The following is a 54117-nucleotide window of genomic DNA, read 5'->3' on the forward strand; positions in this document are numbered from 1 at the left end:
ACCCCTACCAGATCGCTTCCCAGATCCTGAAGACCATCTCGGAAGTCCCGACCGGCGCCAAGGCGGCGGCCTAAGCTGACTGACGATACGACCGGGCGGGGCACCTCCGGTTTGCAAAGCCGATCCGCCAGGGTTCACCCTGGCGGATCGTTGCGTTTTGATGACATCGATTCAAATCCGCCGGTTCAAGGGCGTTTCCCTGCGTTGTGAAGCGCGCTAGACAACGGCGTGGGCTTGCCGGGGACACGGCATTGTTTGAGGGATTTTACAAGGTCAGGTTTCAGCTAGGCGCCTCGGTCGGCCGCAGCGTGATGTATGCGCGCGACGGCAGGATGCTGGGCGGTAATTCGGCCTTTGCCCATATCGGCACCTACGAAAAGCGCGACGACGGCGTCGACATCGTGATCCAGACCGTCCGCCACAATCCGGACCCGAATTACCGCGCGATGGCCGGCACCGACGATGCCACATTGCTGGCGAAGGGCCGGGCAGACGGCGATCTCTACCGTTTCGAAGGGGGCTTGAAGGAATTGCCCGGCGTGCCCTTCCATTCGGTGATGACGCCGATCGAGCAGGACGTCTTGCCGATCGCCGGCGGCCTCGGCGTGGGCGGTGTCGTCAATGGCCTTTACTCCATTCACGTTCGCCTGCTCGACGGCGTCGAAGGCGGCCTGACCGGCGTGATGCTGCTCAATGACGGCCGCATCCTCGGCGGCGACGCATCGTTCTATTATCTCGGCACCTACACCTCGGAAAACGGCCGCTGGAAAGGCCAGATCCTCAATCAGGAGCACACGCCCTCCATGGGCGAGAACCCCATTTTCGGCGGCCATGAAGTCGGCATTGGCTTTTCCGGCACCTGCAATGAGGAAGGCGCACTATTGGAGGCGACTGCGCTCGCCGGCAAGCGCAGCCTGCGCATGACCGCGGTGCTGAAGCTGATGCGCCGGGTGTGACAGTCGATGGCTGAATCCATCCGCGTACTCTCGACGTTGGCGTTAAAGGGTGCCGTCCAAGCACTGACCGACCAGTATCAGGCAGCTGGAGGAGCGCGCATCGATGCGGACTTCGCGCCGACACTGGCGCTGTTGGACCGGCTGCGCGCGGGCGAAGCCGCTGATGTCGTCATCCTGACCCGCGATGGTCTGGACGAGGTCGCGCGCGAGGGGCGGGTGGTCGTCGAAAGCTGCGTGGATCTGGCGCGCTCCTTTGTCGGTGTCGCTGTAAAGGCGGGCGCCCCTCATCCGGATATTTCGACTGAGGCTGCGCTCCGCGCCGCACTGAAGGGTGCCCGCGCGGTGGCGTATTCGCAGATCGGCGCCAGCGGCATCCTGTTTGCGCAGCTGATCGAGCGACTCGGCATTGCCGCCGACGTCAACGCCCGCGCCGTCATCATCCCGCAAGGCTTCACTGCCGAGCGCCTCGCTACCGGCGAGGCCGATCTCGCCATCCAACAGATCAGCGAATTGAAGCAGGTGGGAGGCATCGAAGTCGTCGGACCCATTCCCCGCGAACTACAAACGCCTGCGGTGTTTTCCGCCGGACGAATGGCGGCGTCGCAGAAAGTCGATGAAGCGGATCGGCTGCTGCGGTTTCTCGCTTCTCCCGAGGTGGCGCCGGCTTTGCGCGCGAGTGGGCTGGAGCCCTGAGTTTCATTCCCTGATCAGGACGACGCCGGAGATCAGCAGCACCGCGCCCACGAGCCGCGCCGCACTGATGGGATGCGGCGTCAGCCCGAACGCGCCGAAATGGTCGAGCGTCACCGCGGCGAGCACCTGGCCGGCGATGACGAGCGCAAAGAGTGTCGCGGCGCCGAGCGAAGGCAGTAGCAGAATAGCCAGCAGGATGAAGGCGGCGCCGAACACGCCGCCCGACCACGCATACCACGGCACGCCGGCAACGGCTTTCCAGGAGGGAGTGCGTTCGCCGAGCGCGATCACCGCAACAATCATCGTCATGAGGCCGACGGCATAGCTGACTAGCCCGGCCCATGCCGGCGAACCAAGCGCCGTGCGCAGGTTGCCATTGAGCACTTGCTGGGTCGCGACGCTGACGCCGGCGCTGAGCGCGAGCAGATAGAGGAAGAAATTTTGCACGAGCGCCCCCATTCATTCCGAGCCGGTAGAGCGATCCGGCGATGCAAGATCAGAGACAACGCGAATAGCCGGGTCGGAACAAGAGGGCCGGCGGCGCAATTATTTCCGGGGCTTGTCAACAAGCGGTGCTAGCTATGATCCGAAAACTACGGTCTGGCGAATACCGGCTCTATTCCCGCAAAATCAACCCGAAGACGGGCAAGCGCCGGAACCTCGGAACCTTCAAATCGCGTGCGGCGGCCGAGAAGCACGAGCGCGCCGTGCAGTATTTCAAGCGGCATTGATCCTGCGCTAAAACGCGGCTGGCACCGGCCCTGCAGCGGTGCTAAGCCCCCGCCGGACCATTTATTGATAATGCAGGACATTTCGTTGCTGAACGGGCTCTACAAGGTCGAGTACGGCGTGAACGACGCGTTCGGGCGCAGCATCATGTGCATGCATGATGGCAAGCTCCTTGGCGGCAATTCCGCCTTTGCCCATCTCGGCACCTATCAGGAGCGCGGCGAGGAAATTATTGGTGAGGTCATCACCCAGCGCCACAATGACGACCCTTATTACAAGCCGCTGATGGACACCGACGTCGCCGCCATCAGCGTGCGCGGCAAGCTGCGCGGCAACAAGATCCGCTTCGAGGGCAGCGCCGCGCCGCGGCCGGGCGCCTTGTTCTGGGCCGAGCTGACCCGGCTCGACGAGGAGGTGCTGCCGCCGGTCGGCACCGTAGGGCCGGGCGGCATCATCAATGGGCTCTATTCCATCCGGCTCCGCGCGCTCGACGGGATCGACGCCGGCCTGTCCGGCGTCATGCTGCTGCTGGACGGCCGTATCCTCGGTGGTGACGCCTTTTTCTATTATCTCGGCACCTATGCTTCGGCCGACGGCCGCTGGAAGGGTGAGATTCTCAACCAGGAGCACACGCCGGCGAAGGGCGAAAATCCCGTGTTCGGCGGCCATGAGGTCGGCATTGGCTTCACCGGCACCTGCGACGAAGCGGGGGCCGAACTCGAAGCCATTGCGCTGGCGGGAAAGCGCAGCCTGCGGCTGGCTGCGACGCTGAAACTGATGCGGGCGGTCTAGGCGCGCCTGCGGCGCGCGTAAAACCATGCGGTGAGGACGATAGGCGCGCCGAGCGCGAGCCAGGAGAAATAGCGGCCGAGTCCCTCATACAATAACGCGCTTAAGAGGCCCGCAGTCGAGAGCACGCCGATCAGCAGGGGACCGCCATAGACCGTCCGCCAATTGCCGCTGGATCGCAATTTGCGCGTGTCGGTCATCGCGACGGCTGCAACGACGGCTGTACGACGATCGCGTGGCTGCGGTGTTTGCGGCGTTTGACGACCCACAAATAGAGCCCGCTGCCGATCACGACGATCGTCATGACATCGAGCAGCGCCCAGATGATTTTAAGCGGCATGCCGCCATAGTCGCCGAAATGCAGCGGCTGCGAGACCAGCAGCGCCTTCAGATAGATGGGAAGGTCGCGCGCGTCGGAGACTTCGCCGGTTTCGCCGTCGAGCAGTACCGGCTTGAGCAGACGCGAGGTCAGCGGCGTGTCGCCGCGCATGAACACCGCGAAATGATGTGAGCTGGTGAACGGTGTGCCGGGGAAGGCTACGAAGGAGACAGTCATGTCGGGGGCTGTCTTGCGAGCATTCTCCAGCGTTTTGTCGAGGGAAGCGAGATGCACCGGCGGCGGCTTGCCGGCGTAGGGCTTGACCATGTCAGTCAGCTCGTTGGCCTTCCACTGGCTCAGCATCACCTCGGCAAGCGTATTGATGACGCCGGTGGCGCCGACCACCAGCGCCCACGCGATGGTTACGGCGCCCAGGAGATTGTGCCAGTCGAACCAGGCGATGCGGCGCGACTTGTCCCGGAGCGTGCCAAAGCTCAGGCGGCGCGTGAACGGCCAGTACAGCACCACGCCGGAGATGATCGCGACCAGAAACAGAAAACCCATGGCGCCGAGGAACAGCTTGCCGGGCTGGCCCGCGAACATATCGACGTGGAGCTTGAGGAAGATCAGCATCGGCCCACCGCCGACCGAACCTAGCGGTTTGGCGGTGTGCGCATCATACGCCCTGAGCGTCGCCGCATCCGGATCGCCATCGACCTTGTTGTTGGTAAAGGCGATGATGTTATTCGGTTCATCCTTGTCCCACAGGATATATTGCAGGACGCGTCCGGGATCGTTCGCAAGCGCGGTGCGGGCAATCTCGTCGATACTTCGCTTCACCGCGCCCGGCTGGACGACCTCGGGCTTCGGATCGTAGCCGAGTAGCTCGTCGATCTCATGATGGAAGATCAGCGGCAGGCCGGTGATGCACAACAACAGCAGGAACAGCGTCGATATCAGGCTGCTCCAGGTGTGAACCACTGACCAGATGCGAACGGTTCTGGCTTTCAGCGCTGCCTCCTTCGCGTCAGCGTTACCATTTGTAGGCGAGGCTCGCCGTCACGCGGCGTCGATCGCCATAGAAACAAGCCGTATCGGACGCGCAACTAGCAACGTAGGTTTTGTCGGCGATGTTGATGACGTTCAACGCCGCGCGCCAGTTTTGCCATTCGTAGTGGATCGCCGCGTCACCGAGTACGACCGAGGGAACGATCAGCGTATTCGCGGTATTGGCAAAGGACTCGCCGATGTAGCGAACACCTCCACCAAAGCCAAAGCCCCGCAGCGGCCCCTCCTGGAACGTATAGTCGGCCCAGAGGGAACCTATCCGCTGCGGCGTATTGGTCGGCGTCAGGCCGATCAGAGCCGGATTCGCATCCTTGCTGGTAAAGAGGTCGTAGGCGGTGAACGCGCCAACCATCTTCAGGCCAGGCGCGAGATTGGCCACGGCCTCCAGTTCGAGACCGCGCGATGTGATCTCTCCGGTCTGGTTCTGCAGAACCGGCGTGGTGTTCGGGACTGTCGTCGGCACGTTTTGCCGCTTCAGATCGAACACGGCAATGCTGAAATGGCCATTGAAGCCGACAGGCTGAAACTTCAATCCGATTTCGGCCTGCTCTCCGGTCTCCGGCAGGAACAGCTGGTTCGAAGCGTTGAGGCCGATGATCGGATTGTAGCTGGTCGCGTAAGCGACGTAGGGCGCGAGACCGTTGGCGAAATTGTAGATCAGGCCTGCACGACCACTGAACTTGCTGTCCTCGCGATTGTAAAGCGTGGCGCCGGTCGGACGATCACCCTGGCTGGTCGATACCCAATCATTGCGGCCGCTCAATACCAGTGTGAAGCCGCCGAATTTGATCTGGTCCTGAATGTAGGTGCCGAGCTGATTCTGCGTCAGGAGGAAATTGCGGAACGGAGGTCCCCCGAACGGAATGTCGCCGATCCCGTAGACAGGATTGAACACGTTGAGTGAGGGTATGCCGCCGAAGGTGAAGATCTGATAATCGTCAATGCGGTAGCTTTTCAGATCGAGGCCGAACAGCATCGTGTGCTGCACCGGGCCGGTATCGAAACGATATTCTAGCTGGTTGTCGAGATTGCCCTGGTTGGCGGTGTTTTTCGCATACCAGTTATATCGGCCGAGGTCGCCGGCAGCGATGTTGGTGTAGCCATTGCCGACGTAACCGCGATAGGTGAGGTCAACATGCGCGTAGCGGGCATTCTGCCTGAACGTGACACTGTCGGACAGATTGCGCTCGAATTGATAACCGAGCATCTCCTGTTCGCGCTTGAATGTATCGACACTGGGATCGCCGACGAACAATTTTGTCGGAATGCGGCCGAAAGGCGCATCGGTCACCGTGCCGACGTAGGGCAGGAAATTGATGCCGCGGGTATCCTGCTTCGAGGCCGACGCCAGCACTGTAAACGTGGTGTCCGCGTCCGGCTTCCAGGTCAGCGACGGCGCGATGAAGTAGTTGTTGTCGGGTGTGAAGTCGACCTGGGTACCGCCGTTCTGGACTTGGCCGACCACACGATAGAACAGCTTTCCGTTCTCGGGTGATGTTGCGACCGGACCGCCGAAGTCGAATCCCAAATAGGCATTGCCGAAATTGTTGACGCCGGTCTCGAGATAACGGATCGGCTCGGCGGGCGGCGTCTTGCTGACGGCGTTGACGATGCCGCTCGGGCTGGAGCCGCCATAGAGCACGGCCGAGGGGCCGCGCAGCACCTCGACGCGGGCGAGGTTGAATGGCTGCAGCTTCCAGCTCGCATACGACGTGTAGAAGAGCTGCAGGCCATCGAGGAACAGGCCGATGTCGTCGGATTTGAAGCCGCGGATCAGGAACCAGTCGTTACGCGTATCCGCGCCGAACGTCCCGGCGACGACGCCCGGCGTGTAGCGCAGGATCTCGTCGAACTTGCCTGGCTTCTGGTCGCGAATCTGTTCGCTGCCGATCACGGACAGCGACTGCGGCGTCTCCATGATCGGTGTATTGGTCTTGGTGCCAGCCATCGAGCGGCCCGCGACGTAACCTTGAACGGCGCCGCGTGGATTCTCGACGACCTCAAGCCCGCGCTGTGTCTGTGGCCGCGGCCTCGTTTGTTGCGCCGTCTGTATTGCTGGGCGCGTCTGCCGCCGCGCAGGCGCTGCGGTGCGACGGCGTGCTTCAGGCGCAGCGACGACCACCGGAGGCAACGACTCTGCTCCCGATGACGACCGCGAAGAACTTGACTGCGCGACCGACACCTGCGGCCACAACGCCAATACGGACACGGTCGCCAACGCGGCGACCGGCAACAGATCACGAGACTTCAAGGTTCCACCCAAACCAGCGAGCACTTCGTTGCGCGTTCCCCGAAAGTTCGGCAGCGCAACAGAGCGACGCATACGCGAGGGAGTCGGATTCCTCTAATGGAAACGTTCTTAGAGAAGCTCTTAGAAAATTTCCAATAACAGCCTGAGGTTTGATCGAGGCAGCGCTGATACGCGGGAGATGTGATGGGTAGAGCGCGCGAATGGCGTTCTAAGTCAGCCCGTTGCCTCCCCATCAGGCTAGTTCCCGAACGCCATCCGAACTCCCAGATTGGATTCAAACGAACCAGGAGTTTCCGCCATGACCGATCCGGCCTCATCCATTCTTCCGTCGCTGTCCTCAGCCCTCGCCGATATCGTCGCTCGCACAAGATCGGCGGTCGTCTCGGTGCATTCCCATCGCTCGCGCGCCTCGGGCTTTGTCTGGAAGCCCGGCTTGATCGTCACGGCAGATGAGCCGCTGGCCGACGAAGGCGAAGTCTCGATCAGGCTGTCCGACGGCACCGATCGGCCGGCCCGCATAGCGGGACGCGATCATACGACAGATATCGCCCTATTGCGCTTCGATGCAGCGAATAGCGCGCCGATCGCATTGTCGTCCGTCATTCCCGATCTCGGCTCGCTGTGTGTGGTCGTCGCGGCCGAGCAGGGCGTTACAACTGCGGCGCTTGGAATGGTATCGCTAATTGGCGGGCGCTGGCGCAGCATGCGGGGCGGCGAGATCGACGCGCGGATCGAACTGGACGTGCGGCTGCGGCGCCGTCACGAGGGAGGCCTAGTGCTCAATGCCTCCGGTGAGGCCATCGGCATGGCCGTCCAGGGCGTGCGACGGATTCTCGTGATTCCCAGCGGCACGATCGACCGGGTTGCGGGAAGGCTTGAGACGCATGGCCGAATCGCGCGGGGCTATCTCGGGGTGGGATTGCAGCCCGTCGAACTCGACGATGGCCTCGGTGCAATGGTGATGAGCGTGGATCGGGCCGGCCCCTCGGCCGCTGCCGGCATTCGGCAAGGTGACATTATCGTCGCCTGGAATAACGAGAAGCTCTCGGGCGTCCGATCGCTGCTGCGGGCGCTCGGCCCGGACAGCGTGGGTTCGGTTGTCGACGTATCGATCAGGCGCGCTGGCGAGCCGATCAAGATCAAGCTCACGATCGGCGAAAGGGCGGAAGCGTGAACGCCGACGTGCCGCCGGTCGTGATCGCGATCGAGATCGAAGACGCGGCGTTGGCGGAGCGGCTCGCATCACTGCTTGGTGACATCCCCGGAGTTCGCCTGGCAGCACCAGGAGAAGACGCGACGATCGCGCTCGTATCACGTGAGCCGCCCGCCATCACCGAGCCGGCCGACGTCGACCTTACGCCGCGCGAACGCGATGTGCTCCTTCTGATGGCGGAAGGTGCATCCAACAAGACGATTGCGAGACGGCTCGGAATATCCGTTCACACCGCCAAATTTCACGTCGGCTCGCTGCTCGAGAAGCTCGACGCCACCGGCCGCACCGATGCGGTGGCGCACGCGGCGCGGCTCGGAGTGATCAACCTCTAAGGCTGCGGCGGCCTGTCAGGCCGATACTTGCTCGCTTATCCGCGGCCCTTGTTGGCCGCGTGGTTCTTCAACTGCTCGGTCTGGGTCCATTTACTGTCCTGACCACGATCTCGCGAATGCTTGGTCTTGTCCCGATTTGAGAGCACCATGTTCTCGCCGATGAGGTCATCCTGAACGTCGGTCATAGCGCCAGTGCCGGCGCCCTTACCCTTCGCTCCGGGGCCCAGATGTTTGCCGTCTCCGTGTGCGCCGCGCGTCATGATTCTATCCCTGTGGTTTTTGGGGCTTGTGACCTGACTGGCCGGGGTTGTTGTGCTTGTTATGCTGGCTTTCCTGGTTGAGACCGCCGCGGCTCACCGTAAATTCGGACTGACGGCCGCCGCGCTTTGCGGTCTTTGTACTGCCATCGCGCTGTGCGCGCGCGATGTCCTCCTCGACCTGGCGTGCATCGGGCACGTCAGGCTTCCTTTCGAGGATGCGCAGTTGTTGCTCATGCGTCTTCTTTCCTTGGAGCTCTGTTCTCCGTGGGCCGCTATCCCGATCGGCCAGCGGTGGCCCGCGGCGTCGGTCGCGAACCTCCGCCTTGTTGATGCCACCTTGCGGGTTGGTGTCGTTCTCGATGTCACCCTCGAAGGTGTTGGCGCCTGCAAATTCTTCCAATTCGTCAGGCGTCACCTGCGCCATGCTCGCGCCTTTCGACCCGCCGATCATGGGATTGCGGACCAGATCAGCATTGGTCGGCCTGCTCAGCTTCACGTGCTTGGTGCTCATGATGTCACCTTGAAGCGGGATGGGTCCCGCCACCCTTTCGTTCCGGATCGTGTGTATGATGGATGTCATGTTCTCCGCCACCGCCGGACACCTTGCTATGTCGGCGCTGCGGATCGTCGGCAGGTGGCTTGTTGACGTGAAGTGGTTCCTTGGCGTTCTCGTGAGAAGCGCCCGGGCCGCCCTGACGGATGCTTGCCGGCGTCTTCGTTGAAGTAGACATTGCATGCTCCTGACTAGCGATCCTGCTGATAACCTTGGTGCGTGGTGTTCTGTGCGGTATTACCCTGCTGTCCTTGCTGCTCCGGATTTTCGATATGGCTACGGCCCTTTCGAACCTTATAGGCATCGCCGGACTTGGGGTCTCCAGTACCCTTGTGGCTTTGATTGTCCTGCGGCACGGGCGGCGGCTTTGTCATAGTTGCCTCCAGGGGCTGTCGAATTGCGTGACAAGACAACGCGTGGTGAACACGACGGTTCTTGCCGGTTTGCGGAACCGCGGTCACATGCCGCATCATGCGGCCGAGGAAACCTTGTTATTCGCGGGCCACAAGGCCTGAACCTCGCCGGGAAGTGCATGGCGCATCTTCTCGACTTGGTGCGGATCGACGTGATGGTTCAGAACCTGGAACACCGCACGCACGGCATCGCCGGTGTCGACCGGCTTCAGCGAACTCAGTTCGGCCGAAACAATCGCGAGAAACTCCTCTGCCGATCGCCATGCTTTCGGCGCTTCACTTGGCCGCCATTGGTCGTAGTAGGTACCACGCACCAGAAGCGGAAGCTGCGCGCCAAAATGCGCGGCCAAGTTAATCGGAACCCGGTCGCGGACGGCCCGCAATACAGCACCAAGAACGTGCCATGCCAGCTTCCGATCGCGTGGCAAGTTTGCCGTCATGATTTCGTCCAACCACGTGTTGGTGATTTGGAGTGTTCTGTCGAATACTTCGAGACCTGTTGCGCTCATGGAACTACTCCGTCGTTTCCGTGATGACGGGATAACGATGTTTCAGCGGATCGGTTCGTAACGTTTAGCGAGGCATCGCGCTTGGTCGCGCATATGCTCGCGCGCATGCAGTTGCAATCGTAAAAGTTAATGTCGCAGGAGTTGCGTAGATGGGATGATTCGGACCGGCTTCCACTAGCCGACCAGATGTCCTAAGCAGCGGCCGCAGTGACTTCCTCCTCCTAAGGTCCCAATGATCCGCCTCGATAACGTCAGTAAGCAAGTCGGCCACCAGATCCTCTTCATCGAAGCCTCCGCAGCCCTCCAGAAAGGCGAGAAGATCGGCCTCGTCGGCCCCAACGGGGCCGGGAAGACCACGCTGTTCCGGATGATTTCAGGCCAGGAAGTCCCCGACGAAGGCCAAGTCGCGGTCGATCGCGGCATTACCATCGGCTATTTCAGCCAGGATGTCGGCGAGATGGCGGGCCGCAGCGCCGTGGCCGAGGTGATGGATGGCGCAGGCCCCGTCAGCGTGGTGGCTAGCGAACTGAAGCAGCTCGAAGCCGCGATGGCCGATCCTGATCGCGCCGATGAAATGGAAGACATCATCGCGCGCTATGGGGAGGTCCAGCACCGCTTCGAGGAGCTCGACGGCTATGCCCTCGACGGCCGGGCGCGCGAGGCGTTGGCGGGCCTCGGCTTCAGCCAGGAGATGATGGAAGGCGATGTCGGTGCGCTATCGGGCGGCTGGAAGATGAGGGTGGCGCTGGCGCGAATCCTGCTGATGCGGCCCGACGTGATGCTGCTGGACGAGCCGAGCAACCATCTGGACCTGGAAAGCCTGATTTGGCTGGAGCAATTCCTGAAGGCATACGAGGGCGCGCTGTTGATGACCTCGCATGATCGCGAGTTCATCAACCGCATCATCAACAAGGTCGTCGAGATCGACGGCGGGACGCTTTCGACCTATTCCGGCAATTACGAATTCTACGAGCAGCAGCGTGCGCTGAACGAGAAGCAGCAGCAGGCGCAGTTCGAGCGTCAGCAGGCGATGCTCGCCAAGGAGATCAAGTTCATCGAGCGCTTCAAGGCGCGCGCTTCCCACGCCGCCCAGGTGCAGAGCCGGGTGAAAAAGCTCGACAAGATCGAGCGCGTCGAGCCGCCGAAGCGCCGCCAAACGGTGGCGTTCGAATTCCAGGTGGCGCCGCGCTCGGGCGAGGATGTCGTCAGCCTGAAGAACGTCCACAAGGGCTATGGCAGCCGCACCATCTATCAGGGCCTCGACTTCATGATCCGCCGCAAGGAGCGGTGGTGCGTGATGGGCGTCAACGGCGCGGGCAAGTCGACGCTGCTCAAGCTGGTGGCCGGCTCGACCGAACCCGATGACGGCACGGTGGCGATCGGTGGCAGCGTCAAGATGGGCTACTTCGCCCAGCATGCGATGGATCTGCTCGACGGCGAGCGCACGGTGTTCGAGTGGCTGGAAGATTCCTTTCCGCAAGCAGGACAAGGCTCGCTCCGTGCGCTGGCGGGCTGCTTTGGCTTTTCCGGCGACGATGTCGAGAAGAAGTGCCGCGTGCTGTCGGGCGGCGAGAAGGCGCGGCTCGTGATGGCGAAGATGCTATATGACCCGCCCAATTTCCTGGTGCTGGACGAGCCGACCAACCATCTGGACCTCGCGACCAAGGAGATGCTGATCAATGCGCTCTCGGAATTCGAAGGCACGATGCTGTTCGTCTCGCACGACCGGCATTTCCTCGCCGCGCTCTCGAACCGTGTGTTGGAACTGACGCCCGAGGGCGTCCACCAATATGGCGGCGGTTACACCGAATATGTCGCGCGCACCGGGCAGGAAGCGCCGGGGCTGCGGAGTTGATGCGGCCGTCACACGCGCTCGAACGTGTCGGCATTAGTGCTGATTGAACGCCACCAGCTCAGCTTTTCCTTCTTGCCGGGTGCACCCTCGGTTGCCGCCCTGATTACACTGTCAGCGACGACGAACCACATCGTTTCCATTTTGCCATCGCGCAGCAGACCGGTGTAGGAGACCGCGGCATCTCCCGCCGCAGTTTCACCTCCGGCCACGAAGCTGATGCAATCGCCCTGATGGATACCGACGACGGGAATCTCCTGTCCATAGAAGCTGTCTCTCAGCGCGGTCTTGAAGGTGCCGCTGATTCTGCGATTGGCATCATCGGTAATGTCAACCACGGAGCCGTATTGGTTTCGCCATTTGCCTTTCCACGTCATCGGCTGGATCCCTTCGCTAACGCCGACTAACGAAGGGCAGCGAGGGATGTTCCGGCTTGTGCGAAGTAGGCTTCTCGTTCCGCATCAAATCCACGGATGCTATTTGTGGGCGAGCGGTGCGATCGCCTCGATCTCGTTGGTCCAAATGCCGCCTGAATAGTTTTGCGGCAACCGCGCAAACTGCTCGGTCGTATCTATGCCGCTCGAAAAGCCGCCGCCTCGATAGGGGCCGAGCACGAAGACCTCGCTATTGGCGGCTTTCATACGGTTCAGGAGACGGTCCGGCCAGCCCCATAGCCACGGGGCGACGTTGATCGGAAGCATTACCATCGCGTTGTGGCAGGCCTTTGGCACCACGCCGCTCCAGCCATAGCCGATGTAGCTGACGAGGCAGCTCTTGATGGCGGCGCGCGAGATGGTTCGAATTTCGGGAAGGCGCGAGCGCACGATCTCGACTGGCTCGTCGCCGCCGTAGACCATGATCTGCGCCCGGCGCTCGGCGGGAAGTTTGCTCAGCACGGCCACCAGCTTCTCTCCCTCTGACGGATCGCGGCTCTTGACGTTGATCAGAAGGCGCTGTTGCGGGAAGGCTAACAGCACCTCGTCGAGCGTCGGCATCAGGCCGATACCCTTGCCGCGAAAGGGGAATGTCTTGCCGCCGTCGGCCGTATAACCATGACCGATGTCAAGCTTCTTCAGATAGGCCATGGAATGTTCGCGCGTCGCGCCGTGACCGTCGGTTCGGCAATCCAGCGTCCAATCGTGAAACACCGCGAACTCGCCATCGGTGGTGGGATGAATGTCGAGCTCGACGATATCCGCACCGGCCGCAAAGCTGGCGCGCATCGAATCGATGGTGTTCTCCAGATATTGGTGGGTCGATGGCAGCATCCGTGTCGCGGTGCAGGTGTCGTTGGTCAGATCGCGCTCATCGAACCGCTGGGTGATGCCGCGGTGCGCGAGCAGGGTAGGCTTGCCGGTCTGATGGCTGGCGAGATGGTTGGTGTTGTTGAGGTAGATAGCGGCCGCGACGAGGGCGATGGCCGCCGCGGTGTATTTGAGTTTTTTGTTCAAGGCATGCCCCCGCGTAAGAGGTGCCTTCGCTAGGCAGGATTTCTGGTCGATTTGCGGCAACCGGTGTGGAGCGTCGCATGGCGCTACGCAGGGTTTGCCGACTAGGCGCGAGTACGCGATCTCTTGACCGAGCCGCGCAATTCCAAATTCCGCGCGGCGGGACTTCCGCGCGTAGCGCAACGGCATCTCACGCGATTGCGCTGTTCAAGGTGAGCCGAATTGAGCTAGTGCTCCTCAAGCTACTGATGCAGGCAAGGACGTGCGATGAGTGACGATGAACAAACGGCAATGATCCGCGAGACCGTGGCGAGGTTCGTGGACCGCGAACTCATTCCGCTGGAGCCGCACTACCTGCAGTCCAAACTGCCCGGCGCCGGTCATCCCGGATTGACTGATGCGCAGCGCAAGCGCCTGCGTGACGTATCGAAGGAGCTGGGATTGTGGGGGCTCGATGCGCCCGAGGATCTCGGCGGTCACGATCTGCCGACGCGCACGATGGCCGCCGTCCACGAGGAGCTCGGCCGTACCTGCGTGCCGTTCGTGCTGCCGCCGGACTCGCCGAACCTGCGCATGCTGCAGGCGGTCGGCACCGAGGCGCAGAAGACGAAATACCTCCAGCCCTATATCGAGGGCCGGATGAGCTCGGCGATTGCGATCTCCGAGCCCGGCGCCGGCGGCGATCCCGCCGGTATGAAGACGCGCGCGGTGCTGGAGGGCGATCAGTGGGTCCTCAACGGTCGCAAGATCTGGATCACCAACGCCAGCACCGCTGATTTCATCATCGTCATGGCCCGCGTCGGTAACGACCAGCGGCAGGGCGGCATCACCTCGTTCATCGTCGAGAAGGACACGCCGGGCTTCATCATCGAGCGCGAGATCCCGATGCTGGGCGGCGACGCGACCTATGAGATCGTGTTCGAGGACTGCCGTGTCCCCAAAGATTCGGTATTGGGCGAAGTCGGCAAGGGCTATGCGCCGATGCAGCTTCGGCTGCGCACGCGAAGGCTCGAGATGGGATCGACCTGCATCGGCATTGCCAAGCGGGCGCTCGACATGTTGTGCGAGCACGCGAGGCAGCGCGAAACATTCGGCGTCAAGTTGGCCGACCGTCAGGCGATCCAATGGTGGGTTGCGGACATCTCGACCCGTATTCATGCCTGCCGGCTGATGGTGCGCGATGCCGCCGACAAGACCGATCGCGGCGAGGACGTTCGCCAGGAAGCCTCGATGATCAAGGTATTCGCGACCGAGATGGCCTATGAAGCCTGCGATCATGCGATGCAGACGCTCGGCGCACTCGGCATGACGCTGGAACTGCCGCTCAACGCCCTCTGGCAGAAGGCGCGGCTGATGCGGATGTATGAGGGACCGAGCGAAGTTCATCGCCAGTCGATCGCGCGCCGCGTGCTCGGGCTGCGCGGATAGACCGGCCGGCTGCCGATTGACCGGGCCGACCGATCCGCCAGTTTGGGATTACGCCGCGCGCACCTCCGACAGGAAGCGATTGACCTGTCCGGCGAGGTCCTTGGACTGCGAGGACAATTGCTCGGCGGCGCCAAGCACCTGGTTGGCAGCGGCGCCGGTGTCATCGGCGGCCTTCTGAACACCCGTGATGTTGGAATTGACTTCCTGGGTGCCGCGCGCCGCTTCCTGCACGCTGCGCGAGATTTCCTTGGTCGCGGAGCCCTGTTCCTCGATCGCCGCCGCAATCGCGGTGCCGATCTGGTCGATCTCGCCGATCACGTTCGCAACGTTCTGGATCGCCGTCACCGTCTGGTCGCTCGCCGCCTGGATCGCGGCGATCTGCTCGGAAATTTCGGTGGTCGCCTTGGCGGTTTGGCCGGCCAGCGATTTGACCTCGGAGGCGACGACGGCAAAGCCGCGGCCGGCGTCGCCGGCGCGCGCGGCTTCGATGGTCGCGTTCAGAGCGAGCAGGTTGGTCTGCGCGGCAATGCTCTGGATCAGCGTCACGACGTCGCCGATCTTCTGCGCGCCTTCCGCGAGCAAGCGGGCGGTCTCGCCGGTGCGCCGCGCATTGTCGACCGCGCGGGCGGCGATTTCGGTCGATTGTGCAACCTGGCGGCCGATCTCGGAGATCGAGGAGGCCAGCTCCTCGGTGGCGCTTGCCACCGTCTGCACGTTGGCCGAGGTCTGCTCTGAGGCGGCGGCAACGATCGCCGCCTGACGATTGGTCAGCGTTGCGGTCGAGGACATCGACTGTGCAGTATCTTCCATGATGGAGGACGCCGCCGAAAGCCCGCCGACCAGCTCGGTGACCTTTGCTTCGAAGGCGCGGGTGAGTTCGTCGAGCACCTGGGCGCGGCGCATCTTGCCGTTGTTCTCGGCGGCCTTCTCGGCAGCAAGGCGCTCCGCCGCGATCATGTTGTCCTTGAACACGCGCACGGCCGAAGCCATCGCGCCGATCTCGTCGCCGCGCTCGGCGCCGGCGATATCGCCTGATACGTCGCCGCTGGCCAGCCGCGACATCGTGGCGGTGAGGTCGACGATCGGCCTGCAGACACGGCGGCGCACCATCACGATCAGCGCCGCGCTGGCGGCGACGACCGCAACGAGGCCCGCGAGCGCAATCAGGAAGCTGAAGCGTGCGGAGGCATACGCGGAGGCCAGAACATGCTCGGCATTGTCGTAGAAGGCGTTGCGGACCTCGACGACGGCGCCGAGGCCGACCTGGGATTCCGCATAGAAGAAATCGACGTTATGTTCGTATTTGCCTGAGGCCGCGCCGTCCTTGACCAGCTTCAGCTCTTTGCCGAACCTGCCGACATAGACGTCATTCATCTTCTCCAGCGCCGCCGCGACATTGGGCGGCGTCGCCGGGTTGCCGCGCAATTCCTGCAGCGACATCAGGATCTGGTCGGCACGGGCCTGCGAGCGGGAAAATTCCATTTTTTCCGCCTCAGTGGCCGGCCGATTGGCGCCGACGAGATTCTTGTGAATGCTGGCGTTGTAACCGCCGACGTCGCGCAGATTCCAGGCGATGTTGGCGTAGACCGCCTGCCGGTAGGCATCGCCATCGAGTTGCGCCATGCGCCGCACCTGCTCGTCGAGCAGCTTGGTGACGGCGGCATTGAACACGGCATTGTCGGCGACGATCTTTCTGGCAGCATCCTTACGCGCTTCGGCCGGACCATCGATTGCCTTGTCGATGGCGTCGCGCAGCGCGTTGAACTTCACGTTCAGCTCGTCGATGCCGCTGCCGATCGCCGTGGCATCGTCAAGGCTGCTCGACAGGTTCTTGCGGACCGCATTCATCTTGTCGCGCGCGCTGTCGGTGTTCTTGCGCAGTTTCTCGTTAAGCTCCTTGCGCACCGCCGGATCGACTGCGGGTGGGCCATAGAGGATATTAGTGGAGAAGCCGCGTTCGGAGTTCATGTAGCGCGGGATGTCACCGACCGCGCGCACCACCTCCAGCCGGCTTTGGGCGATCGAGACCCTCTCCATGGTCTGGTATTTCGAAACCGCGACATAGACGGAGAGCGCGCCACCGACGGCGGAAAGCGAGACGATGGCAGCAGTCAGGAGGGTGCCGATTTTCATAGGATTTTTATGCCAATTGGACTGGTACTAAGGTGAGGACCACCAGTATAGGTGGTGCAAATTAATCCAGGGTTTATGCTGGGCGTGTCACACCGGCGCCTTCCGGTTCGTCTTGATGCCAAAGCTGCGGACTTGGCCCGCGGCGTTCGGACAGAGGAGCAGGAAATGAAGATCGTTATCATCGGCGGTACGGGCCTGATCGGCTCGAAACTGGCCCCGTTGCTCACGTCGCGCGGTCACGAGGTGCTGCAGGCCTCGCCGAGCCGGGGAATCAATGCGGTGACCGGGGAGGGGCTGCAAACCGCGCTTGCGGGCGCTGACATCGTCGTCGACGTATCGAATTCGCCCTCGTTCGAGGACAAGGCGGTGCTGCACTTCTTCGACACCGGGACGCGCAACCTGATCGCGGCGGCGAAGCCGGCCGGTGTACGGCATTGCGTGGCGCTGTCGATCGTCGGCACCGACCGGCTCGAGGGCAGTGGCTATTTCCGCGCCAAGCTGGCGCAGGAGCGGCTGATCGCGGGTTCGGGCCTCGCCTACACGATCCTGCGCGCAACTCAGTTCTTCGAATTCATCGGCGGGATTGCAGATTACGGGCGCAGGGATGGCGAGGTCCATGTCTCCAGCCAGCTGATGCAGCCGTTGCTTTCCGACGAAGTCACGGAAGCGCTGGCTGACGCGACGCTCGGTGAGCCCGCCAACGGCATCCGCGAGGTCGCAGGGCCCGAGGCTGCGCCGCTTTCCGACTTCGTTGCTCGCTGGCTGCGTAAGCAGGGCGACACCAGCAGGATCGTGGCTGGCCCTGACGTGCCGTACTTCGGCGCGCCGCTGGCGTTGCGCACGCTGGTGCCTGATGACGGTGCCCGGATCATGCCGACGCGCTTTGACGACTGGCTGGAGAGGGCAGTCAAGACGGCGTGAGTTGCGCGACGCTGTCATGTACCGCGAAGCTGGGGCATCCGGTATGCTGCGCTCGATCCGCAACGACGTGGAGATAGCGAAGCACACATTGCTGTCATCCCCCGCGCATGCGGGGGATCCAGTACGCCGCGGCTTCTCGGCTCAGTCACTACTGTCTCGGAGTACTGGATCACCCGCCTTCGCGGGTGATGACAACTGGGTGTGCGTTCGCGATCTCGCGACATGTTTTGCCCGAGGTTTGCTTGAAAACTTCCCGCCCTCACCGAAATCAGAGGGCGCAGGGAAGACCGGGTGCTGGCTGCACCCGCGGTCTCGTGTGCCGCTTGCGCATAAAGAAAACGCACACGAGCATACAGGTACAGCGGAAACACTCCGGCCTTCCCTGCGCAATGGCTTTACGGCTTACTTCGTGCTCTTCCTGGTGAACGGCTTTATTGCCACCATCGCCCGCGAAAACTTGTCTCTCGCGGACTTAACGCCAGCACCGCGGCGCCCGAACCACACGACTTCTACGCCTCCGGCGCGCAACGTCTCTCGCGCCATCTGCGTCCATCGCATCTCACCGCGCGTTCGTGACGTGGCCAACGCCCCTCATCTTGCAGTGAGACGGACGGAGTTATGCCGCTGATTTGGGTGAGAACGGAAGCGGAATCTTTTTGATTCTGGGGCTTGACGCTATTTCGGAAAATCAGAAGTGATTTGCTCGTCGTGCCATTTGGTCGCGGCCGCCGCATCAAATGGCGCTTGCGCGCGCGGGCAAATCAGTCGGCAGTCCGTAGGGTGGGCAAAGCGCAGCGTGCCCACCATCTCGCGACGTGATCGGTGAAAGATAGCGGGCACGTCGCTTGCGCTCCCTTGCCCACCCTACGAACTTACGAACTACGGCTGCGAAGCCGCTATTCACCGAGCGCGCTCAGCGCGTTTCCTCGGTGGTGTTCTTCGATGCGGATTTCGGTTGCTGAACCTTGGAACCCATCTCCTGGCAAGGCAGCTGCATCCATGTGCCGTCGGCCGCCTGCTGGTAGGCATGGCACGAGGAATATGCCGGCGCTTCCGTCGCTTTCGTCGTGTGTGAATTCGCGCTGGAATTTCTGGCGAGCGTCGGCGCAGCCAAGGTGAGGAGGGCGGCAGCCGAGCCGAAGAAGATCGCTTGCCCTAGTCGCATGGGAAATTCTCCTTTGTCGAAAGCGAATGCTTTCTTCCTAAAAGGGATTGTGGAAATTTTTGGAATGGCCGGCGAGCATTGCCAGCGCTTACTTAACGCTTTGCAAACGGGCCGGGCGCTGATGCGCCGCAGGATGAATTCTGTTTTTTCGCGGAGGAACCAGTCCTTTGGGCCGGGCGTTGGCTTGGCATCATGCCGAAGGCACGGCGCCCATGCGTCCGCAGAAGTCACTCTTCAATGCCTTGCTTACCCATTTCCTGATGGGCGTGGCGCTTGGGCTGACCCTGGTGCTGATGCTCGGTCTGATCGATGCCTTCCACGTCAGGGATCTCGTCGCAAAAAGCGCCGCGCCTGTTCAGACGACGGTGATGCTGGTCACGACCTACGGCCTGATGTTCGGCATCGGTGCGGCGCTGACTGGCCTGGTGCTGACGCTGGAGGACGAGAGCTGAAGGGCCGGCATCTTGCCTGATCAGCGGCGCCGCCGGGCGATCGTGCCGGCGACGATCTGCATTGCGACGCCGGCCACCCATCCCGCCATGATCATCGATATCCATGCGATATGCGGATCGTGGCGCAGCACGATGAGACCGACGCAAGCGAATGCCGAGAACGCCGCGAGGAATGTGCCGATCGCGCTGAGCAGTTCCGGCGTATCGATCTTGCCGACCCAGGCGCCGTCGTCAGGCCGGGCGTTGGTTGCCCTGCCGGGAAGTGGCGGCGTGTCGATGCCGAGATAAAAGCCGACGGCGCCGCCGATCATCATCAGCAGCAGGAAGGCTTGGCTTGTAAGTGCGGAATAGCTCGTTCCCACCAGCGCCGCCACAAATAGCCCGCTTGCTGCGCCTGCCATCGCAAGTCCAAGGCGTTCCAGAACGTGGGCGACTTTTCGAACGCCGGTTTGCATGGGGTGAGCCCGCCGGTTACAGGGAAAGACTAGGACGGTTTCCGGGAACGCGGAAGCAACTTAGCGGCGAAGTTGGTGTGCCGGATCGATACGGCGTAGGATTGGCCTGCAACTAGATACCTATTGCGCAATAACAAGGGGAGCGAACGATGAGCCTGCTCGATAATCCATTCGATCCTGCGCGTGATGCCGCTCTTGTTACCGGCGCGGGCAACGGGATCGGCCGCGCGATCGCGCAAGCGCTCGTCGGAGAGGGCGTGCGCACGGTGTTCGCGGATGTGAACGGGGACACGGTGACCGCGGCCGTGGAGATGTCGGCGCAGCCGGAGCTGGCGGTGCCGTGGGTCGGCGATCTCGCCGATCCGGTCGCGCGTGAAGCACTGCTGGCTCATGCTGCATCCACGCTCGGGCGCGTGACACATTTCGTGCACAGCGCCTCACCGCCGCGGCGCGAGAGCGATCATGTGCTCGGCGTCACGACGGAGATCTGGGCGCAGATGCATGCGGTGAATCTGGAGGCTGGATTTCATCTGTCACGCGAGCTGGCGCGAAAGCTGATTGCGGACAAGCAGCCCGGTTCGTTCCTGCTCTTGACCTCGTTGCATGCCGGCACGCCGCGCAACCTGCCGCATTACTCGACGGCGAAGGCGGGGCTTTCGATGCTGGTGAAGGAGCTGGCCAAGACATTCGGCCGCTTTAACATTCGCATCAACGCGCTGGTGCCCGGCGCGATCGCGGCCGGCGGCTTCGTCGCCGATCCCGCGCTCGCACGTCATATTCCGCTCGGTAGGCTCGGTGAGGCCAAAGACCTCGCGCCGCTGGCGCTGGCGGTGCTGTCGAACCGAATCTCGGCCTATGTCACGGGGGCCGCGATCGTGATCGACGGCGGGCTCGCGCTGACGAACTGGTTTGAACCGCCGGAATTGGAGAATTTGTAGGATGGGTGGAGCGAAGCGATACCCATCACGTTTGCGGACGCGCGATTGATGGGTTTCGCTGCGCTCTACCCATCTACGGTTCGCTCCTGTAGCCGGGATGAGCGAAGCGATATCCGGGATTAGGCCTATCCGCTGGCGAAAGCGGTCTCGGATGTCGCTGCGCTCATCCGGGCTACATGTCTGCTAGGTAGCGCCGCGCTGATACTTCGCGCGCCACTTCGGGCCGGGACCGCGCATGTAGTGCAATTCGGGACGGTAGGGATTACGGGCAACATCAAGCAGCCTGCTCCATTTCATCACGATCTCGGCCAGGCGTCGGAGGAGCAATTGCAGGGCCAGCATGGCGACACCTCAATGCGACTTGCCGAGTACGGACGAAAACGGCAGGGCGAAAATTTCGTTGTTGAGATCGTCGCTGACATGCAGCGTCCAGTCCCGCCAGTCTTCCGGATCCTGCAGCATGATCAACGACTGCACGACGCGGGCAGCGTGGGCGCGCACCTCGGCGAAGTTCTCGACGGCCGCGCCGCGCTGGGCGAAGCCCGCGCCTTCGGAATTGGAGCAGTGGAAATAGACCCGTGCCATATCCGGACTCCCGCGATTGCGATTCACGCTGGAAAATACCAAGCGGAGGAGCGGCTTAACATTCGGGGAGATTGCGGACGGGATATTACGGGTGACTTATCGATCGCAGGTGGAACCAGTCCGTAAAGTTGTCTGAGAATTTATCCTTTACAGCAGGAGGAACCAGGTTTCCGGGTCTGCCGTTTTGATTGGCAAGCCGCGGCGTTCGCGATCATCGCGATATTGACGGGTAGCCCTGGGAGAGCGTCCATGATGTCGGAAATGCAGATCCACACGATTGCACGCCAGATGATGGAGAAGCATGGCCTCACCGCGATCGCGCAAGCCGCACACAATGCGCAGGCTTGCGAGAGCAAGGGCGATATCGAGGAAGCCAAGGAGTGGCGTCATATCGAGGATGCCATGAAGCTGATGCGGGGACCGCATCAGAGCTGAACACTTTTCAACCCATCCCCGTCATCTTCGGAATGGGCGCGGTTGCGCTTGTTCCTGAGATGGCGGGGATGGAGTTTCGTTCGTGATTCTATCGAAGCGGCATCGGCGGGCGCACCACAGGCTCGCCGTCATCGGCGATCGTCTGCCGAGGTGGTGCGGGCGGCGGCGGTGCGGCGGCCTGTACCGGCGGGGGCGGTGCCACAGGCGCGGCCGCCACCGGGGCAGGTGAATAGGAAGGCGCATAAGAAGAGGTCGCCTTCGGTCGGCGCACCGGCGGCGGGGTTGCCGGCCGTGTCGCTGGCGGCGGTGCTACCGCCGCAGCTCGGGCCTCCGAAGCTTTGGCCTCGGAGGCCTTGGCCAGTTCACGCGCCATCTGCGCCTGGCTCGCTTTGAGTTGCGCGATGGTGGTCTTCAGTTCCTCGACCTGCTGACCCACGGCGGCAAGATCCTGCGCCATCGATTGCAACTGGGCCGATTCTGCTGATGGAGCCGGCGCTGCGGCGGCAATGGCGGCCGCAGGTTCGGGTTGAACGGGTGTCGCAGCCGCCGCTGGCGCGGGTTGAGCGCTCTGATCCGCTGTGGCGGCCTCCGTGGCCGGCGCGCTCGGCTGCTCAGCGGTGGCGGGCTGGGCTGTGGTCGAGGGCAATGCAGCCAGCAGGAACGGCGGGGTCCACTCTGCGGCCATCGCCTTGGCATCATCGCCATAATGCTGCCAGGCGGCGGCAGCGATGGCGCCGACAAGGGCGAGCAGCGTCATGAAGATGCGCTTCGCCCATTTGGCCGTCGGCGGTTCGTCCAGAACCTTGAGGCCGTCGACCTTGATCTCGCCGAAGCTGACGCCCTCGGCAGCACTGTCGCGCTGGACTTTGATGTCCCGCGCATCAGGCGCGGCAAAGGTGGGTTCGGCCTGCGGAATCGGCCCGCCGGCGGAAATCGGGGGCGTGACGTGAATCTGTGGCGCCACCTGGGGCGCGGCCGGATCGTGCGCCAGCGGCGGCGCCTTTTCCGCATGCGGCTTCTTTTCGGCATGCGCATGCAGCAGCGATTCGATCGCAAAGACGTCGTGCGGATCGGTGTCTTTGTGTGGATCGGTGTCTTTCACCGTTGGCATGGATTGCATTGGCGGTCCCTTGCTCAGTCCAATGTCACCCGTATCAGGGCGGCGAACATGCGTTGCTGCATGGAAAACCCTCTGCCCAGCCCCAACACGGCCAGCGTGGTTTGACCAAAGCAAGGCGAACTCGTGGAGAGGTTGGGGCCGCGGGCGGCAATGGGGCCGCTGGAACCAGGGAAAAGGCCCTAGAGAGCTATGCCTATGATGTCAGCACGGTGCCGGGCGTGCCATTTCGGGCCGGGGCCGCGCATGTAGTGGCGCTCGGGACGGTAGGGGTCACGGGCGCGCTCGATCAGACGGTGGCACCGCACCAAAATCGCATCAAGACGGCGGAGCAGCGGCATGAAGGGCGGGCGCGTCGGCAGCATCGCAGCCTCTCAGTGCGGCTTGCCGAGGACGAAGGCGAACGGCAGAACGAAGAGCTCGTCGTCAAAATCGTCGTTCACGTGCACGACCCAATCGCGCCAGTCTTCCGCATCGCGCCCCATGATCATCGAGCGAACGATGGCGGCGGCGCGGTCGCGCGCCTCGGCGAGGTCGCTCACGGCTTCGCCGGATCGGTCGAGCCGGACTTCCCGGGAGTTTGAGCAGTGGAAATAGACCCGGGCCATGTTGGCCTCCTGCGTTTGAACCGACCTCCATTGTTAGTTGCAGGATAGCCTCGCCAGGTTCTGGTCCTCTGTGACACGCCTCACAGTCACATCATTAGGATTTTATTAATTATGTCGGGATCAGACTGAGCGCATGGAATCGCAGCGGAACCGGACCTCCCGAGCCGGCAGTTGCAAGAGAAGGTCGGCGGCGTAACGCCCGCCGGCCTTTTCTCTTTGCGGCAGGCCAGGAATGGTCGCTGACATTCACAGCGCTGTGAAGCGGCCGCCGGAACAAGCATCTCTCCTTGCCCGTTCGCTCTTCATCCTTTGATGGAGAATGAACAATGACGAAGCTCAAGCTGCTCGGGGTGGCCGCCATCCTTGCGATGGGGTTTGCAACGCCTGCGCTGTCGCAGGAAGCGACCCAGGAACCCGGCATGATCGGGTTCACCCACCCGAACTCCGACTATCTGCTTGGCGGATATGGCGTGCGTACGCCAAGCCCTTATGACTACAGCTACTACGGCTACTATGGGCCTCGCGTCTATTACGGGCCTCGCGTGCATTACGGGCCGCGCGCATATTACGCGCCCGGGCCGGTCGGGATTGCGGCCGGTGCGATAGGAACGGCAGCCGCGATCGCGGGCGCGCCGTACGTCGATTCCTACGCCTATTATGAAGGGCCCGGCTATTGGTAGAGATGGACACGTAACTGCAATGAAGCGGCCGCAACGCCGCTTTTTTGTCGGCGGTTTTCCCTCGCGCCTTAGCGGCTGGCTGCGGCGTAGGAGGACAATAGCGCGAGAAAGATGATCGCATTCAGTGCGGTCGCGCCGAGCCCGAGGCCCAGCGCAACGCCGAGGCCGCGGCCGCCAATAGCCCTGGCGGCGGAGGGGAGCGTCAGCGCGAAGAAGATGATGGTGAACGGCATCACCGGCAGCATGTCGAACCCGTCGCCTTTGCGATTGGCGTGGGCATAGACGAAGGGGAAGATGTAGACCCAGATCGCCCCGTTACAGGCCGCCAGCGCCAGCGTGGCAATGCGAATCGAGAGCACATCCCGATCGGATCCAGGCGGCAGCGGCGGCGGGGTGGACATCTTCTCGCTTTCGACGAATCCAGAAAGATGCAGATCCATCCGGGAATTATCCGGGATCAATGAAGCTCGGCCTTAAGTGCTTCGGGCCGGCCTTCAGGTTCATTTGCCGCAAGCGTGTCTTGCATGGGACGGTTCCGCATGGTTCGACTGCATCCTCCAATGTCTGAAGGTTGAGGTCCCATGAGCAACCGCATTCTCGTCCTTTACGGCTCCTACCGCTCCGACCGCATGGGCATTCGGCTGGCACAATTCGTAGTCGAAGGATTTCGCGCGCGCGGCGATGATGTCGAGCTGATCGACGCCAAGGCGATTGGCCTTCCCATGCTGGACCGGATGTACAAGGAATATCCGAAAGGCGGCGCGCCGGATGTGTTGGAAAAGCTCGCAGGCCAGATCCGTGGCGCCGATGGTTTTGTGTTCGTGACCGGCGAATACAATTGGGGCATGCAGCCCGGACTGAAAAACCTCACCGATCATTTTCTGGAAGAATGGTTCTGGCGGCCGGCGGCGATCGCGAGCTACTCGGCCGGCCGCTTCTCCGGTGCGCGCGCTGCGATCGCATGGCACGGCACGCTTTCGGAAATGGGCATGGTGGTGATCTCGAGCTCGATCGCTGTCGGGCCGATCGCGCAGACGCTCAGCGAAGACGGCAAGCCGATGGGCGAGGGCGGCACGGCGCTTGCGCGTGCGTTTCCGCGCTTTGCAGACGATCTTGCGTGGTGGATGGAAGCGGCCCGGGCGCAGCGGGAGCGCAAGAAACCGCCTTATTGAGGCGATCGACGCAAGTCCACGTCGAGCGCTTGTACAGCTGAGTCGCGGAACGGGCCTTCGAAGCGCAAAAGTCTCGCCCATTTTTCGCCATTCGCGGGCAACAGATTGGCTTTGCCTCTCACCTTCGGCCTTCCGCTGTTGCTCGTCGAGCTGCCTTGCGGAAGTGCCACCGATCGCTCCCATGCACGGGTAAGATTGATGTCGCCAGCAAAGATCGGCTGTGGCCTGCTTGTTGTTGCCGTGATGGCCGCATTGAGCGGCGCTGCGATCGGGGCGCAGAACCTCGATCAGGGCAAATCGCCACAAAAGCTGTTCGCCGAGGGCTGCGCGTCCTGCCATCGCAGCGCGCGCGGGCTTTCCAAGGGCCGCTTCCAGCTCACACTCTATCTGTTTCTGCAGAAGCACTATTCGAGCGGCTCGAGCTCCGCCTGGGCGCTGGCGTCCTATCTGGAGTCCATCGACAGCGGAAAGCGCGTGGCAGCGAAGCCGGTGGCGAAATCGACGTCGCGCGCCTCGTTCCGCCCGCCGGCGCCGGTGCCATCGCGCTAGCGCGCATATGCCACGGCTTGCTCACGGCTGTGCTGCGAAATCTCCCCAACGCTGTCATCTTTTTGACGTGCGCCGGCATAGCATGATCTTTGTACGTGTGGCGTGGGGAGTAATGACCATGGTGGTGGCTGAGCTTCAGACCAAGGTGGAGAAGTACGAGAGTAGGGCCTCCAGATGCGAAGCGCAGGCGCGCGAAGCCAAGGACAAGGCGCAGCAGACCTTTTACGAAGTGTTGGCCGGCTACTACGCGAGCCTCGCGACTGATTTCCGAAAAATCCTCGAGAAGCGAATGGTCGCGTAAGACGCGCGTCCCGGATGTCGCTCGCGCTCATCCGGGCTACCGCCGCAACTTACCGCCAACGTGCGTTCACGCGCCGCCGATCGCGCGATTGATCGTGCCGCCGCCGCCGCAATTCGGGCAGGGCGCGCCGTTGATACGGCCATTGCCGTGACATTCGGGGCAGATGTCTTCGCCGGTGCCGGGCGTTCCGCGGGGTGCTTCATCGCCGGGATTAAGCATCGGATTGGCCGCCTGCATCTGGGCGTTCGAGCGCTTTTTTGCGCTTTGCGAATTTGGCGCCTTGTTCCGCATGGTGCGTGCCTCCTTGAGATATTCGCCGACAACGCCGCTGCGACGAAGTGGTTGCGAAGGAGAGCGCAACCTTCAAAGGTGGTAATGCGTTGGCAATGCATGACAACGAGCCAAACCCTGCATCCCATGACGGGCTTCGACCCGTCCGAGCCCGCCATCCTGCACGATCTCGCCACCGACCGGATCATCACCTGGACCGGCGACCAAGCCGACGACTTCCGCCGCGCCAGCCGGCCGCGTGACGACGGCACGGTGGCCTGGAAGGAATATGTATTCGACGGCTGGGGAAACGTGCTCGGCGGGTAGGGCGAGTGCGTAGGGCGGATTAGCGCAAGCGTAATCCGCCGACCCAGACACGAAACGACGGCGGATTACGCTGACGCTAATCCGCCCTAGGATTCGCGCGTCCACGCTCGGCTAGCTTCACCATCACCTGCAGCGCCTGATTGGTTGGCGTCGGAATGCCGAGCTCGGCGCCTTTGCGCACCACATGGCCGTTGAGAAAGTCGATCTCGCTTGGTTTGCCGCGCGCAAGATCCTGCGCGGTCGACGACATCTGGTTCGGCATGATGTTGGGGATGTTCAGGATGCGCTCGATGAGGTCATCAGGTATCGCAACGCCACAGGCGCGCGCGACGGATGTTGCTTCCTGCACGGCGCGTGTGACGACCTCCCTGGTGCCTTCGACTTGCAGCATCGGGCCATAAGCGATGCCCGCGACCGCGGAAAGCGCGTTGAAGGCGCAGTTGATGATCAGCTTGCTCCACAGCGTCTGGCCGATGTCGTCGGCAATCGTAATGCCGATGCCGGCGGCCTGGAACGTTCGCGCCAGCGTTTCGCTTGCGGCCGAGGGGCCGATGGCGAGATCGCCGCCGCCGTGATGCCTGACATGGCCAGGCCCGGCCATCTCGCTGCCGACATAGACGACGACGGGAATGACGGCATGGCCGATGACGGCAGAAAGACGCTGTGCGTTGTCGACGCCGTTCTGCAGGCTGAGCACGGATGTTTCCGGCTTTAAGCGACCCGCGAGCGATCGGCCGGCCGCTTCGGTATCGGCGGACTTCACGCAGACCAGCACGAGGTCGGGCGGGGCGAGGTCAGTCGTGTCGGTCGCGGCCTTGGCAGGCAGATGGCCTTTGAAATCCTTTGTGTCGAGCAAGAGGCCATGGGCATTGATAGCGTCGACATGCACCTGCCGGCCGATGAAGGTCACGTCATGGCCGTCCCTGAGCAGCAGTCCCCCATAGTAGCATCCGACCGCTCCGGCCCCGACGACCACGATTTGCATGCTTTTTCTCCGTTCGGCTGATGCAGCGAGCAGCGTGAGTGATGGATGGGTAGCGTCTTTTACTAACCGGGATACGGCCCTATTTGCTTCTTTGCTAGTGCCAATTGACCGCGCGTTCGACCCGGTTTTCGCGTCCGGGCGACTTGCCGGGCGTGGCGCTTAGCGGGTGTTCGCCGCGCTTCATTTCAGGTAGCATCGTCGCATGAGCGAAACCGAGACCTTGTTTGCGGCCCTGCGTCAGTCGTCGGACGAAGCCGTTGTCGGCATGCTCGAACGCATGGTGCGGGATGCCCCGGATCATGCCTTGAACAAGATCAACGCGCTTGATCTTGCACGCACCGAGGGCGTCGACGAAGATCGCGTCATCGCAGCCCTTCTGAATGCGGTGGGGCTCGGCATGTTCGAAATGACATGGAACGTGATGTGCCCGAGCTGCGCCGGCGTTCTTTCCGCCAACAAAAGCCTGAAGACGGTTAATAGCGCGCAGTACAATTGCGCTTTTTGCGCCGCGGGTTACGAGACGACGCTCGATCATCTGGTCGAGGTGACCTTCACGGTGAGCCCGCGCGTGCGAAAGATCGCAGCTCACAGTCCGGACCAGCTGCCCGCAGCCGAATATTATCGCCAGATCTTCTGGAGTTCGGCGATCGATCTTCCGGCCGATCTGGAGAAGCTGCTGGAGGAGGTCACGCTCGAAATTGTCGACCTGCCGGCCGGCGAAAGGGCCATTCTTTCCTTGCAGGTGCCGCAGGGCATCTTGATCGTGTTCGATCCCGTGACGCATGCGGCCCAGTTCCTTGACGTCAGCGGCGAAGAGACCAGCGAGCGCCAGAACCTGTCGGTGATCTTCAACAAGCTCCAGGTTCCCGTCGACACCGTTACCCTGCGCCCCGGGCCGCTGCGCCTGGCCTTGGACAATCGCACCGACAGTCGCGTCTTGCCGGCGGTATGGGTCGCGAACCCGGCGCTGGACGACCTCTTGAAGCGACGCAAGTCCGTTCTGACGGCAATGCGTCTTCTCACCAATCAGACCTTCCGCGATATCTACCGCACCGATACGCTCGCGATCGGCCAGCGCATCAAGATCCTGAGCCTGACTTTCCTGTTCAGCGATCTCAAGGATTCCACCGGGCTCTATGAGCGCGTCGGCGACCTCACAGCGTTCGATCTCGTCAACGAGCATTTCAGGCTACTGCAGGAAATTATCGCGTCCGAACGGGGAGCGATCGTGAAGACCATTGGCGATGCCGTCATGGCGACGTTCGAGACGCCGGACCGCGCCATTGCCGCGGCGATCCGGATGCGCGAGGCGATGAGCGATCTCGGCGCCGAGCGTCAGCACCAGAGCCTGCGCCTGAAAATGGGCATTCACGAAGGATCATGCCTTGCGGTCACACTCAATGGCCAGCAGGACTATTTTGGCCAGACGGTCAATATCGCCTCGCGGGTCCAGGGGCTTGCTGCCTCACGCTCGATCGTGGTGACAGAATCGGTGGTGGAAAACTCACTTACCCGCGCGCTGCTCGAAACCAGCGGGCTCAAGCCCACGCCAAGGCGCGTGGCGTTGAGCGGCATCGCCGACAAGGTGTCGGTCTACGAGATTTCCTGACAGGGCTGGCTGTTCGCCTTACGCGCTGAAATCCTGTGACACAATCACCACACCCAAACCGAATTGCGCTGCGGCAGCCGGACCCGATCACATCCGGCCACGCTTCCGCCCGGATTCGGTCCCGCGATTGCCCCGTGTTGGTTTTCGGCTTGGGCTGGGGCGCGAGCGGGGGATTGCAACATGCCTTCCATTGGCTGCACCGGTACTTCGTGCGTCACAGGCCGTGCTCGATTTGAAGGGCCACTCATCACGGCAGCGCAGGCGGGGAAATTCATACGGCTGCTGGCTGTCATGCTGGGAGCGGCATCGCTTGCGGCCTGCGCGCAGTCCTCGGTCGTCTCCCAGAAATATGAAGCTCGCGCCGTCAGGCAGGCGTCGCTCGACCAGGATCGAGCGACATCCTCCATGATGAAGCGGCGCGTGGCCGCCGCGAGAAAGCACACCGCGTCGCGCAGGACCGCCGGCGGCACCAAGACGGCATCGCATGGAGTTGCGAGCTTCTACACCGAAGGCACGAAGACCGCGAGCGGGGAAAAGTTCAACACGCTCGACATGACCGCGGCTCATCCGACGTTGCCGTTCGGCACCAAGTTGCGCGTGACCGATGTTGCGAGCGGCCGGTCCGTGACGGTACGGGTCAATGACCGCGGTCCCTACGTTCAGGGGCGCGTTGTCGATGTCTCCTATTCCGCGGCCGACGCGCTGGGAATGGTGGGGAAGGGCGTTGCAAAGGTAAAGCTCGACGTGGTGGAGTAGCCGTAGGGCGGATTACGCTTGCGCTAATCCGCCCTACGGGCCTCGAATTTACGCTTGGGATTCGCGAGCCCCTCGGCGCTCTCGACGATGCGCATTTCTTCGGTGCCGCTGATAGCGGTGCGTTCCAGCACCGCGAAGATGGCGGAGGCGGCGTGGCCGAGCGCTGCCGGTGTGTCGGCGCCGCGGAGGCGGGCGGCGACGAAGAGCGCAGCGAAGAGATCGCCGGTGCCGTTCGGGCTGATCGGAAGTTTTGGCGTGCGTACGCGCCAGGCGTCGTTGCGCTCGATGGCGAGCGTCTCGATCTCGCCGCTTGGCGTATCTGATAGCTCGGCGCTGGTGATGACGACCGTCGAGGGGCCTCGCGCCATCAACGCGCGCGCCGCCGCGATCGCCTGATCGCTTGTCGTGACCTTCGTGTCGCACAGCCACTCGAACTCGAAATGATTGGGCGTAATGATATCGGCGAGCGGACAGAGATGGTCGCGCACCAGCGGCGGAATATCGTTGCGAACAAACAGGCCGCGGTCGCGATCACCTAGCACGGGATCGCAGCAATAGCGCAGCGCAGGATTTTTCGCCTTGGCGCGTGCGACGAAATCGCCGACCACCTCGGCGTTGCCGGCGGAGCCGAGATAGCCCGACAAGACCATCTGCGCGCTATCTACTGCGCCGCGTTCCTCGATCCCGCGCAGCAGATCCGCGACGAGCTCTGTCTCCAGCACGCGGCCGCGGAGGGTCGGATAACCCGGCCGGTTGCTCAAGAGCGTTGTCGGCACCGCCACGACGTCGATCCCGTGCATCTGCATCGGAAACACCGCGGCGCTGTTGCCGACATGGCCGAAGGCGACCTGCGACTGAATCGAAATCACGTTCATGAGACGAGTTCTGGGAATTGATCGAATGAGGGAAGCGGAACCCTCGCAAGTTAACACATTGGTTATTTCTTTGCGGGCATTTTCACGGTCTCGTCAAACAAAGAGGCACCATGTCTGACATCACCATTCCCGGCGGGCGGATTCGTTCTTTCGTTGAGCGCATCGAGAACCTGGACACTGAATTGCAGGAGTTGAACGAGCAGAAGAAGGAAGTCTTTTCGGAGGCCAAGGGCGAGGGATTTGACGTCAAGATCCTCAAGGAGATCGTCAAGCTGAGGAAGCAGGACCAGGACGAGCGCGACGAGCGTGAAAGCCTGCTCGATCTCTACATGCGCGCGATGGAAACCGCGCCGCCGGAAAAGGCTGCGAAAGCGGCGTGATGCAAAACAGAGAGTAGGGCGGGTTAGCGTCAGCGTAACCCGCGGACTAGCCGCGAGCGGAGCGGCGGATTACGCTGACGCTAATCCGCCCTACGCGTATGCCTCCGTCATTGCGAGCCAACGGGTCGCGCGAATGCGCGCCCGATGACAGGCTCCGCGAAGCAATCCATCTGTCCACGTGCGGGACCATGGATGCTTCGCTGCGCGCATGACGTGGAGAGAGTCTTGTGTCGTAACTTCTTTGCGGTATCTGCGCGCAAAGACGAAGCAACGCGTTGTTAAGACTTGGCCCGCGCTGATTTGCGCGATTCCGATTCGTTCTTTGCGAACAAAATGGAGTCGGATGGAGAACAAATGACACGCGGCATCAAAACACCGGCTCGCCGATCGCGACTTCGCTGCGCGGGACGAGCACGATCACATTGCCATCAGCATCCTTTGCGCCGAGGATCAAGAGCTCGGATGTGAAGCCTGCGATGTTTTTCGGTGCGAAATTGCAGACACATACGACCAGCGAACCGAGCAGCGCGGCCGGCTCATAGTTCGTCACTTGCGCGCTCGACCACATGATCCTGTCAGCCCCGACGTCGACGGCGATCTTCAAGGACGGATTGCGCGCGCGGGAAAACGGTTGCACGTCCACGACTTTGCCGATGCGGATATCGAGGCGGGCGAAATCGTCGTAGGTAGCCTGGGGTTTTGGAGATGGCATGTGGTGGGCTCGGTTGGCAGGCTGGATGTGGGACGGTCGAATGAGCGTCACGAATTTTCGTATCGCAGCTTGCTTGTAGCCCAAATCATCGATCTGTCGCGAGAAGGGCACTGCGCGTTCAAGATGAGAGAGCGGAGTTCGTGGCTTACCCCTCTCCCCAACCTTCCCCCGCAAGGGGAGAGGGAGCCTAACCTGCGTGCTCACCTCACAAGCGTGCTTATCTCACGGGCTAGCATGCTCATCTTACGTGCGCGCCCTCCGTCGGCGTCGTCAGGGACGCAGCGAATGAAGGGTTCCCTCTTCCCTTGCGGAGAAGGCTAGGAGAGGGGTGCCGCTTGCTCCGCTGGCAGATGCAGCTTCTCCTGACGCTGCGCAATCTCAAGCGGCAGATTGCGCTGGCTCGCGCACCGTTCAGCTTTTGCCCGGGGGTCAGTGTTTCCTGCGGTAAGGATTCCCCGGATGTCGCTCCGCTCATCCGGGCTACCTGCCGGCGACCCGAAAAAATCCAGCGAACCTTCACGGCGCTTCCTGCGACCAGCGCGCGGTTCCGCTCATTTGTTATCGCATGTGTGCATTGCAACATAAACTATTGCGGCGCAGCAAATGACCAATTAACCGCGTATTTCAAGCTATTAAGGAGAACTGACGTGAACAAGATTTCCCTGTCCATCGCTGCCGCCGCCATGATCGCGATGTCGGCCGCGTCTGGCGCTGTCGCCGCCGAGTTGCCGACCTATGAGAGGGCAGGCTTGCCGGTCTCGGCCGTGCAGGTTCAGGTGCTTGGCGCTGAAAATGTCCAGGAAGCGGCGCCGGTCGCCACGTCTGCTACGCCCGTTCAGCTCAGCGTCCTGAACTCGCGGAGCAAGATCACGACCGCGCAAGGCCGCAGCGAAACCACTGGCCGCGCCGTCCAGTGATGCCAACTGTTTGATCGGCGCTTGAGCCGGCGTCTGCAAAAGCTCGCGATGTCCTCGCGGGCTTTTTTCGTGGTTGCAGGGCGCATTAGCGATAGTGTATGCGCCGACCGAGGAGCGGCGGATGTCGCTAACCCGCCCTACGAAAATATGCAGGCCTGTCGCGATCAGCGGGCTTTGCAGCACCTCCCGCACCCCATAAGCTGAAGTCAGCCGAACGCGCCCCGCCTCTGGCCACGATGACCGGAGGAAAGGAGAACAGAACAGCAGCAAAGCTGCGACGCGGCGTGTGGCCTTGCAGGGGAGGACACCGATGCCGCTACCCGTGGACCGCCGTCGCGCGCTCGCGCTCTTTGGCTCTCTTGCTGCCGCTCCATGGCTTGTGCCGCGCCCCGGCCGCGCCGCTGAGGCCTGGCCGATCCGGCCCGTGAAATATGTCAACGGCTTTCCGGCCGGCGGCGCCACTGACACGCTCTCTCGCCTGCTCTGCCAGAAAATGAGCGAACTGTCCGGCCAGTCCTTCGTGGTCGAGAACAAGGCCGGCGCCGGCGGTGTGATCGGCGCGGACGCGGTCGCAAAAGCGCCGGCGGATGGCTACACGATCGGACTCGGCGGCATCGCCTCCAACGTGCTCGCGATCGGCAGCTATGCGAAGCTCCCGTATCGTCCGCGCGAGGATTTCACCTTCATCTCCGGCATGTGGCAATTGCCGAACATCCTGAGCGCGAAGAAGGACCTGTTCTCCGCAGACCTGAAGGAATTGCTCGCGGCGTTCAAGAAAGAGCCGGGCAAATACACCTACGCCTCCGCCGGCTTCGGCACCACACTGCATCTCTCCGGCGAGATGTTGAACAGCATGGCCGGCGTCCAGGTCCGCCACGTTCCCTATCGCGGCGCAGCTCCAGCGCTGAACGATCTGCTCGGCGGCAATGTCGATCTGTTGTTCGACAATTTGCCGGGCTCGCTGCCGAGCGTGCGTTCCGGCGCGATCAGGCCGGTCGCAGTCACTGCGAAGCAGCGGATCAAGGAGCTTCCCGACGTGCCCGCGATCGCCGAACTGTTGCCCGGCTACGAGATGACCTCATGGACCGCGCTGATCGGCCCCGCCAACATGCCGCCCGACCTCGTCGCGCAAATCAACGCGCTCACCGCCAAGGCCCTGAACGACCCCTGGCTGAAACAGCGTTACGCCGATCTGGGCGCCACTACCTGGCCGACGACGCCGCAGGAGATATCAGCCTATCGCGACAGCGAGGAAGCGCGGCTGCTGCCGATCATAAAGGCGGCGGGGATCAAACCGGAGGGCGGCGGGTGAGGGTGTAGCGTAGCACGCATGAGCGAAGCGATATGCGGGTGCATGTTGTGTTCAGCCGATAGACCAGCCCCGGATGTCGCTGCGCTCATCCGGGCTACGGTTGAGGAGCCCGCGAAGCGGGAACCATCGCGAAATGCCCCAACTGCCGAAATTTCATGCTGTTCCGCAATCTCTGGTGTCGGAACACATTACCCTGCTGCTCGTTCTTACCGGCGCAACAGCTCAACGCGTTCGACAGGAGTGTCCATGCGAAATGTCATTCTTCCAATTGTCACTGCCTTGGCGCTTGGCGCAGCGACACCTGCCGCCGCCTTCGATTCCGGTGACCAGATCTCAATGGAGACCGCGCTCGACGTCGCGACCGGTCTCGGCGTCATGACGGTGTCCTATACCCAGTTCCTCGGCGATCAGTGGGAGATCAAAGGCCGCGACCGCGCCGGGCGCTGGCTGGAAGTCTATGTCGATTCGCGAACCGGCGAGGTGCGCCACCTCAATCGCGGATGGTAGCCGCGTTCTCATCCGAAATCGGCGAGTACGAGAGCGCGTAGCCCGCATGAGCAAAGCGATATGCGGGGCAAGATGTGACTGGCATAAAGTGATCCCGGATGTTGTGGGGCTTGTCATCGGGCGCGCATTCGCGCGACCCGTTGACTCATCCGGGGCTACGTTTGCTAACGCCACATGCTGCGCATGCGCTCGCGAATATCCACCTGCACGCTCTGACTTGGCGTCGAGCGTGCCGCCGGGGTTGCCGCTGGCCATATCTGCCGATCGAACAGCTTCACCAGGTGATCCGGTATGAAACGCGTCCGGGACGCGTAGACATGCCGGTCGCCGCGCGCCTGCTGACCGTGCACGAAGAAGCGCTGCGGCACAATCAGATGCAGATCGTCCTTGGCGCGCGTCATCGCGACGTACAGAAGGCGTCGCTCTTCTTCGAGTTCAGCCGTCGTGCCGGCGCCCAGGTCAGACGGCATGCAGCCGTCGACAACGTTCAAGGTGAATACCGACTTCCATTCCTGCCCCTTTGCGGAGTGAATGGTGGACAGGATCAGATAGTCTTCGTCTCGCAGGGGTGGCCCTGAGCGATCGCTGGTCGCGTCAGGCGGATCGAGCGTGAGCTCGGTCAGAAAGCGCTCGCGGGAAGGATAGCCAGAGGCGATCTGCTCGAGCTGCAGCAGGTCGGCCAGCCGCACCTCGGCATCGTCGTGGATGCGCTCCAGGTGCGGGGTGTACCACAGCCTGATACATTCGATGTCGGACGGCCATTCCGAATAGCGCAGATCAGTAAGCGTTTCGACAAAGGCGGTCCAATCCTGGCCGGCCCGGGGAGGCGTGGGAAGCGCTGCGAGCGCGGAGATCGGATCGGCCATGACAGTGGTTTGATCGAGAATGCGCTGGGCCGACGCTGGCCCGATGCCCGGCAACAGGTGAAGCACGCGGAATCCGGCAACCCGGTCCCGCGGGTTCTCAACGAATTTGAGGAGCGCCAGCACATCCTTGACGTGGGCGGCGTCCAGGAACTTCAAGCCGCCGAACTTGACGAAGGGAATATTGCGCCGCGTCAGCTCGACTTCCAGCGGGCCGCTGTGTGATGACGTCCGGAACAGAACAGCCTGCTCCTTGAGCCGCAATCCTTGTTCGCGGTTCGACAGCACCTGCTCGACGATGTAGCGCGCCTGGTCGGCCTCATCGCGCACGGTGACCAGACGCGGCAGCTGAGCCGAATGGCGCTCGGTCCAGAGGTTCTTGGTGAACCGTTCTCTGGCAAGTCCAATCACGCCATTGGCGGCGGCCAGAATCGGCTGCGTGGAGCGATAGTTGCGGTCGAGCGTGACGATCTCTGCCCTGGGGCTGAAGTGATCGGGAAAATCCAGAATGTTCCTGACGGTGGCCGCGCGAAACGAATATATGGATTGGGCATCGTCCCCCACGACTGTAAGACCGCGTCCATCCGGCTTGAGCGCCAAGAGGATCGTCGCCTGCAGCCGATTGGTGTCTTGGTATTCGTCGACCATGACATGATCGAACCGGCCGCCGATCTCCTGCGCGATGGCGGGCTCGGATGCCATCTGCGCCCACCACAACAGCAGATCGTCATAGTCGAGGACGTTCTGCCTCTGCTTGGCCTCGACATATTCAGCGAACAGTTGCTTGAGCTCATCAGCCCATCCCGAACACCATGGATAGTGCTGTGCGAGCACCGTCGCGATCGGCATCTGCGCGTTCACGCAACGGGAATAGATCGCAAGGCATGTGCCCTTGGTGGGAAAACGACCCTCGGCCTTTGAAAATCCGAGCTCGTGGCGCACCAGGTTAAGTAGATCCGCCGAATCCTCGCGATCGTGGATCGTGAAGGCCGGATCGACGCCGATGCGTTCAGCGTATTCGCGCAGCAGCCGCGCCCCGATGCCATGAAAAGTCCCCGCCCAGGTCAGCGCATCCGTCATGACGCCGGCCTTATCGCCGAGGACGCGGCGCGCGATGCGTTCGACACGCTGCGTCATCTCGGAGGCGGCGCGGCGTGAAAACGTCATCAGCAGCATGCGGCGCGGGTCGGCGCCCTTGATGATGAGGTGGGCAACCCGGTGCGCGAGCGTGTTGGTCTTGCCGGATCCCGCGCCGGCAATGACCAGAAGCGGCGAGCCGATGGTTCCATCCGGGGCGATGCCGTGCTCGACGGCCCGGCGTTGCTCCGGATTGAGGCTTTCCAGATATTGAGCGGTATTTTCAGCGAGCACGAATCACCCCATGTCGATCCGAAGGTCGACCGATTCGCATGTGGTCGCAACGGCGAATGTCCGCTTTGTCTCGTTGTCCGGCAAACGCATTGTTAAGGATTGGCTCGCGCTGATTTGCACTGATATGATTCGTTCCTTGCGAACAAAATGGAGTCGGATGGAGAACAAAGCTGTGGTGCTGCTTGTCTCCCTGCTTCAGGTGCGTTTCGGCTGGCGGTATGATCAGCGGGCCGAGCAGGGCGCGAATTCATGGCGAAGAAAACGGGCAAGCTGAAATCGCGGCAGACGGTCCTCGTGATCGACATCGGCGGTTCGCGCGTGAAAGTCATGACCAACACTGAGCGAGTCCGGCGCGCGTTTGCGTCCGGTCCCGAGCTATCAGCGAAAGTGATGGTGAGGAAGGTGAAGGCGCTGACGAAAGACTGGTCCTATGACGTCGTCGCGGTCGGATATCCCGGACCTGTAGTCAACAACCGGCCCTTGTCGGACCCGCACAATCTCGGTCAGGGGTGGGCCGGTTTCAATTTCGAAAAGGCCTTCGGCCGCCCGACCAAGGTCGTCAACGATGCGCTGATGCAGGCGATCGGCAGTTACCAGGGCGGCCGGATGCTGTTCTTAGGGCTAGGCACGGGTCTTGGCTCCGCGATGATCGTGGACGGCATTCTGGAGCCGATGGAGCTGGCGCACCTGCCGTACCGCCACGGCAAGACGTTCGAGCAATATGTCGGCGCCGCAGCCCTCAAGCGCGTTGGCAGGAAGAAATGGCAACGCGCGGTCGATGACGTCATCAAGCGCCTGCTCGCCGCACTGGAGCCGGATTACATCATGCTGGGCGGCGGCAACGCCGGCAAGGTCGACAAGCTGCCGCGCAAAGTCCGCCTCGGCGCCAACACCAACGCGTTCGAGGGTGGATTTCGGCTGTGGAAGAAGGGGGCGGTTAGGCCGGCCGGTGTGCGGCGGTAGAGAATGCCGTCCCGGCGGATATCGGTACCCACACCCAAAATATCGCTTGTAGTGATTCGCTTAGTCACGGCCTTTCGCAATCGAGCAGGGGCGCACCCTCACCAAGTTATGCATGGGCTTGGCGCGCGCCTTGTCCAATTCGATAAGCTCGACTTTGAGAGCGCAGCGAAACCAGCGCATTGGTCCTGGTGCAGACCGCTCTGACTGGGTCCATCGGCAGGAACTTGGTTGAACGCCTCTCGTTTATACCATCCAGCCCACGTCAGTTTGGAGCTGCGCCTGAAATGTGGACGGTAGATCCCCCAGATCCCATCAACATCGCACTCAAGCTTGCGAGCTTCGGGCTGTTGATTCTGATTGCCACCGTGTACTGGCGTGCATACGGCCCCGCCAATTTTCTTTGGTTATCTGACATCGGGCTGCTTCTCACGGTTGGCGCAATTGTCCTGGAAAGCCGCATGCTTGCGAGCATGGCAGCGGTTGGCGTGCTTGCGCTCGAGCTCGCATGGAGTGCGGACTTTGTGTCAGGAGGTCGGCTTCTCGGGCTCGCGAGCTACATGTTCGATGAAGCGTTGCCGCTGCACTTGAGGGCTCTGTCGCTCTTTCATCTCGCCGTGCCGCTCGCCGTTGTTTGGCTGCTTTACCGATTTGGCTATGATCCTCGCGCGTTGGGTCTGCAGACGGCCGTTACCTGGGCCGCTCTGATCATGAGCTATGCCCTGACCGAGCCGGCGAAGAACATCAACTGGGTCTTCGGCCCCGGGCGTGAGCCACAGCAGACAATCGCGCCACTCGCCTATTTCGCGATCGAGATGGTCGTGATCCCGGTTTTGGTCCTGTTTCCCACTCACCTCCTCCTGAAGTGGATGTTTCCCGTCAGCAATTAATACACCGCAGGGCCCAGACACAAAATCGCGAAAACAACCCCATGCAAAGTAGCGAGCGAAGGGCGGATGAGCCAATGGGTCGCGCCAATGCGCGCCCAGCGATGAGCGCAATTGCGCTTGCGCCGTGATGACAGGCTCCGCGAAATCCGCGGCGGTGCTCGGGTTGTCCCGGATATCGCTGCGCTCATCCGGGCTACTCGCCCTTCGTCATTGTCGCCATATTGCGCTCAGCTGAGTTCTTGGGCGAGTCCGATGAGTAGCCCTTCAGGCCCGCGGATGTAGCAGAGCCGATACGCGTCTTTATACTGGACTACTTCGCCTACGAGCTGCGCGCCGCGATTGCGGAGCCTTTCAAGCGTCTCGTCGATGTCGTCCACGGCGAACATGACGCGGAGGTAGCCCAGGGCGTTGACCGGGGCGTTGCGGTGATCTGCGACGACAGGCGGCGTGAGGAAGCGGGAGAGCTCGAGCCGGCTGTGGCCGTCCGGCGTGCGCATCATGGCAATCTCGACGCGCTGATCGCCCAGTCCAGTGACACGTCCGGCCCATTCTCCTTCGATCGTGGCCCGCCCTTCGAGCTCAAGGCCGAGCTCGCGAAAGAAATCAATCGTCCCTCCGAGGTCTTCGACGACGATTCCTACGTTGTCCATCCGCTTGAGCGCCATGTTTCCAATCTCCAAGGTGTCGCCTTGCAAGTAAGGCGGGTTAGCGAAGCGTAACCCGCCGACTTGGTTACTTGGAATGGCGGATTACGCTGGAGCCTGTCATCTCGGCGCGAGCGCAAGTGCGCTCGTCGCTAACCGCGCCTTGCGCGGACCCGGTGGGCTAGTCCGCCCTACGCTTGCCAGGCGAGCAGGCGGCCTGCGGCGGCGCGCCCGTCAGCCCTGCATGGGCGTGGGTTGAACAGGGGTGCAGGCCAAGTTAAGCGTCCGCAATGAACCAGCCGACCAGCGGCGGCGATGCTCCAGCCCAAAAACCTGACGCGAAGCCGGCCCTGCTTGGGGTTGCGTGCGGCGCTGGTGCGGCGCTGTTCTGGGCGCTCGGCTTTGTCGCGACCCGGCACGGGCTCAGGATCGGCTTCACGCCGCCGGACCTGCTGATGCACCGCTTCGTGTGGTCGGGGCTGGTATTCCTGCCGCTCGTGCTTCGCGCAGGCATTGCCGATCTCGGCGGCATCGGATGGGGCCGCGGACTGGTGCTGATGGTGCTGGGCGGACCTGTGATGTCGCTCATCAGTTATACCGGCTTCCTGTTCGTGCCGCTCGGCCATGGCAGCGTCATCCAGCCTTCCAGCGCGACGCTCGGCGGCCTGCTGCTGGCCGCGCTGTTCTTGCGCGAGCGGGTGCCGCCCTCGCGCGTAGCGGGGGCGGTCGTCATCGTCGGCGGGCTTGCGGTGATCGGCGCCGAGTCGATCGGCCATATCGGCGCCGATGGCGTGCTAGGCGATTTGCTGTTCGTGATGACCGGAATGATGTTCGCCGTGTTCGGCACGCTGCTGCGCCATTGGCGCGTCTCCGCGTTCTCGGCCGCCACGGTCATCAGTGTGGTGTCGCTCGCGCTGCTGCCGCTCTATGCGGCGTTTGGCGGGTTTGCCCGCGTGGCGGCGCTGGGCGTTGGCGAAAACGCGCTGCAGGCGCTGGCGCAAGGCATCCTGGCCGGCCCCGCCGCGCTGTATCTGTTCGCATTCTCGGTCCAGACCATCGGCGTCGCCCGCGCCGCGGTGTTTCCCGCGACTGTGCCAGCGCTGACGATCCTCGCAGGCTGGCTCCTGCTCGGCGAGCCCCCGACCGCGCTGCAGGCGGCGGGAATGGTCACGGTGCTGTTCGGCTTCTATCTGGCGCAAAGGCAGCGGTGAAGTGTGTGATCGGGATTAGGTGACAGTGCACTAAACTGCACCTCGCCATCGGCAGATTAAGTGCACTGTCACCGCAATTCGAATACGCCCTGCGATGCCGCGTGCGTGCCGCGCCATGGAACCCAAGGGCAACGGTAGCTCGTTCCTCTTGGCATCGGCCGTACGTCGCCGAAGATTTTCCGCCTGAGATTTTTTGATCAGGCACCCAGCATTTGGTTTGGGTATACAATTGATGCCGGTTGCCCCACTACAGGAGGTAAGCCATGAACAGGCTCTATACTCTCGCGTCGGTTGGGTTCTGCGTAGCTTCGGCAGCTCTCACCACCACGTCGGCATTGGCTTTTCCCACCGAGGAAGTCCCGAAGACCGAACCAGAGTACATCGCCAAGGTGAAGACCGCTGCTCCGGCGTCGGTCGTGAACAACGCGACGATCACCATGCCGCAGCCGGATGGATCTTCCAAGACGATCCAAACCGGATCGAACGGCTTCACTTGCTTTATCGGAAAGGACGGAACGCCCGAATGCGATGACGAGAACGCCATGGAATGGCGCAAAGCTCTGCAGGCCAAACAGGACCCGCCGAACAAGATTGGCTTGATTTTCATGCTGGCCGGTGACACCGGCACGAGCAATCATGATCCTGCCGAACGACACACGCACAAGCATTGGGTCCAGACCGGGCCGCATGTGATGATCGTTGGCGGCGCAGCACGCGAGATGCTCAGTCCCTATCCGCGCGATCTGGATGTCAAGGACCCGACGCAGCCCTACGTGATGTTCCCTGGAAAACCCAGCGAGCATCTGATGATCCCGGTACACTCGGAACCAATTACGACGGGCAGTGCGCGGTAATGCGCGTCAGCTCCGCCGTGCCCGAGACCAGCGGCACGGCGGGCGCGCGAACACGAAGCAAACGCATTGTTAAGAATTGGCTCGCGCTGATTTGCGCTGATACGATTCGTTCTTTGCGAACAGAATGGAGTCGGATGGAGAACAAAGCTGCGTCCGCGTAACACGCGGCGTCAAAAGATCCGCGACTACGGCGACAGTGGATCCAATTCGCCGTTAGGCACCTATGCGGCTTTGCTAGTGACTCCATTTTCGGAGTTAAGTGCACTGGACTGCACCCCTGAAGTGAGACACGGTAATTGCAGCGAGCGTAGCCCGAATGAGCGCAGCGATATCCGGGGGAGATGCGAGAGTAGTCCCGGATGTCGCTTCGCTCATCCGGGCTACTTGCTAAACAGCACTTCGCCTTCGGCAGATTAAGTGTACTGTCATCGTAATTTCCATACCGCCACGGCAAGACGTTCGAGCAATACGTCGGCGCCGCAGCCCTCAAGGGCGTTGGCAGGCAACGCGCGGTCGATGACGTCATCAAGCGTCTGCTCGCTGCACTGGAGCCGGATTACATCATGCTGGGCGGCGGAAACGCCGGCAAAGTCGACAAGCTGCCGCGCAAGGTCCGCTCGGCGCCAACACCAACGCGTTCGAGGGCGGATTTCGACTGTGGAAGAAAGCGGGCGGTCAAAGCGGCCGGTGTGCGGCAGTAGGCGGCGTCACCAAGTAGGGCGGGTTAGCGAAGCGTAACCCGCCGATCCGGTCGCTGAGAACGGCGGATTACGCCTTCGGCTCATCCGCCCTAGAATTGCTGGCATATACCTGGACGCGTCTCAGCACTGAGACTTAGATAAACAGGTCATCGTGATGCGCGCCATGCACGCTCAGGAGCTTCACAACGCTGCCGCCACTCAGCGTCAATACAGTGTCGAGTACACCGTCCTCATTGACGTCACGTTCGCCAACCTCTTGGACCGACGCTCCATGCTCGAGCCGGATTTGATCGACGCCGATTTCGAAGTCGGTGACAAGATCCTTGCCGCCGCCTTTCCCGAAAACGAAAGTGTCGGCATCAGCGCCGCCACTCAGCCAATCGTTTCCCTTGCCTCCGGCAACGAGATCCTCACCATCTCCTCCGCTCAGGCGATCGTTTGCAGCGCCACCATATAGACGGTCATCCCCTGCCGCCCCATTTAAGGTGTCGTTGCCCCGTCCAGTCCTGAAAACGTCATTTCCTGCAAACCCAGAACTGAAGTCGTCCCAACGGCTCTCCGTCTGGTGGCTAGTGGAAAGGCCCATGTCTTGCATGATGGCAAGGTCGATGTTGTCGACATAGTATCGCTGGCCGAAGAAGAAACCCGCATTTCCCTGCATCAAGGCAAGATCGAGCTGGTCCGCGGATTCGTGACCGTAATGTGTGTACGTATTCTCGTCCGCGTCGGAGCCTGAGAGAGGCACGGGTCCGCCGTAAAGCTGTTCGACGGCCGCGCCCGCAAAGAACGGGAGCCCGCCCTCGAAGATGACGTGGCTATCATAGACACTGGCCGTGGTCCCGGTGAGTTCACCGTTCTTTTCGCCGAACCCATTCATACCGAGAACATGGCCGAACTCGTGCATGAATAGGCTAACGCCATCGTTCTTGTCCAAGGGGACGGGGAGGTTTCTAGAAAATGGCCTCGGATCGAGCCAAATAAAGTTGGACAGGTACTCCGCCCCAACAGTTATGAACGCGTCGGGAGCATCGCCATTGAGATCGATTCCGGTAAGCAACTCATGCTGAACGCCTTCCCTGACCAGTATTTTGCCGTCGACTTGGCCGATTGCAATATTTGTCGCGCTGGCGGAGGCTGCCCCGAAGTCCGGCCTCGGATCGATGATCAACTGGACATCGATCGACCCAGCGCCGCTGATGTAGTGCGCCCAATTGGCAATGGCTGCATCGAGGTTCTTCAGGAGAGCTTTTTGCTGACCGCCCGCGAGATTATCTGGATCGCTGATCTCAATTGAATAATCAAAACCGAGTGCCATGAATACCTCCCTAAAGATGCGTCAATTACAAATCTCCACAATGCGTTATTGACCCCGGCACCGCCACTCGCACTGAGCCGACCTTCGAGCTTGGGCCAGCCGCGCGCCTCCGTCTATACAGAAGAGAGCATAGTCCGCGTCGTGGTGCCCACTAATCCGCTTCTGGAGCTGGGCGATCGTATCGCGGGAAGTCGCCCTTAGTTCTCGTGAAAAGCCAGAGCTCCAGGAGCAGGTGCAGCAGCGAGTAGGGTGGGTTAGCGTAAGCGTAACCCGCCGACTTGGTCACTTGGACTGGCGGATTACGCCTTCGGCTAATCCGCCCTTCGCTTGCTGACGACACTCGCCGGCTGGCTCCTGCTCGGCGAACCCCCGACCGCGCTGCAGGCGGCGGGATTGGTCACGGTGCTGTTCGGCTTCTATCTGGCGCAAAGGCAGCGGTGAGGGGAAACCCTTGAGCCTGAACGAGAGGAGGCCTCGCAGCGACAAAGGTTTATCGAGTTGGCGAGAAAGCATGCCGGCAAGTCCGAAAAGGAAATCGCTGCCATGGCGACCGAAATGACAAGGCTTCGGCTCTTTGCCGCCCTCGGGCCGTTTCTTGCCTGGCTCTACTGCATCGCGTTTCTCGCCGCCCGGACTGACGGGCCGATTTTCGAGGATGGGCGGTATTGGCTGCCGTCGTTCATGGTCTGCTACGCGTTCTCGATCCTTCCCATGCTCTTTACGGCGTGGGTGGACCGCCGATTGTCAGACAGATGGTGGCGTTCACTCGCCCGTGGCCTGGCGGGCTTCGGAATCGCTTTCGTCCTGTACTACGGCCTCACGCACGAGGGCCCCTCGGCGGCCGAGCATGCGAAGATCTTCCAGCAGGACTGGTTCTATGTGGCACTTGTGTGGGCGTTACCCGCCGTTGTCTGTTCGTGGGTAATGGGAATGATGAACCGTAAGGAGGGCGTGGATGCGTGATAACGCCCACTGTCACCGCAACTACCGTGTCTCACTTCAGGGTGCAGTCCAGCACTGTCACCGTAATTAATCTAGGTTTTGTGATGGACCGAAGTTTTTTCGGATAACGGGGAGACTGTTTGAGCTGGCTTAGGGCGTAACCGCAACGGGCCGACAAGGGTACGAGAATATGCGTCCAGAAGGAGGCCAGGCATTGCAGCGGCTAGGGAGACGCGGACTGCGTTGTCACCAATCTTGAGCTACTCACGTAACCAATCCTTTCGATATGAATTGGTCAAGTGCTTTGATAGTGAGTCGGCGAAGGATATCTGCCAATTCTTTGCGGTGTACGATAAGCGGTCAAGCCAATAGATTGTGTCGTAATAATAAGTCGCTCGGCCATGAAGCTGATCAAGGAGCTTCTTGCGTTCACTCGTACGCGTCACTGCAAAGATCTTCAATACCATACCCTTTCTAATGTCGGCGCTATCCTCATTCAGAAGTTCAAGCCATTCATTTCGCAACGCCAAGATCTGATCATCGTCCAAGAGCTGAATTATCTTAGCTCGGGTAGGCTTGCTCAATGAGCTGTCAAGCGCTAGCCGATGGGGTTCACTAGAAAGTTTGACTGCTAGAGAAAGTAAACCATTCGCATTCCCCCAGGATTTCTCGTAGAGGCTTATCACCGTTGTTGCATCCGAGGAGACGCCGTTCTTGCCCAAGAACTCTCCAACTAGCGGAGCTAACGTGTAGTCTGCATTCCTTATTAGAGGTTCAATGAGCGGGCGATCACTTGCCGTACCATATTTTGCTATGGCTCCAACGGCTGCCCTCAGATACTCGCCCCGAATGAAGTCATTTAGTCCCTCACGCTCATAGGTCTCAACTTGATTTCGACCGAACTCGCCTCCGCCTAGCCGCTCGATAGCTGCATCTGAGGACTTCCTTTGCAGCGAGGCAAAATTGTCTGCAATGTCGGCTCGCAATTGAGATGCGAAACTCTGAAAGTATTTCTGGGCAAGCGCGGAATAAGCCAAGCGACCTTCGGGACCAAACCAATCTATCTTCTTTCGCAATTCGGATTCAGGCAGCCATTTGAGGGCTTCGACAATCAATCCGTCTGCCTCGCGCGATGCCGAGCCTCCAACAGCGGCCGCGAGGCCTGTTGGCTTGACAACTGATCTAATTTTCTCAAAGCTGGGGCTTTCACCAAGTGCAATTGCCGCTTCGATGCCGAGCCGCTGCACGGCAACGTCCGCATCTGCCAGCAACAACCCTGCAACCTGCTTCGTAATTACCTTACGTCTGTTGAGCTCGATCGCTGCGATCTTGCGCACTGTCGCAAGTGGGTGCGACAAAACCAGTTGGACTCTCGTCGTGTCCAACTTTCCGATTAGCTTTGTAATGACCGTATCTGAGTGCTTATGGTCGCTTGCGAGCAGCGCATCGCACGCTTGGGCCGGATCGAGTCTCGCCTGCACCGACAAGAGGGCATCCTCGGCGGCCAATCTCACCTCATTAGAGGCGATTGCCTTGGCCTCTTCAGCGAACCATCGATCGGATGATGAACCAAGGACTTCGAGCCAGCGAAGTCCTTCGATTAAGGTACCTTCATGCTTTGACCGGAGTAGGCTCGTAAAGAGGTTTCGCCGATCGCTTGCTTTTGGAACAAGCTTCAGTTCGCGGACTATACGCAAGGCGCCGGTTGCCACTGCCTCGGTGTCGTCGGTTGCCGCGATATGAACGAGAATATCTTTGAAGCCCGCATAAGGGCGTGTCCAAGCCCAGCCGGGTATCGTTTGCGTTTGATCCGCGATCATTGACTTGGTTAAGTGTAACCATTCACTTTTGGTCGGCCGAATTTCAGACCGAAATCGAAAAATCAGGTTGGCTTGGTGAGCTCCAAGCAGCTCATCCCTCATCTGGGCTGCTTGAAATGTTGAGGTCAACAACATCAGGCGAGCCAAGGCGGGCTCGTCGAGAGTTCTAGGTTCAAACTTGCCTAGCGCACCTTCCTTTATCGCGTCGGCGATCCCTTCAACTGAATCGATAGCTTGCTGCGAAGACGGACCGATGCTTTTGCTTCCACTTTCCAGGGAGACATTATTGCGAGGCGCTTGATCTTCGGCTCGTGCGGGCGAAGAGGATGGATTAGAATGCTCTGTCTTAGGCGCAGCGAGCGTTACTAAGTAATGTGAAAGTCGCTTTCTGAACTCTTGTGTCCATTCATCCGTACTGCCAAATTGCTTGTAAAAGAGCTTCTGTTCCTCGCGGATGCGCTGCCGAAACGCCAAGACGAGCTTAGTTTGATCGCCAGGGTCCCGCTCCAGCTTTGGATCAATGTCCTTCAGGAAAAGCCAGATTTCCGGCTGGCCGTCACGAGCCCAGCGTGCTCTGGCGAGTGCGAGCTCTTCTTCAAATCCGGATTGATACTCGCTCTCCCCCGGTGGATGTCCCCATCTCTCCCAAAGCAAGCCAACGAAGAGATCGCATTGATTGACTTCTTCATTTATTTGGCTTTGCGGGCGCACGGCTCCGATTGGAGTATCCTCCCAACCGTAAAGCTCGATACGCCAGCCTAATGGTCTGCCAATTGAGCTATTCAGCTCGTCGATCACGGACCTGGCGATCCGCCGTTCCTCGGCGAGATCACCAGGCGAAGCGAGAAAAACATTCAGCGCCTGCAGTTGGCTATGCACGTCTCACGAACACCCCGTCGTGGACCCGCACGTATCGCACTTCATGCACGTGCCATTCCGCACCAGCGTAAAGTTGCCGCACTCCGAGCACATCTCGCCTTCGTAGCCTTTTGCTTTGGCTTCCGCGCGGCGCTCGGCCTTGCTTGGCGCCACCGCCACCGCCACACTTCCGGCCTTGCTCCATTGCAGGGCTTCCAGCCTTTCCGTCGGCGAGAGGTCGTGGCTCACTTCCTGCTTCAAGGCGACGGCGCCTTCATGGGCGTCGGAGACGCGCGCGCTGGCGCCGTGGCCGCCGATCGCGGTGACCTTGCCTGAGCCGCGGGCATCGACGTCGCCGCCGCGCATCACCACCAGATTATCCGTGCGCGAGCGGGTCAGGCCCTTGGACAGATATTTGGTGGCCTGGTGGTTGCCGTCGGGCTCCTTGCCTTCCTCGACGCCCTTGCCGAGTGCGTCGAAATTCGACTCGGTCGGATCGACATGGGCGAGATCGAAGCGCGACATATAGCTGACCGCGAGTTCGCGGAAGACATAGTCGAGGATCGAGGTCGCGTACTTGATGCTGTCGTTGCCCTGCACCGGGCCCGCCGGTTCGAAGCGGGTGAAGGTGAAGGCGTCGACATATTCCTCCAGCGGCACGCCGTATTGCAGGCCGAGCGAGACGGCGATTGCAAAATTGTTGATGAAGGAGCGCAGCGCCGCGCCTTCCTTGTGCATGTCGATGAAGATCTCGCCGAGACGGCCGTCGTCATATTCGCCGGTGCGCAAATAGACCTTGTGGCCGCCGACAACAGCCTTCTGGGTGTAGCCCTTGCGTCGATCCGGCATCTTCTCGCGCTCGCGCATCACGACGATGCGCTCGACCAGCTTCTCTACAACCTTCTCCGAGACCTGCGCGGTGCGCGCGGCCATCGGCTTCTCATAGAGCGCCTCCACCGCATCGTCCTCGTCGTCATCGTCGGCGATGAGCTGCGAGTTGAGCGGCTGGGAGAGCTTCGAGCCGTCGCGGTAGAGCGCGTTGGCCTTCAGCGCGAGCTTCCAGGAGAGGAGATACGCCGCCTTGCAATCCTCCACCGTGGCGTCGTTCGGCATGTTGATGGTCTTCGAGATCGCGCCCGAGATGAACGGCTGCGAGGCCGCCATCATGCGGATGTGGCTCTCGACCGACAGGTAACGCTTGCCGATCTTGCCGCAGGGGTTGGCGCAGTCGAACACCGGATAGTGCTCAGCCTTCAGGTGCGGTGCGCCTTCCACGGTCATCGCGCCGCAGATGTGCACATTCGCCGCCTCGATCTCGCGCTTGGTGAAGCCGATCGCGGACAAGAGGTCGAAGCCGGGGGCCGCGATCGCTTCCGGGGCAAGGCCCAGATTGTCGCGCAAAAAGTCCTCGCCAAAGGTCCACTTGTTGAAGGCGAATTTGATGTCGAAGGCGGTCGGCAGCGCTTTCTCCACCTTGGCCAGCGCTTCATCGGTGAAGCCTTTGGCCTTCAGCGTGGTGAGGTTGATGCCGGGCGCGTTGGAGAGCGAGCCGTGGCCGACGGCGTAGGCCTCGATCTCTGCAATATGCGCTTCGCTGTAGCCGAGCGCGCGCAGCGCTTCGGGAACCGCCTGGTTGATGATCTTCCAGTAGCCGCCGCCGGCGAGCTTCTTGAATTTCACCAGCGCGAAATCAGGCTCGATGCCCGTGGTGTCGCAATCCATCACGAGGCCAATGGTGCCGGTCGGCGCCACGACGGTCGTCTGCGCGTTGCGGTAGCCATTGGTTTCGCCGAGCGACAGCGCCTCGTCCCAGGCCTTGGTCGCATGCGCGATCAGGTCGGCTTGCGGGCAGGCGGCGTGGTCGAGCGGCACCGGGTTGACACTGAGCGACTCATAGCCTGACGCGTTGCCGTGCGCGGCGCGGCGGTGGTTGCGGATCACGCGCAGCATGTGCTGGGCGTTCTTCTTGTAACCGGGGAAGGTGCCGAGCTCGCCGGCCATCTCGGCCGAGGTCTTGTAGGCGATGCCGGTCATGATCGCCGTCAGCGCGCCGCAGAGCGAACGGCCTTCCTTGCTGTCATAGGGCAGGCCCATGGTCATGAGCAGGCCGCCGATATTGGCAAAGCCGAGGCCCAGCGTGCGGAACTCGTAGGAGAGTTCGGCAATCGCCTTCGACGGGAATTGCGCCATCATGACGGAGATTTCCAGCACGATGGTCCAGAGCCGGCAGAGATGCTCGTAGGACTCGACGTCGAACCGCTTGGTCGTGGTGTTGTAGAAGGTGAGCAGGTTCGTAGACGCGAGATTGCACGCCGTGTCGTCCAGGAACATGTATTCCGAGCACGGATTGGACGCGCGGATGTCGCCGGACGCCTTGCAGGTGTGCCAGTCGTTCATCGTGGTGTTGAAGTGCAGCCCAGGATCGGCGGAGGCCCAGGCGGCATAGCCGATCTTCTCCCAGAGCTCGCGGGCCTTCAGCGTCTTCGTGATCTTCTTGTTGGTGCGGCCGATCAGATTCCAGTCGCCATCGGTCTCGACGGCGCGGAGGAAATCGTCCTTCAGCGAGACCGAGTTGTTGGAGTTCTGGCCGGATACCGTCAGGTAGGCTTCCGAATCCCAGTCGGTGTCGTAGATCGGGAAGTCGATCTCCTTGTAGCCTTGCTTGGCGAACTGGATCACCCGCTTGATGTAGTTGTCGGGCACCAGCGCCCGGCGCGCGAGCTTGATCTCGCGGCGGAGGGCAGGGTTCTTCTCGGGGTCGAAGCAGTCGTCGCCACTGCCTTCGCAGTTCACGCAGGCCTTCAGCACGGCCTTGAGGTGCTTCTGGTTGATCTTGGAGCCGGTGACGAGGGCGGCGACCTTCTGCTCCTCCTTCACCTTCCAGTCGATATAGGTCTCGATGTCGGGGTGATCGACGTCGACCACGACCATCTTGGCCGCGCGACGCGTCGTGCCGCCGCTCTTGATCGCGCCCGCGGCGCGATCGCCGATCTTGAGGAAGCTCATCAGGCCGCTCGAGCGGCCGCCGCCGGACAGGCGCTCGCCTTCGCCGCGCAGGCGCGAGAAGTTGGAGCCGGTGCCGGAGCCATACTTGAACAGGCGCGCCTCACGCACCCAGAGGTCCATGATGCCGCCGTCGTTGACGAGGTCGTCCTCGATGCCCTGGATGAAGCAGGCGTGCGGCTGCGGATGCTCATAGGCCGACTTCGATTTGGTCAGCTTGCCGGTCTTCCAGTCGACGTAATAGTGGCCCTGGCCGGGGCCGTCGATGCCGTAGGCCCAATGCAGCCCGGTGTTGAACCATTGCGGCGAGTTCGGCGCGACCATCTGCTTGGCGAGCTGATAGCGCAGCTCGTCGAAGAAGGCCTGCGCGTCCTCATCGGACGAGAAGTAGCCGCCCTTCCAGCCCCAATAGGTCCAGCAGCCGGCCAGCCGATCGAACACCTGCTTTGAGCTGGTCTCGCCGACATAGCGCTCGCTTTCGGGGAGAAGGGCGAGCGCCTCGGTGTCGGGGACCGAGCGCCACAGCCACGACGGCACGGTCTCTTCCTCGACCTTCTTCAGGCGCGCGGCGACGCCCGCTTTCCGGAAATACTTCTGGGCGAGGACGTCGGAGGCGACCTGCGACCAGAACTCGGGCACTTCGACATTCTCGAGCCTGAACACGATCGAGCCGTCGGGGTTGCGGATCTCCGATGTGGTCAGCCGAAAGCCGATCTCCGCATAGGGAGACTGGCCGGAAGTGGTGTTTCGCCGCTCGATTCGCATTTTAGTGCCCCGTATTCTTTGCCGGTCCCGCTTTTCGCGGGTTGCCGGATGTTTCAGTGAGCGAACCTTCGGGACCAAGGTTGATGACAACCTTGGCCCTTGAGATCCGCAAGCTCTACCGGTGGACCCGGCCCTGTTTCTGCTTTCGCCACCCCAAGGGTTCGTCCCGCCGATTAGCGAGGCCAACCCCATCCCTTGGCTTTGAGCCTGATTGGAGCGCCGCCTACCCAGCCGGCTTTCCGGATCATGCTCGAACTCAACGCCGCAACTCGTCAGCCGGGCCAGTTTCGGCCCATTATTAGCGCCCCGGATCACCCCCGGATTTTGGGCAGACAAGCCCTCGATCCGTGCCTCAACCGGCTGACGGAGTGCTCGTTCGGAACCCGTTTGGGAGTGATCGGCGGGACCCAGAACTTAACTCGCGCCGTCCAGGAATGAGGCTAGGCCAAACCCGTCGCGCCCGTCAAGGACTAGTACGAGTTCCTGAATCAAACACTAAATATGGTGGAAAGTTCGGGGAAACAGGGGTCGGTGCCGCGCCTGTGATGGTGCCAAGTATCAGTGAGTCCTCAGGGATTCCCAAGGGAAAAAATTTTGTTCTGGCGGTGTGGAAAGCCCCTTCGCCCGCTGTTCACAGGGCAGGTATTTTTTCGCGCTTCGGGGTTGCGCTCGAAAGACTCAACGTAAGGCCACGGGCAGGGGAGGTCTGGCATGTCCGCGCATCCATGGCGACGAGGCCGCATACACGGCATGGTGCGGCCTGATTCCATCCCTTGCCGGGCTCCATGACAGAATCAAAAGCGACCGCGCCGGCGCGGATTGCGCCCGCCGGGCTGATGTTCCTCGCCATCACCTCGGTGGGCTGGGGGTTCAACTGGCCCGTCACCAAGTATCTGCTCAGCGAATTGCCGCCGCTGACTTTGCGCGGCTCGACAGGGGTGATCGGGGCGGCGCTGCTCGCCGTCCTGGCGCTGGTGCGCGCGGAGAGCTTGAGGGTCGAGCGGCATTTGTGGCCGCGGCTGATGCTGTCGGCGCTGCTCAACGTTACCGGCTGGATGGTGCTGATGGGGCTGGCGCTGCTCTGGTTGCCGGCGAGCGAGGCGGCGCTGATCGCCTACACCATGCCGGTCTGGGCCTCGCTGCTCGCATGGCCGGTGCTCGGCGAACGGCCGACAATGTTGCGTACGGTGGCGCTGGTGATGGCGTTCGCGGGCCTCGCCGCCATCATGGGCGGCAACGGCATCACGGCTACATCCGAAAAACTGCCGGGCATGGTGATGGCGCTCGGCGGCGCGCTCGGCTTTGCGCTCGGCACGGTACTGGCGAAGAAATTGCCGCTGCCGCTGCCGCCGATCCCGTCCGCGGCCTGGCAAATTGGACTTGGTTGCGCGCCGATCGTCGTCATCGGCCTTGCGTTGGAGACCACGCATATCGATGACGTGACGCCGCTCGGCTGGTGGCTCCTGATCTATTCGACCGTGATCCAGTTCTGCATCGCCTATGTCAGTTGGTTCGCCGCGCTCGCGCGGCTGCCGGCATCGGTGGCGGCGATCGGCACCATGGCGGTGCCGGTGATTGGCGTCGTCGCCTCCGCCATCGCACTCGGCGAGCCGCTCGGGCTGATCCAGATCGTGGCGCTGGTGTTCACGCTTGCCGGCGTCGTGCTGGCGACGCGGTCGTAAGGCCAGTCTATCCGATTGTAATGGCTGCCGGTTTGCAGTAGGCATCGGGGCGGAAAGTTCTGGCATAATGAGTGCCAGGCCTGACGGCCTGGCTTTATCTGTGAAAGAGAGAGCATGGCGCGCAACATTCTGATCCTAGGGGCCTCCTATGGCTCCCTCTTGGGGACCAAGCTTTTGATGGCCGGTCACAACGTGACCCTGGTGTGCCGCAAGAAGACGGCCGAGCTCATCAACCGCGACGGCACCGAGGTTCGCATCAAGCTGCGCGACGAGGCGGTGCACCGCGCGATCTTCTCGCGCGACCTGCCCGGCAAGCTCGATGCGGTCACGCCGCAGGACGTCGACGTTTCGCGCTACGACCTGGTCGGCCTTGCGATGCAGGAGCCGCAATACACCAACCACACGATCCGCGTGCTGATGATCAAGATCGCCGAGGCGAAGCTGCCTTGCCTTTCGATCATGAACATGCCGCCGTTGCCCTATCTGAAGCGGATCCCGGCGCTGGCGGACATGGACCTCGAGGAGGCCTACACCAACGCCCGGGTGTGGGAGCGTTTCAAGCCGGGGCTGGTCACGCTCTGCTCGCCCGATCCGCAGGCGTTCCGCCCGCCGGAGGAGGCGCCGAACGTGCTGCATGTCGGCCTGCCCACCAACTTCAAGGCGGCGACGTTCGAGGATGAGCAGCACAACAAGCTGCTTCGCGAGCTGGAATCCGACATCGACGCGGTGACGCTCGATGGCCACGACGTGCCGGTGAAGCTGAAAGTGTTCTCTTCGCTGTTCGTGCCGCTCGCCAAATGGTCGATGCTGCTGACCGGCAATTATCGCTGCATCACGCCGCACGAGCCGCAGTCGATCCGCGACGCCGTGCACGGTGACCTCAAGCTGTCACAGTCGATCTATGAGCATGTCGACGGCATCGCCCGGCGCCTCGGCGCTGATCCAGCCGACCAGGTGCCGTTCGGCAAATATGCCAAGGCGGCGGAAAGCCTGCTCAAGCCGTCCTCCGCGGCCCGCGCGGTCGCCAGCGGCGCGCCGTTCATCGAGCGCGTCGATCTGTTGGTGAAGCTGATCTCGCACCAGCTCGGCGTGCCCAGCGCCGAGATCGACCGCACGGTCGAGACCGTCGATCAGAAGCTGAACGAGAAGATCGTGGCGGGTGGATCAGGGGCGCAGTAGCGGCGGGCGAGTAGGCGCGAGATATCAAAACGCATACTGGTCAGGCGGTGCGCTCCCTCTCCCGCTTGCGGGGGAGGGCTGGGGT

At 61.8% G+C, this 54117-nt stretch carries 60 protein-coding genes (1 of these 60 only partly in view); 32 read left to right on the top strand and 28 right to left on the bottom strand.

Annotation, left to right across the window (positions count from 1 at the left end; translation table 11 throughout):
* The 3 genes from J6524_RS01175 to J6524_RS01185 all read left to right on the top strand — a co-directional run.
* A protein-coding gene (locus J6524_RS01175; RefSeq protein WP_225668371.1) for a glutamine synthetase beta-grasp domain-containing protein crosses the window boundary here: on the top strand, positions 1–74 show its final stretch. 961 nt of this gene lie to the left of the window's left edge; the window shows 74 of its 1035 coding nt (coding positions 962–1035); the start codon falls outside the window, past its left edge; the stop codon is at positions 72–74.
* A gap of 177 nt (positions 75–251) precedes the next feature.
* Positions 252–956: a GrlR family regulatory protein gene (locus J6524_RS01180; protein WP_225668372.1), complete on the top strand. Its 705-nt coding sequence runs from the start codon at positions 252–254 to the stop codon at positions 954–956.
* 6 nt (positions 957–962) lie between these two features.
* Positions 963–1649 (top strand): substrate-binding domain-containing protein, encoded by a 687-nt coding sequence (locus tag J6524_RS01185; protein ID WP_225668374.1) that lies wholly within the window; start codon positions 963–965, stop codon positions 1647–1649.
* A 3-nt stretch (positions 1650–1652) separates the two neighbouring features.
* On the opposite strand, the gene J6524_RS01190 is transcribed toward J6524_RS01185, so the two are convergent.
* A complete protein-coding gene (locus J6524_RS01190) occupies positions 1653–2096 on the bottom strand; it encodes a DMT family transporter (protein WP_225668376.1) in 444 nt (147 codons plus the stop codon).
* Between the two features lie 134 nt (positions 2097–2230).
* On the opposite strand from J6524_RS01190, the gene J6524_RS01195 reads away from it, so the two are divergent.
* Together J6524_RS01195 and J6524_RS01200 are read left to right on the top strand one after the other, a co-directional pair.
* On the top strand, positions 2231–2380 hold the full coding sequence (locus J6524_RS01195) for a hypothetical protein (protein ID WP_225668378.1): 150 nt from the start codon (positions 2231–2233) through the stop codon (positions 2378–2380).
* An 85-nt stretch (positions 2381–2465) separates the two neighbouring features.
* A complete protein-coding gene (locus J6524_RS01200) occupies positions 2466–3170 on the top strand; it encodes a GrlR family regulatory protein (protein WP_225669299.1) in 705 nt (234 codons plus the stop codon).
* Here J6524_RS01200 and J6524_RS01205 read toward each other — a convergent pair.
* Genes J6524_RS01205 through J6524_RS01215 form a run of 3 tightly spaced genes read right to left on the bottom strand, consistent with a single transcriptional unit; the run spans position 3167 to position 6790 of the window.
* On the bottom strand, positions 3167–3367 hold the full coding sequence (locus tag J6524_RS01205; protein ID WP_225668380.1) for a hypothetical protein: 201 nt from the start codon (positions 3365–3367) through the stop codon (positions 3167–3169). The two genes, J6524_RS01200 and J6524_RS01205, sit on opposite strands and share 4 nt — an antisense overlap.
* Positions 3364–4467 carry a PepSY-associated TM helix domain-containing protein gene (locus J6524_RS01210; protein ID WP_225668382.1) on the bottom strand — a complete coding sequence of 368 codons (1104 nt, stop codon included), beginning with the start codon at positions 4465–4467 and terminating at the stop codon, positions 3364–3366. Before J6524_RS01210 ends, J6524_RS01205 begins: the two co-directional genes overlap by 4 nt.
* Before the next feature lie 52 nt (positions 4468–4519).
* On the bottom strand, positions 4520–6790 hold the full coding sequence (locus J6524_RS01215; RefSeq protein ID WP_225669300.1) for a TonB-dependent siderophore receptor: 2271 nt from the start codon (positions 6788–6790) through the stop codon (positions 4520–4522).
* 313 nt (positions 6791–7103) lie between these two features.
* On the opposite strand from J6524_RS01215, the gene J6524_RS01220 reads away from it, so the two are divergent.
* Both J6524_RS01220 and J6524_RS01225 read left to right on the top strand, forming a co-directional pair.
* On the top strand, positions 7104–7979 hold the full coding sequence (locus J6524_RS01220) for a S1C family serine protease (RefSeq protein WP_225668384.1): 876 nt from the start codon (positions 7104–7106) through the stop codon (positions 7977–7979).
* The gene (locus J6524_RS01225; RefSeq protein WP_225668386.1) at positions 7976–8350 is read left to right on the top strand and encodes a response regulator transcription factor; all 375 of its coding nucleotides are present in this window, start codon (positions 7976–7978) and stop codon (positions 8348–8350) included. The genes J6524_RS01220 and J6524_RS01225 overlap by 4 nt, the downstream gene beginning before the upstream one ends.
* Before the next feature lie 35 nt (positions 8351–8385).
* Here J6524_RS01225 and J6524_RS01230 read toward each other — a convergent pair whose 3' ends face one another.
* The 5 genes from J6524_RS01230 to J6524_RS01250 form a co-directional block, all read right to left on the bottom strand.
* The gene (locus J6524_RS01230; protein ID WP_225668388.1) at positions 8386–8610 is read right to left on the bottom strand and encodes a hypothetical protein; all 225 of its coding nucleotides are present in this window, start codon (positions 8608–8610) and stop codon (positions 8386–8388) included.
* A gap of 4 nt (positions 8611–8614) precedes the next feature.
* On the bottom strand, positions 8615–9121 hold the full coding sequence (locus tag J6524_RS01235) for a hypothetical protein (RefSeq protein WP_225668389.1): 507 nt from the start codon (positions 9119–9121) through the stop codon (positions 8615–8617).
* Positions 9122–9125: 4 nt separating this feature from the next.
* Positions 9126–9341, bottom strand: coding sequence for a hypothetical protein (locus J6524_RS01240; RefSeq protein ID WP_225668390.1), 216 nt, complete (start codon positions 9339–9341; stop codon positions 9126–9128).
* A 13-nt stretch (positions 9342–9354) separates the two neighbouring features.
* Positions 9355–9537, bottom strand: coding sequence for a hypothetical protein (locus J6524_RS01245; RefSeq protein ID WP_225668391.1), 183 nt, complete (start codon positions 9535–9537; stop codon positions 9355–9357).
* A gap of 95 nt (positions 9538–9632) precedes the next feature.
* The gene (locus J6524_RS01250) at positions 9633–10085 is read right to left on the bottom strand and encodes a DUF2267 domain-containing protein (protein WP_225668392.1); all 453 of its coding nucleotides are present in this window, start codon (positions 10083–10085) and stop codon (positions 9633–9635) included.
* Between the two features lie 232 nt (positions 10086–10317).
* On the opposite strand from J6524_RS01250, the gene J6524_RS01255 reads away from it, so the two are divergent.
* Positions 10318–11940, top strand: coding sequence for an ABC-F family ATP-binding cassette domain-containing protein (locus J6524_RS01255; protein ID WP_225668393.1), 1623 nt, complete (start codon positions 10318–10320; stop codon positions 11938–11940).
* Positions 11941–11948: 8 nt separating this feature from the next.
* Here the strand turns inward: J6524_RS01255 and J6524_RS01260 are convergent, their stop codons facing one another.
* The gene (locus J6524_RS01260; protein WP_225668394.1) at positions 11949–12314 is read right to left on the bottom strand and encodes an avidin/streptavidin family protein; all 366 of its coding nucleotides are present in this window, start codon (positions 12312–12314) and stop codon (positions 11949–11951) included.
* A 99-nt stretch (positions 12315–12413) separates the two neighbouring features.
* Complete coding sequence (locus J6524_RS01265; RefSeq protein WP_225668395.1) at positions 12414–13388, bottom strand: glycerophosphodiester phosphodiesterase family protein; 975 nt, start codon at positions 13386–13388, stop codon at positions 12414–12416.
* A gap of 264 nt (positions 13389–13652) precedes the next feature.
* On the opposite strand from J6524_RS01265, the gene J6524_RS01270 reads away from it, so the two are divergent.
* On the top strand, positions 13653–14813 hold the full coding sequence (locus J6524_RS01270; RefSeq protein ID WP_225668397.1) for an acyl-CoA dehydrogenase family protein: 1161 nt from the start codon (positions 13653–13655) through the stop codon (positions 14811–14813).
* A 48-nt stretch (positions 14814–14861) separates the two neighbouring features.
* Here the strand turns inward: J6524_RS01270 and J6524_RS01275 are convergent, their stop codons facing one another.
* Positions 14862–16946 carry a methyl-accepting chemotaxis protein gene (locus tag J6524_RS01275; protein ID WP_225668399.1) on the bottom strand — a complete coding sequence of 695 codons (2085 nt, stop codon included), beginning with the start codon at positions 16944–16946 and terminating at the stop codon, positions 14862–14864.
* Positions 16947–17111: 165 nt separating this feature from the next.
* Between J6524_RS01275 and J6524_RS01280 the strand changes: the two genes are divergently transcribed.
* Positions 17112–17867, top strand: coding sequence for an SDR family oxidoreductase (locus J6524_RS01280; protein ID WP_225668400.1), 756 nt, complete (start codon positions 17112–17114; stop codon positions 17865–17867).
* Positions 17868–18780: 913 nt separating this feature from the next.
* On the opposite strand, the gene J6524_RS01285 is transcribed toward J6524_RS01280, so the two are convergent.
* A complete protein-coding gene (locus J6524_RS01285) occupies positions 18781–19263 on the bottom strand; it encodes a hypothetical protein (RefSeq protein WP_225668402.1) in 483 nt (160 codons plus the stop codon).
* Here J6524_RS01285 and J6524_RS01290 point away from each other — a divergent pair.
* Positions 19245–19484, top strand: coding sequence for a hypothetical protein (locus J6524_RS01290; RefSeq protein WP_225668404.1), 240 nt, complete (start codon positions 19245–19247; stop codon positions 19482–19484). The two genes, J6524_RS01285 and J6524_RS01290, sit on opposite strands and share 19 nt — an antisense overlap.
* Positions 19485–19504: 20 nt before the next feature.
* Here the strand turns inward: J6524_RS01290 and J6524_RS01295 are convergent, their stop codons facing one another.
* Positions 19505–19939, bottom strand: coding sequence for a hypothetical protein (locus J6524_RS01295; protein ID WP_225668407.1), 435 nt, complete (start codon positions 19937–19939; stop codon positions 19505–19507).
* Positions 19940–20088: 149 nt separating this feature from the next.
* Here J6524_RS01295 and J6524_RS01300 point away from each other — a divergent pair, with 149 nt between their 5' ends.
* Positions 20089–20877, top strand: coding sequence for an SDR family NAD(P)-dependent oxidoreductase (locus J6524_RS01300; RefSeq protein ID WP_225668408.1), 789 nt, complete (start codon positions 20089–20091; stop codon positions 20875–20877).
* Positions 20878–21060: 183 nt separating this feature from the next.
* Here J6524_RS01300 and J6524_RS01305 read toward each other — a convergent pair whose 3' ends face one another.
* Both J6524_RS01305 and J6524_RS01310 read right to left on the bottom strand, forming a co-directional pair.
* Complete coding sequence (locus J6524_RS01305) at positions 21061–21219, bottom strand: hypothetical protein (protein WP_225668409.1); 159 nt, start codon at positions 21217–21219, stop codon at positions 21061–21063.
* 9 nt (positions 21220–21228) lie between these two features.
* Positions 21229–21462: a DUF6894 family protein gene (locus tag J6524_RS01310; RefSeq protein ID WP_225668410.1), complete on the bottom strand. Its 234-nt coding sequence runs from the start codon at positions 21460–21462 to the stop codon at positions 21229–21231.
* A gap of 249 nt (positions 21463–21711) precedes the next feature.
* Here J6524_RS01310 and J6524_RS01315 point away from each other — a divergent pair, with 249 nt between their 5' ends.
* Positions 21712–21897, top strand: coding sequence for a hypothetical protein (locus tag J6524_RS01315; protein WP_225668411.1), 186 nt, complete (start codon positions 21712–21714; stop codon positions 21895–21897).
* A gap of 88 nt (positions 21898–21985) precedes the next feature.
* Here the strand turns inward: J6524_RS01315 and J6524_RS01320 are convergent, their stop codons facing one another.
* Together J6524_RS01320 and J6524_RS01325 are read right to left on the bottom strand one after the other, a co-directional pair.
* Positions 21986–23017, bottom strand: coding sequence for a hypothetical protein (locus J6524_RS01320; protein ID WP_225668412.1), 1032 nt, complete (start codon positions 23015–23017; stop codon positions 21986–21988).
* Between the two features lie 371 nt (positions 23018–23388).
* On the bottom strand, positions 23389–23622 hold the full coding sequence (locus tag J6524_RS01325) for a DUF6894 family protein (RefSeq protein WP_225668413.1): 234 nt from the start codon (positions 23620–23622) through the stop codon (positions 23389–23391).
* A gap of 326 nt (positions 23623–23948) precedes the next feature.
* Here J6524_RS01325 and J6524_RS01330 point away from each other — a divergent pair, with 326 nt between their 5' ends.
* Positions 23949–24302, top strand: a complete 354-nt coding sequence (locus J6524_RS01330; protein WP_225668415.1) for a hypothetical protein — start codon at positions 23949–23951, stop codon at positions 24300–24302.
* A gap of 68 nt (positions 24303–24370) precedes the next feature.
* Here J6524_RS01330 and J6524_RS01335 read toward each other — a convergent pair whose 3' ends face one another.
* Positions 24371–24742, bottom strand: a complete 372-nt coding sequence (locus J6524_RS01335; RefSeq protein ID WP_225668416.1) for a hypothetical protein — start codon at positions 24740–24742, stop codon at positions 24371–24373.
* Between the two features lie 141 nt (positions 24743–24883).
* Between J6524_RS01335 and J6524_RS01340 the strand changes: the two genes are divergently transcribed.
* The 3 genes from J6524_RS01340 (at position 24884) to J6524_RS01350 (ending at position 26324) form a co-directional block, all read left to right on the top strand.
* Positions 24884–25474: an NADPH-dependent FMN reductase gene (locus J6524_RS01340; protein WP_225668418.1), complete on the top strand. Its 591-nt coding sequence runs from the start codon at positions 24884–24886 to the stop codon at positions 25472–25474.
* Between the two features lie 198 nt (positions 25475–25672).
* On the top strand, positions 25673–26023 hold the full coding sequence (locus J6524_RS01345; RefSeq protein ID WP_225668420.1) for a hypothetical protein: 351 nt from the start codon (positions 25673–25675) through the stop codon (positions 26021–26023).
* 82 nt (positions 26024–26105) lie between these two features.
* On the top strand, positions 26106–26324 hold the full coding sequence (locus J6524_RS01350) for a hypothetical protein (protein WP_225668421.1): 219 nt from the start codon (positions 26106–26108) through the stop codon (positions 26322–26324).
* Positions 26325–26390: 66 nt separating this feature from the next.
* Here J6524_RS01350 and J6524_RS01355 read toward each other — a convergent pair whose 3' ends face one another.
* Positions 26391–26615: a J domain-containing protein gene (locus tag J6524_RS01355; RefSeq protein ID WP_225669333.1), complete on the bottom strand. Its 225-nt coding sequence runs from the start codon at positions 26613–26615 to the stop codon at positions 26391–26393.
* Between the two features lie 99 nt (positions 26616–26714).
* Between J6524_RS01355 and J6524_RS01360 the strand changes: the two genes are divergently transcribed.
* Positions 26715–26921 carry a hypothetical protein gene (locus J6524_RS01360; protein ID WP_225668422.1) on the top strand — a complete coding sequence of 69 codons (207 nt, stop codon included), beginning with the start codon at positions 26715–26717 and terminating at the stop codon, positions 26919–26921.
* Positions 26922–26997: 76 nt separating this feature from the next.
* On the opposite strand, the gene J6524_RS01365 is transcribed toward J6524_RS01360, so the two are convergent.
* Positions 26998–27906, bottom strand: a complete 909-nt coding sequence (locus J6524_RS01365) for a ketopantoate reductase family protein (protein ID WP_225668423.1) — start codon at positions 27904–27906, stop codon at positions 26998–27000.
* A gap of 202 nt (positions 27907–28108) precedes the next feature.
* On the opposite strand from J6524_RS01365, the gene J6524_RS01370 reads away from it, so the two are divergent.
* Complete coding sequence (locus tag J6524_RS01370) at positions 28109–29515, top strand: adenylate/guanylate cyclase domain-containing protein (protein ID WP_225668425.1); 1407 nt, start codon at positions 28109–28111, stop codon at positions 29513–29515.
* 291 nt (positions 29516–29806) lie between these two features.
* Complete coding sequence (locus J6524_RS01375) at positions 29807–30271, top strand: septal ring lytic transglycosylase RlpA family protein (RefSeq protein WP_225668426.1); 465 nt, start codon at positions 29807–29809, stop codon at positions 30269–30271.
* A gap of 23 nt (positions 30272–30294) precedes the next feature.
* Here the strand turns inward: J6524_RS01375 and pdxY are convergent, their stop codons facing one another.
* Entirely contained in the window at positions 30295–31146 is an 852-nt protein-coding gene (gene pdxY / locus J6524_RS01380) for a pyridoxal kinase PdxY (RefSeq protein ID WP_225668427.1), read from the bottom strand.
* A gap of 110 nt (positions 31147–31256) precedes the next feature.
* Here pdxY and J6524_RS01385 point away from each other — a divergent pair, with 110 nt between their 5' ends.
* Positions 31257–31526, top strand: a complete 270-nt coding sequence (locus J6524_RS01385) for a DUF2312 domain-containing protein (RefSeq protein WP_225668428.1) — start codon at positions 31257–31259, stop codon at positions 31524–31526.
* 367 nt (positions 31527–31893) lie between these two features.
* Here J6524_RS01385 and J6524_RS01390 read toward each other — a convergent pair whose 3' ends face one another.
* Complete coding sequence (locus tag J6524_RS01390; protein ID WP_225668429.1) at positions 31894–32238, bottom strand: tRNA-binding protein; 345 nt, start codon at positions 32236–32238, stop codon at positions 31894–31896.
* Positions 32239–32885: 647 nt separating this feature from the next.
* On the opposite strand from J6524_RS01390, the gene J6524_RS01395 reads away from it, so the two are divergent.
* The 3 genes from J6524_RS01395 (at position 32886) to J6524_RS01405 (ending at position 34974) form a co-directional block, all read left to right on the top strand.
* A complete protein-coding gene (locus J6524_RS01395) occupies positions 32886–33155 on the top strand; it encodes a hypothetical protein (protein WP_225668430.1) in 270 nt (89 codons plus the stop codon).
* A 310-nt stretch (positions 33156–33465) separates the two neighbouring features.
* Positions 33466–34467, top strand: coding sequence for a Bug family tripartite tricarboxylate transporter substrate binding protein (locus tag J6524_RS01400; protein ID WP_225668431.1), 1002 nt, complete (start codon positions 33466–33468; stop codon positions 34465–34467).
* Between the two features lie 246 nt (positions 34468–34713).
* Entirely contained in the window at positions 34714–34974 is a 261-nt protein-coding gene (locus J6524_RS01405) for a PepSY domain-containing protein (RefSeq protein WP_225668432.1), read from the top strand.
* A 164-nt stretch (positions 34975–35138) separates the two neighbouring features.
* Here the strand turns inward: J6524_RS01405 and J6524_RS01410 are convergent, their stop codons facing one another.
* Entirely contained in the window at positions 35139–37208 is a 2070-nt protein-coding gene (locus J6524_RS01410) for an ATP-dependent helicase (RefSeq protein ID WP_225668434.1), read from the bottom strand.
* Positions 37209–37218: 10 nt separating this feature from the next.
* On the opposite strand from J6524_RS01410, the gene J6524_RS01415 reads away from it, so the two are divergent.
* The 3 genes from J6524_RS01415 (at position 37219) to J6524_RS01425 (ending at position 39058) form a co-directional block, all read left to right on the top strand.
* The gene (locus J6524_RS01415) at positions 37219–37482 is read left to right on the top strand and encodes a hypothetical protein (RefSeq protein ID WP_225668435.1); all 264 of its coding nucleotides are present in this window, start codon (positions 37219–37221) and stop codon (positions 37480–37482) included.
* Positions 37458–38171, top strand: a complete 714-nt coding sequence (locus J6524_RS01420) for an ROK family protein (RefSeq protein WP_225668437.1) — start codon at positions 37458–37460, stop codon at positions 38169–38171. Before J6524_RS01415 ends, J6524_RS01420 begins: the two co-directional genes overlap by 25 nt.
* 224 nt (positions 38172–38395) lie before the next feature.
* Entirely contained in the window at positions 38396–39058 is a 663-nt protein-coding gene (locus J6524_RS01425; protein WP_225668439.1) for a hypothetical protein, read from the top strand.
* A gap of 227 nt (positions 39059–39285) precedes the next feature.
* Here the strand turns inward: J6524_RS01425 and J6524_RS01430 are convergent, their stop codons facing one another.
* Positions 39286–39723, bottom strand: a complete 438-nt coding sequence (locus J6524_RS01430) for a VOC family protein (RefSeq protein ID WP_225668441.1) — start codon at positions 39721–39723, stop codon at positions 39286–39288.
* 269 nt (positions 39724–39992) lie between these two features.
* Here J6524_RS01430 and J6524_RS01435 point away from each other — a divergent pair, with 269 nt between their 5' ends.
* Positions 39993–40913, top strand: a complete 921-nt coding sequence (locus tag J6524_RS01435) for a DMT family transporter (RefSeq protein ID WP_225668443.1) — start codon at positions 39993–39995, stop codon at positions 40911–40913.
* Between the two features lie 263 nt (positions 40914–41176).
* The gene (locus tag J6524_RS01440) at positions 41177–41767 is read left to right on the top strand and encodes a hypothetical protein (RefSeq protein ID WP_225668444.1); all 591 of its coding nucleotides are present in this window, start codon (positions 41177–41179) and stop codon (positions 41765–41767) included.
* Positions 41768–42601: 834 nt separating this feature from the next.
* On the opposite strand, the gene J6524_RS01445 is transcribed toward J6524_RS01440, so the two are convergent.
* Positions 42602–43783, bottom strand: a complete 1182-nt coding sequence (locus tag J6524_RS01445) for a hypothetical protein (RefSeq protein WP_225668446.1) — start codon at positions 43781–43783, stop codon at positions 42602–42604.
* 543 nt (positions 43784–44326) lie between these two features.
* Between J6524_RS01445 and J6524_RS01450 the strand changes: the two genes are divergently transcribed.
* Entirely contained in the window at positions 44327–44746 is a 420-nt protein-coding gene (locus J6524_RS01450) for a hypothetical protein (RefSeq protein ID WP_225668448.1), read from the top strand.
* Between the two features lie 239 nt (positions 44747–44985).
* On the opposite strand, the gene J6524_RS01455 is transcribed toward J6524_RS01450, so the two are convergent.
* The gene (locus J6524_RS01455) at positions 44986–47424 is read right to left on the bottom strand and encodes a DUF4062 domain-containing protein (RefSeq protein WP_225668449.1); all 2439 of its coding nucleotides are present in this window, start codon (positions 47422–47424) and stop codon (positions 44986–44988) included.
* Between the two features lie 3 nt (positions 47425–47427).
* Positions 47428–51171, bottom strand: a complete 3744-nt coding sequence (locus tag J6524_RS01460) for a vitamin B12-dependent ribonucleotide reductase (RefSeq protein ID WP_225668451.1) — start codon at positions 51169–51171, stop codon at positions 47428–47430.
* Between the two features lie 785 nt (positions 51172–51956).
* Here J6524_RS01460 and J6524_RS01465 point away from each other — a divergent pair.
* The gene (locus tag J6524_RS01465; protein ID WP_225668452.1) at positions 51957–52853 is read left to right on the top strand and encodes a DMT family transporter; all 897 of its coding nucleotides are present in this window, start codon (positions 51957–51959) and stop codon (positions 52851–52853) included.
* Positions 52854–52967: 114 nt separating this feature from the next.
* Positions 52968–54032 carry a ketopantoate reductase family protein gene (locus J6524_RS01470; protein ID WP_225668453.1) on the top strand — a complete coding sequence of 355 codons (1065 nt, stop codon included), beginning with the start codon at positions 52968–52970 and terminating at the stop codon, positions 54030–54032.
* Positions 54033–54117 lie beyond the last annotated feature (85 nt).

The organism is Bradyrhizobium hereditatis (assembly GCF_020329435.1).
Lineage (GTDB): Bacteria > Pseudomonadota > Alphaproteobacteria > Rhizobiales > Xanthobacteraceae > Bradyrhizobium > Bradyrhizobium hereditatis.

What these genes read in the sequence shown, in the direction of transcription:
- J6524_RS01245 (WP_225668391.1), bottom strand. Translation starts at nt 9,537, where the DNA reads ATGACAAAGCCGCCGCCCGTGCCGCAGGACAATCAAAGCCACAAGGGT.
- J6524_RS01365 (WP_225668423.1), bottom strand. Translation starts at nt 27,906, where the DNA reads ATGCAAATCGTGGTCGTCGGGGCCGGAGCGGTCGGATGCTACTATGGG.
- J6524_RS01350 (WP_225668421.1), top strand. Translation starts at nt 26,106, where the DNA reads ATGATCTTTGTACGTGTGGCGTGGGGAGTAATGACCATGGTGGTGGCT.
- J6524_RS01465 (WP_225668452.1), top strand. Translation starts at nt 51,957, where the DNA reads ATGACAGAATCAAAAGCGACCGCGCCGGCGCGGATTGCGCCCGCCGGG.
- J6524_RS01390 (WP_225668429.1), bottom strand. Translation starts at nt 32,238, where the DNA reads ATGCCATCTCCAAAACCCCAGGCTACCTACGACGATTTCGCCCGCCTC.
- J6524_RS01220 (WP_225668384.1), top strand. Translation starts at nt 7,104, where the DNA reads ATGACCGATCCGGCCTCATCCATTCTTCCGTCGCTGTCCTCAGCCCTC.
- J6524_RS01385 (WP_225668428.1), top strand. Translation starts at nt 31,257, where the DNA reads ATGTCTGACATCACCATTCCCGGCGGGCGGATTCGTTCTTTCGTTGAG.
- J6524_RS01275 (WP_225668399.1), bottom strand. Translation starts at nt 16,946, where the DNA reads ATGAAAATCGGCACCCTCCTGACTGCTGCCATCGTCTCGCTTTCCGCC.
- J6524_RS01255 (WP_225668393.1), top strand. Translation starts at nt 10,318, where the DNA reads ATGATCCGCCTCGATAACGTCAGTAAGCAAGTCGGCCACCAGATCCTC.
- J6524_RS01450 (WP_225668448.1), top strand. Translation starts at nt 44,327, where the DNA reads ATGGCGACCGAAATGACAAGGCTTCGGCTCTTTGCCGCCCTCGGGCCG.
- J6524_RS01420 (WP_225668437.1), top strand. Translation starts at nt 37,458, where the DNA reads ATGGCGAAGAAAACGGGCAAGCTGAAATCGCGGCAGACGGTCCTCGTG.
- J6524_RS01205 (WP_225668380.1), bottom strand. Translation starts at nt 3,367, where the DNA reads ATGACCGACACGCGCAAATTGCGATCCAGCGGCAATTGGCGGACGGTC.
- J6524_RS01270 (WP_225668397.1), top strand. Translation starts at nt 13,653, where the DNA reads ATGAGTGACGATGAACAAACGGCAATGATCCGCGAGACCGTGGCGAGG.
- J6524_RS01315 (WP_225668411.1), top strand. Translation starts at nt 21,712, where the DNA reads ATGATGTCGGAAATGCAGATCCACACGATTGCACGCCAGATGATGGAG.
- J6524_RS01400 (WP_225668431.1), top strand. Translation starts at nt 33,466, where the DNA reads ATGCCGCTACCCGTGGACCGCCGTCGCGCGCTCGCGCTCTTTGGCTCT.
- J6524_RS01405 (WP_225668432.1), top strand. Translation starts at nt 34,714, where the DNA reads ATGCGAAATGTCATTCTTCCAATTGTCACTGCCTTGGCGCTTGGCGCA.
- J6524_RS01445 (WP_225668446.1), bottom strand. Translation starts at nt 43,783, where the DNA reads ATGGCACTCGGTTTTGATTATTCAATTGAGATCAGCGATCCAGATAAT.
- J6524_RS01260 (WP_225668394.1), bottom strand. Translation starts at nt 12,314, where the DNA reads ATGACGTGGAAAGGCAAATGGCGAAACCAATACGGCTCCGTGGTTGAC.
- J6524_RS01460 (WP_225668451.1), bottom strand. Translation starts at nt 51,171, where the DNA reads ATGCGAATCGAGCGGCGAAACACCACTTCCGGCCAGTCTCCCTATGCG.
- J6524_RS01330 (WP_225668415.1), top strand. Translation starts at nt 23,949, where the DNA reads ATGACGAAGCTCAAGCTGCTCGGGGTGGCCGCCATCCTTGCGATGGGG.
- J6524_RS01355 (WP_225669333.1), bottom strand. Translation starts at nt 26,615, where the DNA reads ATGCGGAACAAGGCGCCAAATTCGCAAAGCGCAAAAAAGCGCTCGAAC.
- J6524_RS01230 (WP_225668388.1), bottom strand. Translation starts at nt 8,610, where the DNA reads ATGACGCGCGGCGCACACGGAGACGGCAAACATCTGGGCCCCGGAGCG.
- J6524_RS01235 (WP_225668389.1), bottom strand. Translation starts at nt 9,121, where the DNA reads ATGAGCACCAAGCACGTGAAGCTGAGCAGGCCGACCAATGCTGATCTG.
- J6524_RS01415 (WP_225668435.1), top strand. Translation starts at nt 37,219, where the DNA reads ATGTCGATCCGAAGGTCGACCGATTCGCATGTGGTCGCAACGGCGAAT.
- J6524_RS01340 (WP_225668418.1), top strand. Translation starts at nt 24,884, where the DNA reads ATGAGCAACCGCATTCTCGTCCTTTACGGCTCCTACCGCTCCGACCGC.
- J6524_RS01430 (WP_225668441.1), bottom strand. Translation starts at nt 39,723, where the DNA reads ATGGCGCTCAAGCGGATGGACAACGTAGGAATCGTCGTCGAAGACCTC.
- J6524_RS01280 (WP_225668400.1), top strand. Translation starts at nt 17,112, where the DNA reads ATGAAGATCGTTATCATCGGCGGTACGGGCCTGATCGGCTCGAAACTG.
- J6524_RS01325 (WP_225668413.1), bottom strand. Translation starts at nt 23,622, where the DNA reads ATGGCCCGGGTCTATTTCCACTGCTCAAACTCCCGGGAAGTCCGGCTC.
- J6524_RS01300 (WP_225668408.1), top strand. Translation starts at nt 20,089, where the DNA reads ATGAGCCTGCTCGATAATCCATTCGATCCTGCGCGTGATGCCGCTCTT.
- J6524_RS01470 (WP_225668453.1), top strand. Translation starts at nt 52,968, where the DNA reads ATGGCGCGCAACATTCTGATCCTAGGGGCCTCCTATGGCTCCCTCTTG.
- pdxY (WP_225668427.1), bottom strand. Translation starts at nt 31,146, where the DNA reads ATGAACGTGATTTCGATTCAGTCGCAGGTCGCCTTCGGCCATGTCGGC.
- J6524_RS01295 (WP_225668407.1), bottom strand. Translation starts at nt 19,939, where the DNA reads ATGCAAACCGGCGTTCGAAAAGTCGCCCACGTTCTGGAACGCCTTGGA.
- J6524_RS01195 (WP_225668378.1), top strand. Translation starts at nt 2,231, where the DNA reads ATGATCCGAAAACTACGGTCTGGCGAATACCGGCTCTATTCCCGCAAA.
- J6524_RS01345 (WP_225668420.1), top strand. Translation starts at nt 25,673, where the DNA reads ATGTCGCCAGCAAAGATCGGCTGTGGCCTGCTTGTTGTTGCCGTGATG.
- J6524_RS01335 (WP_225668416.1), bottom strand. Translation starts at nt 24,742, where the DNA reads ATGGATCTGCATCTTTCTGGATTCGTCGAAAGCGAGAAGATGTCCACC.
- J6524_RS01320 (WP_225668412.1), bottom strand. Translation starts at nt 23,017, where the DNA reads ATGCAATCCATGCCAACGGTGAAAGACACCGATCCACACAAAGACACC.
- J6524_RS01310 (WP_225668410.1), bottom strand. Translation starts at nt 21,462, where the DNA reads ATGGCACGGGTCTATTTCCACTGCTCCAATTCCGAAGGCGCGGGCTTC.
- J6524_RS01305 (WP_225668409.1), bottom strand. Translation starts at nt 21,219, where the DNA reads ATGCTGGCCCTGCAATTGCTCCTCCGACGCCTGGCCGAGATCGTGATG.
- J6524_RS01240 (WP_225668390.1), bottom strand. Translation starts at nt 9,341, where the DNA reads ATGTCTACTTCAACGAAGACGCCGGCAAGCATCCGTCAGGGCGGCCCG.
- J6524_RS01440 (WP_225668444.1), top strand. Translation starts at nt 41,177, where the DNA reads ATGAACAGGCTCTATACTCTCGCGTCGGTTGGGTTCTGCGTAGCTTCG.
- J6524_RS01360 (WP_225668422.1), top strand. Translation starts at nt 26,715, where the DNA reads ATGACAACGAGCCAAACCCTGCATCCCATGACGGGCTTCGACCCGTCC.
- J6524_RS01185 (WP_225668374.1), top strand. Translation starts at nt 963, where the DNA reads ATGGCTGAATCCATCCGCGTACTCTCGACGTTGGCGTTAAAGGGTGCC.
- J6524_RS01370 (WP_225668425.1), top strand. Translation starts at nt 28,109, where the DNA reads ATGAGCGAAACCGAGACCTTGTTTGCGGCCCTGCGTCAGTCGTCGGAC.
- J6524_RS01290 (WP_225668404.1), top strand. Translation starts at nt 19,245, where the DNA reads ATGCGTCCGCAGAAGTCACTCTTCAATGCCTTGCTTACCCATTTCCTG.
- J6524_RS01250 (WP_225668392.1), bottom strand. Translation starts at nt 10,085, where the DNA reads ATGAGCGCAACAGGTCTCGAAGTATTCGACAGAACACTCCAAATCACC.
- J6524_RS01435 (WP_225668443.1), top strand. Translation starts at nt 39,993, where the DNA reads ATGAACCAGCCGACCAGCGGCGGCGATGCTCCAGCCCAAAAACCTGAC.
- J6524_RS01375 (WP_225668426.1), top strand. Translation starts at nt 29,807, where the DNA reads ATGCTGGGAGCGGCATCGCTTGCGGCCTGCGCGCAGTCCTCGGTCGTC.